A 56,158-nucleotide genomic window follows, 5' to 3' on the forward strand; every position below is an offset into this window, starting at 1 on the left:
TACAATTGATCACACGGTTCAATTGCTTGACCTCTTCACCTCGTCAGGCTCATAACCTGAAGGTCAGAGGTTCAAATCCTACTCCCAAAACCAAATTCCAAACAACCCGTTCAGACTATTTTTGATCACGCGGTTCAGTTGTTTAAAGCACTCCAAGCTATAAGTCTCGTGGGGTTAACGAATAGCTATGCAACTGAGCCGCTGTCTCTGATCTCAACTATTCTGGTAATAGAATGATAGCCTGCGGCTTGAACCGCTTGGTGGGCGAGGAAATGGGGCGGCGCGGATGACTTGATCTCTGGCGGCGCGCTCGATCTCGGGTGAGCCTGAGCTGTCGACGATGTCGACCCAAGCCAGTGATCCATCAGGATTAATTTCGAAGAATACCTGCGCAAATCCTCGGACTGGGACATAGACGACGGGTGTTTGATTTAGATGGACCAGAACCTGTCCGGCATAGTTTGTAGTATCGGAGTTTCCTGCGCCGCGGCCTGAGGATTGATTTCTGCCACTGCTGGTTCGGAACGGGTCAGCCCCTTCTTTTTGATACAGGCTTAAGGGCGACTCTACTGTCTGCGAAGGGTTGCGCAAATTGTCGAAGTTACTGAATCCATCGAGCGATTTTGGAGTATCCGTTGCGGGCCTTCTGTCCGGAAGGCGGGGACGCTTGGAGACAGATACAGCCTGATCGGAAGCCCCGGTTTGTTCTTCCGGCAGCTCTGTTGTTGGCTCATCGACGGAACTTGGGATTTCCGGTTCGACTGCCGCACTCTCCAGTGCAGGGACCGGAGCAGTTGGGGCGTCTGTGGGTGGTAGCGCTGCCAAGCGCTCGGGCGCCGGGGGTGTTGCGGTAGTCACAGCGTCTGCGGCTGGTTCGGCGCTGGACGGGGCGACCGGTTCGGTCGGCACCCCTTCCTGCAATTCTGATTGTGGGGCGACGGGCGCTCCGACATCGGGTGAAGATACCTGCTGAGGATCGGGGGAGGCGACGAGTGTTTCGCTGATCGGGATGTCGGCAGTATCGGGCCTAATAGTGTCTTCAACCGGAGGCTCGGGTGTTTCAGCAGATTCCGGTTGCACCGGGTCCGTTGTGTCTTCGGTGAATTCTTCGAATGTGTTGCCAAGCTCGATCAAGCTGACCGATTCCCCCTTGGATCGCAATTGTGGCAGACTGGGTCCGTAGAAACTGATCCCAAGGATGTGCAGGACAAGCGAAAGCGCACCCGCCAACGCAGCGACGGCTGCTGACTTCCGGATCATTTTAACGCCTGCTGGGTCACGAGGAACACAGACGGCGCGCCATACCGTCGAAGGGCACCGGTTACTTCCATCAACCGTTGGCCTGAAACATTGCGGTCGGGGACTATCCTGACTGGTCCGTCATCATGGCTGGACATGAAAGCCTCAGGGTCGGTTTGCACTCCGCGAAAGCTGAGGATGCCATCAGCGTTCAAGACAAGCGCATCGGGAGGGTCGCGGCCTTCCAGTTCCGATGTGTCGACAAGCTGAAGCTCGGGATCAAGCGGTGGTGCCAGGGTGCCTGCAATCAGAAAGAAGATCAGCATCAGAAAGACGACGTTGATCAGAGGGATGGTCGAGTCTCGTTTTCGGCTTGGGCGACCAAAGCGGATCATCGGTCTACTCCAACACCGTGACGGTCAAGCCATCGCGGCCACGCAAAATAACCAGCAAATCTACAAGTCGTTGGGCGGACGTATCCGCATCAAGGCTTACCAGAGCCTGACCGGCCCCAATCCGCGTAGACAGTTCATCCAGCGTCAGTGTTTCGCCATTCAAAGTCACCCGCTCGGTACCGATCTGGATGAAAATTCGCTCGACGGGCTCAGCCGATTCTGATGCGCCTGAGGTTGCGCTGCTGATTTCGATCTCCGCGAATTTTGAGAAGGTTGAAGACAACATGAAGAACAGCAACAGCAAGAAGATGACATCGATGAGCGGCGTCATCGACATCGGTCGTCTGACAAAGGGTGCCGTGTTACGCATGTTCAGCGTTCAGAATCTCGGTCGCGCCGGTGGCGGGCTGGTTCGAATGGTTTGGGACCAGAACCGTGCGTAGTGCTTTGTCCGCAAATACGCGTTCGCGCGCGGTTCGGCTTTCAAACCAGGACAAGACCATCGAGGTTGGCATCGCCACCGCAAGGCCAACAGCTGTGGTTACCAGGGCAACCCAGATGCCGCCTGCCAGCAATGAAGGATCGACAGAAGACCCGGCCGACTGAAGGCTTTGAAACGCATTGATCATTCCCAAAACTGTCCCGAACAGCCCGAGCAGAGGCGCAAGCTGGGCAACCGTGTCCAAAAGTCGAAACCCCCGTTCCAACCCGGCCAGTGCCAGCCCGGCTTCGGCATCCAACCGGGCGTCCAGATCTGGAGTGTCCGGCGCGTCCATTGCGGCTTCGACAAGCGGTGCAAGATAGCTGCTGCTCTGTGCGAGGCGTGTGCGTGCCTCGGGCCGATCCCCGGCATCCCAGGCTTGCAGCGCTTGTGACAGCACCTTGTGCCGTCCCACGCCACAGGCTGCGAACTGCCACAGCTTGTATATACTGACCGCCACCGTCAGCACCGACATGACAATAAGAATGGCTACTACGGGCCCACCAAGGGCCAGGATTTCCCGAAGAGAAGAGAGAATATTCATCCAAGTAACTCCACTTCAACTCGGCTGCTGAGCGTTAAGGTCGATTGACAGACGTCGCTCTGAGATCCGTTTATCACGCATGAACTCGCGCCATTGATCAATGCTCGCCCAACAGACGCGCAAGACATCCCTGGCAGGTCAAACTGACGGACACGCGGGCGATCCAAGGGTAAGTCTCGAAAATCAAAAAGTGAAAGGGTCACGACACTCCCTTCATTGTCGAATATCACCGTCTCGAATATTGCCTCATCGATGCTGGTTCCGGATTGGTTGGTCACCAGGAAGGTTAATCTACAGGCACCACTAACGTCTCCCAAGGCATTGAGCTCCAGAGAAATCTCAGCGGCAGGTGCCTCAGCGGATTGCGCCAGAGCTCCGCATGAGAGCAGGCATGCGAAACAGGTAAGCAGGACACGGAGAGATCTCATTGAAGGGCACCTATATGCTTGGGCGAACCGCGTTTGTCTGCGTTGTGTAGCCGACAATGGTCCTCTCATACCTGATAGCACTCTCACTTCAAAGGATCGCTGAAACGATTGTGAATTCGACAATATTTGAGGGCGAATTTGAAGATGTAGTCCAGCAAATTGACATAACATATGACGATATGACGGATATCTGCCTCATTTCGTCAAGACATGATCTGCATTCCGAACAATTCGCCCCTCATAATCGAAAGAAATACAGTATGGAGGCGCGTTTTGAGCTGGAATATTTGCGTAGTCGGGGCGGGGAAGATCGGTCAGATGATCGCGACCTTGTTGAAATCCTCGGCGCATTACTCGGTAACTGTTGCCGATCATGATCTCTCGGCATTGTCTATATTCAACAAGCGCGGGATTTCAACGCGGCAGATCGATGCCCGTGACAGTGCAAGCCTCGAACGGGGGCTCAGGGGGTTTGATGCTGTTATTTCGGCAGCTCCATTTTTCCTGACGCCAGCAATTGCCGGTGCAGCAAAAGCAGTCGGAGCCCATTACTTTGATCTGACAGAAGATGTTGAAGCGACCAATGCGGTACGCCAACTTTCGCAGAACAGTGACACAGCATTCATGCCGCAATGCGGATTGGCACCCGGATTTGTCGGTATCGCTGGCGCCGCGCTGGCTTCGGAATTCGATGAGTTGGAAAGCTTACATATGCGGGTTGGGGCACTGCCGCTGTTTCCGACCAATGCATTGAAATATAACCTGACGTGGTCCACTGACGGATTGATAAATGAGTATTGTAACCCTTGCGATGCCATTGTGAACGGCGAGCGGGTTAAGACAGCGCCACTCGAAGATTATGAACTGATCGGCCATGATGGTGTGGAGTATGAATGCTTCAACACGTCCGGTGGGCTGGGCACGCTGCCCGAAACGCTTGAAGGTAAAGCGCGGGCTGTGTCCTATCGGTCGATCCGATATCCGGGACATCGGGATATTCTTCGATTGTTGCTAAGTGATTTGGGATTAGAGCGTCGGCGCGATCTGTTGAAAGAGATCTTTGAAACCGCTCTGCCGCGCACCGATCAGGATGTAGTGCTGGTCTATTGCACTGCCAAGGGAATGATTGATGGTTCCCTGCGCGAGAAGTCCCTGATCAACAAATCCTTTGCCCGCACAATTGATGGGCAAATCTGGAGTGCGATTCAGATCACCACCGCAGCAGGTGTGCTGGGTGTCGTCGATCTGATGCGGACGGGTGCTTTGCCGTCCAAGGGTTTTGTCCGGCAGGAGCAGGTAAAGCTTGCCGATTTCCTGAACACAGAATTTGGTCGGCTCTATCGCGCCGGCGATGTCACCGAACAGAACAAGGCGGCCTGAGATATGAAAGATGTTGTAATGACTGCTGAAGCTACTCTTGCGAAACTGGACCTGACGGCGGCAGAGCTGACTGGTGGATCGCTGCGCGTGACTTCTCCAATTGATGGAAGTGTGCTGGCTGAAGTGCACGAAACGCCTCTGTCCGAGATGAACTGCATATTTGCGCGCTCGAAGGAAGCGTTCAAAGCATGGCGGGTTGTGCCTGCCCCGCGCCGCGGAGAACTGATCCGCCTTCTGGGCGAAGAGTTGCGTGCGGCCAAAGATGATCTGGGCGCGCTGGTCAGTTGGGAAGCTGGCAAGATCACCTCGGAAGGGCTGGGCGAAGTGCAGGAGATGATCGATATCTGCGACTTTGCCGTGGGCCTGTCACGTCAACTATATGGTCTGACCATTGCATCGGAACGACCCGGCCATCGGATGATGGAAACTTGGCATCCTGCAGGACCAGTGGGTGTGATCTCGGCCTTCAACTTCCCGGTTGCGGTCTGGTCATGGAATGCGGCGTTGGCGTTGGTGTGTGGCGATCCCGTGATCTGGAAGCCTTCGGAGAAAACACCTCTGACCGCGATGGCCTGTCAGAAAATCTTCGAGCGCGCATTGGCCCGCTTCGGGGATGCGCCTGACGGCCTGCTGCAGACCCTGATCGGAGGTGCCGCGCTGGGTGAAGCTCTGGTCGCGAGCGAGGATGTGCCGGTAATCTCGGCCACCGGCTCCACCCGGATGGGCCGTGCGGTTGCTCCGATCGTGGCGCAGCGCTTTGGTAAATGCATTCTGGAGCTCGGTGGCAACAATGCGATGATCGTCGGTCCCTCGGCCGATCTGGAAATGGCGGTCCGGGCGATCGTGTTTTCAGCTGTCGGGACGGCGGGTCAACGCTGCACCACGCTACGCCGTCTGATCGTGCACAACTCGATCCGTGAAGAGCTTGTTGCGCGCCTCAAGAAAGCTTACTCGGGCCTTCCAATTGGCGACCCGCTGGCGGAAGGGACATTGATAGGTCCGCTTGTCGATAAAGCCTCCGGCGACGCAATGACCGGAGCGCTTAGGAGGGCGGAAGCCGAGGGTGGAACGGTCTTTGGTGGCAAGCGAGTAACCGAGGGAATGCCTGGTGGCGTCTACATGGAACCCGCCATTGTTGAAATGCCCAGCCAGACAGCAACTGTGAAGACAGAAACCTTTGCTCCAATCCTGTATGTCATCGGTTATGATGATTTCGCCGAGGCGATCGAGATCCAAAACGATGTGCCCCAAGGCCTGTCATCCTGTGTTTTCACGTTGAACATGCGTGAGGCGGAACAGTTCCTGACCGCAGCTGGCTCGGATTGTGGCATTGCAAACGTCAATATCGGCCCGTCCGGTGCCGAGATCGGAGGCGCGTTTGGCGGTGAAAAGGAAACTGGTGGTGGGCGCGAAAGTGGTTCGGACGCCTGGAAAGCCTATATGCGCCGTCAGACCAACACGGTGAACTACTCAGCCGAGTTGCCGTTGGCGCAGGGTGTCAAATTCGACATCTGACTGGCGGGTCTCGATCATTAGCATATCCGGCGGAGTTTATGTACGCCGCCGGATATCAATCCGCGAAAAGGTAATCCAAATGCATAATCGATTTGGCCTGGGCCTCCGTTAGGTTCAGAAACTCGGCTATTGCCTCTTCGTTGACCAAGCGATCAGCAGTTTCGCGCAAATGAAACAAACCATTGTTTTTGGAGTAGCGGATCTGCTCAGATTCATAGGCAAGTGCGTTCCGCAACGTCGGAAGCAATCGCGCCATTGACTCGGCCGAGCTGTTCTGACCAGCCAACCCGACACGCAAGGCGTGACCAGCAAGGTATTCGTCGGAATAATCGCATTCGATTTCCAGAACACGCGTCTGGACTTGATCCCCACCAAAGTCCTGAATGACGTCTAAGTTCGCAGGATCAACGCATAAGATCAGTTTGTCGCCGTCGAAATGTTCGAACAGCAATTTCGCGACTGCGCGACGATGTCGGGAGCGTTTGGTCAATGTCGTCTCGATGCCACCTAGATCGGGAAGCGGAGTGTCTTGCTCATCGTATATGTATTCAATACAGGGAATGCTGGTTTCCGAGGCAATCTGGTCAACCAATCGTTTGGCAACGTGCCATTTTTTGCAGACAATCAAGTATATTTCGCGATCGGGTCCCAGGGTGTTTCCCGCTTCCCAGAACCGTTGTGTGTACCGTCGTCCGACGCGTCCACGGCTGGTCAAGAAATGATACAGTTTGCGCCCTTCCCCAGAAATACCAAACGCGACCCCTTCGCTGGCATATAACTGCCCTAACCGTTCCTTGAGCTCATGGGCTTCGGGGCTGATCTTGCGTGCGAAGAGGTAATCCTGACCCAGCAGCATGTCATAGTGATCGTTGTAGAAACTAACGGGCATGCCGTAATCGGAGAACATCAGAAATGTCAGCGTTCGGTTCTCGATCTCGTGCTTCGGTATCAGATGGCGAACGAGAGTTTGAAAGAATGTCTCATCCGGAATCCACGTTGTCTTGAAGAACCGAAGCACGTCCGGGCGTTGTTGCAGGAATTCGAGAATCATCTCGACAGTACGACGGCGAAGACACCACCATTGGCTGCCAATCATGATCTGAAGGTCTGACGGTATGTCGCGAGTGAGGCCAAACCGTTTTTGCATCTCGTAAGCGGTGTAGAAGAGGCGCGGTTGATTACGTTCGTTAAAGTAATGGCGATAGATCAGCCGGTCTTCTTTCATCCCGGTCTTGATCCAGTTGCTTGCGAAAAAATCGTGGCTCTCGATGAAATCCACATCGCGATCATCAAGGAAACCGTGCACATATTCAGCGGTCTTGATGGCCATGCAATCGCCAGACAGCATGTAGAAATGGGTGGCCCTGGGGAAGTGCTCTACAGCCGACTGAAGCGCATGCAGCGTAGCCTGTACCAGGGACCATTCACCCCATCCGCATTTAATGCGCTTCTTCGAAAAGGTGACATTAGGGTTGTCGCTTAGGGCTTCGCGGATTCGCGCATAATCTGTGTCGCTGGCACGGGCATCAAAATGGATCGCCATGCAATCACCGGCAGCCGTCAGCTGACCGGCCTGCGCGATGATCGCGTCCGGATCTTTGTGACATAACAAGATAAAGGCAATCTTTGCCATTCTATATTCGTATTTCCCCGTTTCTGCCGTTTGCAACCGTGATACTGAGGATGAGCGATTGAATAAACAGAATATTTTTGGTTCTTTGAGCCAATATGCCGGAGTATCAATACGATAACTGGCTAAGGAGGCACAGCAGATGGGTTTTCCCGGTACATGGATGACCGAAAGTCAGAGCATGGTCTATCGTGTCGTGCCAAAATGTGCTTGCTCGACCATTGGGCAGATCATGTATTTCTCTGATCATGGCCGGTTTTTTGATGGCGATATTCACGACGCCAATGATGGGATGCATAAGTGGGCTTTTAATGCCAGTCAGGACCCAATTGCGCGGAATGTTCAGTCACATGGGTCATACACTTTTACCTGTGTGCGCAATCCGTATACGCGCATCCTAAGTTCGTTCTTCGACAAGATTTGCGGTATTCAGCGGAACGGTAAACGCTATCGCGGAAATCTGGTGCCGACGTTGATTTACAACTACGGGATTGAGGTTGGCGGTGAGGATGGCAAAGGTGAGTTTGACCAAATCGCCAGTTTCCGCAGGTTTCTACTGTTTGCGCGCGATACGATCCGCTGGCGACGCCCGATGGATCCAGACATTCATTGGTCCGCCATGTCCGGTCATGTCTCAACGTTGATCGCTAATGGTGGCCGATATGATCGCATTTTCTGGACCGAGAAGTTCAATGATGGAATGCAGGATGTTCTGGATCACCTGGACACAGCGCATAGGGTGACTCTGTCCGAAATTCCACGCTTCAATGAATCTGAAGGCCATGGGCCAAAGCGTGCGCATCCGGTCGAGGACTATTTTGACGATCTGTCCATGCACTTGGTCTATGAAATCTACAAGCAGGATTTCGAGCTGTTCAAATACGATTTCGAGAATCCCGCGAACAAGATGCCAATCGGTGAAATCGATTTGGACGAGATTCACGCAAAACTGGGTGACTGAGCTAAATCAGAAGGCTCCCGCCCGTCGTCAACGTCTCTGACAAGACGTCTCCTCTGGTTGAGCCCGGCGCCGCGCATGGCGCGGTGCCGGGCCCAAGTCCGCAAGCGCTATCGGCGCAGCCGATGTTCCGCTACGGGCGCGGAAGCACTTCCGTTTGAACTAGGTCAAACCTGGCGTACTGCACCTTTTGCGGCACTGGTTGCCAGTTTTGCATAGGCTTTGAGGGCGGTTGATACCTTGCGTTTGCGTGGGTTGGCGGGGTGCCAGCCTTTTTCGTCCTGTTCCTCGCGCCGGGCCGCGAGCTCCTCGTCAGAGACTGCCAAATGAATTGTGCGGTTGGGGATGTCTATTTCGATCTTGTCGCCAGTATGTACCAGACCGATCTCGCCACCTTCAGCGGCTTCTGGTGAGACATGGCCGATCGACAGCCCCGAGGTTCCACCCGAGAAACGCCCATCGGTCAGCAAAGCACAGGCTTTACCCAGACCTTTGGATTTCAGGTACGAAGTCGGATACAGCATTTCTTGCATGCCCGGACCTCCGCGTGGACCTTCGTAACGGATAACCACCACGTCCCCCTCTTTGACCTTACCGGTCAGAATATCGTTCACTGCCTGATCCTGGCTTTCGCAAACATAAGCAGAGCCGGTGAATTTCAGGATATTCTCATCAACACCTGCCGTCTTAACGATGCAGCCGTCGCGCGCGATGTTCCCGAACAACACAGCCAGACCGCCATCCTGACTGAACGCGTGTTCTTTCGAGCGGATAACGCCGCCTTCACGGTCGGTATCAAGCTCTTTGAACCGGTTTGATTGGCTGAAGGCCTGCGTGGTGCGCACGCCTCCGGGCGCGGCCTTGAACAGATCCTGCGCCTTCGGGTTATTGGCGATCTTGATATCCCAGTTGGCAATCGCTTCACCCATCGTACCCGAATGCACCGTATGGCAGTGCTCGTGCAACAGACCCGCGCGGCTGAGTTCGCCGAGGATAGAGAAGATGCCACCGGCGCGGTGGACGTCTTCCAAATGCACATTTTCGATATTTGGCGCGACCTTGCACAGACAGGGCACTTGGCGGCTGAGCCGATCCATGTCGGACATGGTGAAGTGAACTTCACCCTCATGCGCGATGGCCAGCAGGTGCAGCACGGTATTGGTCGAGCCACCCATTGCGATGTCGAGGCTCATGGCATTTTCAAAGGCATCAAACGTCGCAATCTCGCGCGGCAAGAAGCCTTTTTCGTCCAAATCATAGTGTCGTTTGGTGATCTCGACGATCCGGCGACCAGCCTCGAGAAACAGCTCTTTGCGGTCCGCGTGCGTAGCAAGCGTCGAGCCGTTGCCCGGCAGGGCCAGCCCCAGCGCTTCGGCCAGACAGTTCATCGAGTTTGCGGTGAACATGCCCGAGCACGAACCGCAGGTCGGGCAGGCGTTCTCTTCGATATGCTGGACCTGTTCGTCAGTGAACTTGTCGTCAGCAGCAGCGACCATCGCATCCACAAGGTCGATCTTCTTGGCGTCTAGGTCGGCGATGTCGATTTTGCCGGCTTCCATCGGACCACCAGAGACGAAGATTGCCGGGATGTTCAGACGCATGGCAGCCATCAGCATTCCGGGTGTGATCTTGTCGCAGTTCGAGATGCAGACCATCGCATCCGCGCAATGGGCGTTAACCATGTATTCTACCGAATCTGCGATCACCTCGCGCGAGGGCAGGGAATACAGCATCCCGTCATGTCCCATGGCGATCCCGTCATCCACCGCGATGGTGTTGAACTCTTTAGCGACGCCTCCTGCGGCCTCAACCTCGCGCGCGACCATCTGGCCCAAATCTTTCAGGTGCACGTGGCCAGGTACAAATTGAGTGAACGAGTTGACGATCGCTATGATTGGCTTGCCAAAATCGTCGTCGCCCATTCCGGTGGCGCGCCATAGGCCACGGGCGCCGGCCATGTTGCGGCCATGGGTGGAGGTTCTGGATCGGTACATTGGCATGATGCTGTTTCCCTATTGCCCAAGCTGCGATATTGGGTGTGTACGTTATAGCGCACGTATCATATGTACGTTATAACGCACAAGGCAAATCGCAAGGCTTGGATATGGAATCAGACGAGTTAACGCTGAAACTAAGGGATGTTCGCGCTGCATCGGGGTTAAGCCTGTCTAAAGTGGCCGAACTGACCGGGGTTAGTAAAGCCATGTTGGGTCAGATCGAGCGCGGCGAATCAAGCCCGACCATCGCGACCTTGTGGAAGATCGCGAAGGGCTTCCAATTGCCGCTGAGTGCTTTGATCGGCACCGCCGCAATGCGCGACACGGCAGATACCGATGTGTTCAGTACCGTAACATTTCCGGGAAGTATCGAGGTCAAGATTGTCTTTCCCTTTGATCCGGCATTGGGAGCCGAGACATTTCATGTTGAGCTGTCCCCGAACCAAAGCCATGAGTCACCAGCCCACGCGGCGGGGGTGACCGAAGAGGTCTTTGTGCTCAGCGGAGTATTGGAAATTCTGCGCGAGGACACATGGATTCCGCTGCAAGCTGGGCAGGGATTGCGCTTCGCTGCTGATTTGCCGCATGGATACCGCGCTGGTGATCAGGGGGCGGCGTTCCTGAACATGCACCACTACTCCCAATTGGTCGAAAATCTAGAGTAGGATCGAACCACCGTGACTGCATTCTTTGACAGCCTGACATTCGTCGATGCGATCGGCTCCTTCGGGGCATTGATCGTGGTTGTAGCTTATTTTGCCACCCAGATGCGCATGATGAATTCAGACGATCTGGGCTTTCCGGTGGTGAACCTGATCGGTTCGGTTCTGATCGTGTTTTCGCTGATGCAGAACTTCAATCTGGCATCGATGCTGATCGAAGGCTTCTGGATCATCATCAGCGTGATCGGGATCATTCAGCACTTTCGCCTGCGCCGGGCGGGTTAAATCCAATGCTACCGAAGCGCTAGCGCTATCCAGCCTTGAACCCGCATCGCGCCGAGTATAGGGAAAACCCAAGCTCGCTTAGGGGAGGCTTTGATGCAGGACGATCCAAAAACCCTCGTTTCTACCGAGTGGCTTGCCGCTCATATCAAGGATCCGGATCTACGGATACTGGATGGGTCGTGGTACCTGCCGCAGCAAGCCCGCGACGCCAAGGCAGAGTATGACGCGGGCCACATTCCTGGTGCACGTTTTTTCGATATTGATGAGATTTCCGATCATCGTTCGGATCTGCCGCACATGGCACCTCCGGTCGAGAAATTCATGTCGCGCTTGCGGGCGATGGGAGTGGGTGATGGCCATCAGGTAGTGGTTTATGATGGCGCTGGTCTGATGTCGGCAGCACGGGTCTGGTGGATGTTCCGTCTGATGGGGCAGGAAAACATCGCCGTTCTGGATGGTGGGTTGCCCAAATGGCAGGCCGAAGGTCGAGAGATTGAGGACCTACCTCCTGTCATTCGCGACCGTCACATGACTGTGCGGGTGCAGAACCATCTGGTTCGTGATGTTACGCAGGTTTCTGCGGCTGCCAAACTGCATGATCACGAGATCATCGATGCCCGTTCGGCATCGCGTTTCGCTGGTGCCGAGGCTGAGCCACGCGAAGGATTGCGTTCGGGCCATATCCCCGGTTCTCGCAATGTGCCATTTGGAATGTTGCTGAACAAAAACGGCACGATGAAGTCACCCGAAGACTGTCGTGCAATATTCGAAGCTGCAGGTGTGGACCTGTCGAAACCCGCGATCACGTCCTGTGGGTCGGGCGTGACCGCAGCGATCCTCAGCCTTGCGCTCGAGCGCATGGGCAAGAAAGACCACTCGCTTTATGACGGCTCCTGGGCTGAATGGGGTGCCTTCCCGACCCTGCCCGTCGCAACCGGAGAGAACTGATGTTCGAGAACCTCAAACCGCAACCCGCCGACAAGATTCTGGCGCTGATGCAGATGTACCGCGAAGACCCACGTGATCAAAAGATCGATCTGGGTGTCGGTGTGTACAAGAACGCCGAAGGTGTCACACCGGTGATGCGTGCAGTGAAGGCTGCCGAAAAGCGAATTCTCGAAGAGCAAGAAAGCAAGGCCTATACCGGGTTGGCGGGCGATCCGGCTTATGCAGACGCGATGATCGGGCTGATCCTTGGGGACACCGTGCCACGTGGCAATATTGCTGCCGTGGCGACCCCCGGCGGAACCGGGGCTTGTCGTCAGGCGTTTGAACTGATCCGCATGGCTAATCCGTCGGCCCGTGTCTTCCTGTCGAACCCCACATGGCCGAACCATCCGTCGATCCTGCGTTATCTGGGGATTGAAACCGCCGAATACCGCTATTTTGACAGCGAAACCCGTGGTGTTGATTTCGATGGCATGATCGAAGATCTGAAAACGGCAAATGCGGGCGACGTCATTCTGCTACACGGCTGCTGCCACAACCCAACGGGTGCCAACCTGAACATGGTGCAGTGGCAGGAAGTCGTGAACCTGATCAACGAACGCGGTCTCGTGGCGATGATCGACATCGCCTATCAAGGCTTTGGCGATGGTCTTGAGGAAGATGCGCAGGCGACGCGTCTGGTGGCTTCTTCCGTGAAACGCTGCCTCATCGCGGCGTCCTGCTCGAAGAACTTTGGCGTCTATCGCGAACGTACCGGTCTGCTGATGGCTATCAGTGATGATCCGGCTCAGACGGCGTTGAACCAATCCTCGTTGGCGTTTCTGAATCGCCAAAACTACTCTTTCCCACCCGATCATGGCGCGCGCGTTGTAACTACGATCCTGAATGATGAAGCTCTACGTGCCGATTGGGCAGCCGAGCTGGAAGAAGTTCGCTTGTCGATGCTGGGCTTGCGTCAACAACTGGCAGACGAGTTGCAGCGCCTCAGCGGATCGGATCGGTTCGGGTTTATCGCGCAACACCGAGGAATGTTTTCGCGGCTGGGCGCTGCCCCTGAGCTGGTCGAGAAGCTGCGCGCGGATCATGGTATCTATATGGTTGGTGATAGCCGACTGAATATCGCGGGATTGAATGCGACGACCGTGCCGATTCTGGCTCAGGCGATTATTGATGTTGGTGTCTGAACAACATCGCAAAATTGAGAAAACCCGGGCGCGAACGCCCGGGTTTTTTGTTTGTGTGGGGTTGGCTATTAACCTTTGGAGAACTCCGGATAGGCCTCCATACCAAGCTCAGCCATGTCGAGACCGTTGATCTCATCTTCTTCGCTGACGCGGATACCGACAGTGGCTTTCAGTAAGGTCCACAGGATCAGAGCGGCGACAAAGGTGAATACACCGTAGGCGATGATACCAATCAGCTGCGTGATCAGGCTGGCCTCGCCATAGAAGATCACGGCGATCGTGCCCCAGATGCCGGCGAACAGGTGAACCGGGATAGCGCCCACAACATCGTCGATCTTGAACTTGTCTAGCATCGGAACCGCGAAGACCACGATGATGCCACCTACGGCACCGATCCATAGGGCGCCGAACAGGGTTGGGGCCAGGGGTTCAGCGGTGATCGAAACCAGACCGGCCAGCGCGCCGTTTAGCACCATGGTAAGGTCAGGCTTTTTGTACAGCAGCTGCGTCAGGATCAAGGCAGCAACCGCGCCGGATGCAGCAGCCATGTTGGTGTTGGCAAAGATGCGCGATACGTCCGAGACATCTCCTACGGTGCCCATGGCCAGCTGCGAGCCACCGTTGAAGCCGAACCAACCCAGCCACAGGATGAAGGTACCCAAGGTAGCAAGCGCCAGGTTCGAACCGGGCATCGGGTGCACTTTGCCGTCCTTGTACTTGCCAATACGCGGCCCAAGGATGAGGGCACCTGCCAGAGCTGCCCAGCCACCGACCGAGTGCACGATGGTCGAACCCGCGAAGTCCGAGAAACCAGCTTCGGACAACCAGCCACCGCCCCACTGCCACGAGCCCGATATCGGGTACATGATGCCGGTCAGAACAACAACGAAGGCAAGGAAAGGCCAAAGCTTGATCCGTTCAGCGACTGCTCCGGACACGATCGAGGCGGTTGCGGCGACAAAGACCAGTTGGAAGAAGAAATCCGAACCGATTGAGGCGTAGTCAAGTGCTGCTGCATCTGCGCCAACGCCCACTGGATCAAGCACGGTTGTCGAGAAGAACGGACCCAGCCAGCCTGAAATGGTCCAGCCATCACCGGGGTACATCAGGTTGAAACCGATCAGCCAGTACATGATTGCAGCAATGGAAAACAGGGCGATGTTCTTGGTCATCTGCATAGCAACGTTCTTGGACCGCACCAGCCCACCTTCGAGCATGGCAAAGCCTGCGGCCATAAAGAACACCAGAAAGCCGCCCATCAGGAACAGCAGCGTGGTGAAGATGTATTGGGTGTGTTGCGCGGGCTCGCCGGTAGCGGCCTCTTGCGCAAGACCCATCTGCGGCAACGCGACAATCGCGGCGGCAGGGATGAGAGATTTCATCAGGTTCATTGTCAGTCCTCGAATGATTGTGAGTGAGCGCGCTTAAAGCGCCTCTTCGTTGGTTTCCCCGGTCCGCACGCGCAGGGCTTGCTCGACATCGAGGACGAAAATCTTGCCATCGCCGATCTTGCCGGTCTTGGCGGTGGTGGTGATGGTTTCAATGATCTGGTCGGCCATCGTGGCGGGCACCACGATCTCAAGCTTGATCTTGGGTACGAAATTCACGGCGTATTCTGCGCCGCGATAAATCTCGGTGTGACCCGATTGCGAGCCGAACCCTTTGATCTCAGTTACCATCATGCCGCGCACGCCTGCATTGGTCAGCGCCTCGCGCACCTCCTCAAGCTTGAACGGTTTGATTGTCGCAATGATCAGTTTCACGTCTTTCCCCTCTATTACCCCGGGTGGCCGGGTATTTTGCACCTGCAGAAAAATGCGCATTCGAGGCTCTGAAGGAACGCTCTCACAGGGGAAATGAGGGGGAATAATCAGCAAATTTGCACATTTTTTGCACGAATAGCGTTATATGATGAAAAAATGGGCAAACAAGTGAGGGGAAATACCAGAATTTCACACCTCTACATGGCCGCTCCGGCGGGGTATGGTGCCCCAAAAGTATAACCGGGCAGAGTTTGAGCATGACTGAGTCCAACCGCCGAAAACCGCGACTGGTCGCAGATAAAAGGTACCCGTCCAAAGGTCGAAAACCTGCGGCGACCAAGCGGGCTGCAAAACCTGCTGGTAAGAAGTCGGCTGCCCGAAAAACCGCTCCGCGCAAGACAGCGCGGAAGAAAACGCGACGCAGTTCTGGAGGGAAGGGCGGTGGCATTTTCCGCCGCCTGTTCCGTTGGCTCTGGCGTCTGTTCTGGGGCGTCACATGGCGGATTGGTGCGGTGGCTGGCTTGCTGTTGGCGTTGGCCGTCGGTGTCGTTTACACATCGCTACCGGATGTGGATGCCTTGTTAGATGGGCGGGCGAAGGGCTCGGTGACGTTGCTGGATCGTGATGGCAAGGTCTTTGCCTGGCGCGGCGATCAGTTTGGCGGCGTGATTACGGCAGATACAGTTTCGCCGCATCTCAAGAATGCCGTGATCGCGACCGAGGATAAGCGGTTCTACCGCCATTTCGGCGTCAGCCCGCGCGGTGTCGCGAGCGCGGTGCGGATCAACCTGAGCGAAGGGCGCGGGCCGTTGTCGGGCCATGGCGGCTCGACCATTACACAACAGACAGCAAAGCTGCTGTGTCTTGGTGTGCCTTATGATCCCAGCGCGTGGGAATCAGAGGCCGCATACGAAGCCGATTGCCGTCAGGGTTCGCTTTGGCGCAAAGCGAAAGAGGCGGTTTACGCCATTGCGATGGAGGTCAAATACTCCAAGGATGAAATTCTGACGATCTATCTGAACCGCGCCTTCCTTGGTGCAGGTGCACGTGGGTTCGAAGCCGCCAGCCAGCGCTATTTCGGCATTTCGGCAGCCGAAGTATCTCCGGCGGAGGCCGCAATGTTGGCGGGGCTTCTGGTGGCACCTTCTCGCTATGCGCCCACGAATAACCTGCAACGATCGCAGGACCGGGCACGGTTGGTGGTTGGGCTAATGGAGGCTCAAGGCTATCTGAGCAGTGCGCAGGCAAGCGAAGCACGCAGTCGCCCGGCGCAGTTGTCTGAAGCCGCCGCCGCCCGAGCAGGTGGTTATTTTGCGGATTGGGTCATGGCCAGTGGGCCTGAGTTTTTCACACGTAACACAACCGAGGACGTGGTGATCCGGACCACGCTGGATCAGCGCATTCAAACCTCGGCGGAAGAGGCACTGAAGTTCATCTTCCAAGAAAAAGTGCGCGAAGGGTCCAAGGCACAGGCCGCCATAGTAGTGATGTCTGCCGATGGTGCGGTCCGAGGTATGGTCGGTGGACGCAAGACCCGAGTATCGGGCGCGTTCAACCGAGCCACGCAGGCTCTGCGTCAGACGGGGTCGTCTTTCAAACCATTTGTCTATGCGACAGCGTTGGAGCTGGGGTACTCACCGTTGGATACGGTTATGGACGAACCGACCTGCTGGGATATCGCAGGGTCGGGCCAGTGGTGCCCGAAGAACTACACCCACAAGTTCTATGGTCGGGTGACTCTAGCGGATGCGCTGAAGAACTCATTGAACATCCCGGCGGTCAAGGTGGCAGATATTTCTGGGCTTGATAATGTCCGCACCGTTGCCAGCGGTTTCGGGCTTTCAAGTGATCTGGCCGAAGGGCTCGCGCTGGCGCTGGGCGCATCGGAAAGCACGCTGATCGAGATGACAGGCGCTTATGCCGGTATCCTGAACGGCGGCTCAGCGGTCGAACCCTATGGTCTGACCGAGCTGAAGCTGCTGGGTGAGTCCGATCCCGTCATGGTCACGACAACCGGCATCGGTGAACGCGTCATCAACGACAAAGCTGCCAAGCAACTGACTTGGATGATGGAGCGCGTGGTCTCGGAAGGCACTGGTGGGCGCGCAAAACTGCCGGGCTGGCAGGTGGCGGGCAAAACCGGAACGACTCAGGCCGCGCGGGATGCGTGGTTCATCGGGTTCACAGCCGATTACGTGACGGGCGTTTGGATGGGATACGACGACAATACACCGTTGTCGGGCGTGACGGGCGGAGGTCTGCCGGCAGAGATCTGGAAAGAGACGATGCTGCGCGTCACGGAAGGAATGACGCCAACGCCATTGCCGATGCTGGCGCCGGACCCACCAGTCAAGACCGCTCAGCCGCAGCAACAGCGCCGCAAGAAACAGACCGGCTTGGATAAGGCGATCAACAATCTGCTGAACAACATTTTCGGAAACTGACATACAAAAAAGGCGGTGCGCTGGGCACCGCCTTCGATGTCTGAATGATCGTAAGATCAGACGCTTTCGTCGAGTGCCGCCAAAATTGCATCACCCATTTCGCTGGTCGATACCGGCTGAACACCTTCTTCTGCCAGCAGATCTGCCGTGCGAACGCCATCGGCCAGAACCTTTTCAATCGCGGCTTCCAGGCGACCTGCTTCGTCGCCCTGATCGAAGCTGTAGCGCAGCGCCATGGCAAAGCTGAGGATACACGCGATCGGATTGGCTTTGCCCTGACCCGTGATATCTGGGGCGGATCCATGTACCGGTTCGTACATCGCCTTGGGGCGACCATTGGCCATCGGTGCGCCAAGTGAGGCGGACGGCAGCATGCCCAAAGACCCGGTCAGCATCGCGGCGCAATCGGACAGCACATCGCCGAACAGATTGTCGGTGACGATCACGTCAAACTGCTTGGGCGCGCGCACCAGCTGCATCGCACCGTTGTCGGCATACATATGCGACAGCTCGACCTCGGGGTATTCTTGGGCCACGCGGGTTACGACTTCGCGCCAAAGGATGCCCGACTCCATTACATTGGCTTTTTCCATCGAGCACAGTTTCTTGTTCCGGCGCATCGCCAGCTCAAAAGCCGAACGCGCGGCGCGTTCGATCTCGGACTCGGTGTAGCGCTGGGTGTTGATGCCAACGCGTTCATTGCCTTCCTCGAAAATGCCGCGCGGCTCGCCGAAATAGACGCCCGAGGTCAGCTCGCGCACGATCATGATGTCGAGGCCAGCGACCACATCCTTTTTCAGCGACGAGAAATCCGCCAGCGCGTCGAAGCACTGAGCGGGACGCAGGTTGGAGTACAGGTCCATTTCCTTGCGCAAACGCAACAGGCCACGTTCGGGCTTCAGGCTGAAGTCCAGATCGTCATACTTAGGGCCACCAACAGCACCCAGCAGAACGGCATCGACCTCTTGCGCCTTGGCCATGGTCTCATCCGACAGGGGCTTCCCGTGTGCGTCATAGGCAGCGCCGCCAACCAGATCCTCGCTCACGTCAAATTGAAGACCGCGATTGGCGCCGAACCAATCGATGATTTTGCGCACTTCGGCCATAACTTCCGGGCCAATTCCGTCTCCGGGCAGGATGAGGAGCGAGGGGTTGGACATCGACAGTCTCCTTGCGTTTTGTCGCACAGGCCCTAGCGTTTGCGGCGCATCGGGTCAATGAGACGAACCCGTCAAATCACGAGGAAACCACATGCTGACACCCGGAAATCCGGCCCCATCGCTAAAAATCGAAACTGTAGGCCATGGCACCTTTGATCTTGAGCGTGACACGGGCGAAAACGGAACGCTGGTGATTCAGTATCGCGGCCTGCATTGCCCGATCTGCATTCGCCAGATGGGTGAGGTCGAAGCTGCGCTGGGTGATTTCGCCGAACTGGGGGTCGAAGTGATCATGATCACCACGGATTCCGGCGAACGAGCGGCGGAAACGGTGGAGAAAGCCGGGGTCTCGAAGCTGCGTGTTGGGTACGGCCTGTCCATGGCCGATGCGCGGGATGTCTGGGGCCTGAATATCTCCGTGGCTCGTGAAGGTAGTGCCGAGCCAGCGTTATTCGCCGAACCGGGGCATTTCTATATCAAGCCCGATCAGACCCTCTATTACGTTTGGCAACAGACAACGCCTTTTGCGCGGCCGCCAATGTCCGACATCGTCGGTGGTTTGAAATTCACGCTGGCCAATAACTATCCCGCGCGCGGCACCTATACCGGCGCGCTGTAGGCGGCATTACAGCCGGGCTTTCAACCCTTCGGACAGCAAATCCCAGACCCTGCGAATGCGCGGGGTCTGTCGCATCGCCTGAGGGGCGGCCAGCCAGACTGGCAGCACTGGTATCTCTACATCAATGTCCAACACCTCGACCTCTGGATCAGCCTGCACAATGCTGAGCTGGCTGAACCCGATCCCACATCCTGCGCGGATCAGTTCCCAATATGTCGTCTGGTTATCGCAGCGCGTGGCAAAGCTGTCCCGGCTGGCGGGCCAGCCCTTGTTCCGCATGGCGGTGATGATGTCTTCGTTGGTGTCAAACCCCACAAGGTCGTGCTGCATCAACTCTGTCGGTGTTGCTGGCCGTCCTGCGCGGTCCAGATAGGACCGTGAGGCGCAGAAACATAACGGCACCTCGCCGATATGTTTTGCCACGATGTCGACTTGCTCGGGTCGGTACATGCGTACTGCGATGTCGGCCTCGCGGAACAATAGATTTTCGCTGGCATCCGAGGCGACCAGGTCTAGCTGAATAGCCGGTTCAGCCTGACGAATAGCGGCGATTATCGGGGGCAGTAAATGGTGCGAGACAAAGACTGAGGCGGTGATCCTGACCGAGCCCTCCAGCTGCTGTGCCTGCCCGGCTGCCGTCAAACCAAGCGCATTGACCGCGCTGTACATCTGCTGTGCCATCGGCAGCACCTGCTGCCCCACCTCGCTGAGCGTCAACCCACGCGCGTGGCGGTCAAACAGCGACACGCCCAGTTCTTCTTCCAGCGCATGCACCTGACGCCCCAGCGTTGGCTGGCTGCGCCCAAGTTGCTTCGCGGCCGCGGATAATGAGCCCGTTTCCGCAACAGCGAGAAAACTTTGGATCAAGGACCAGTCAGAAAGTTGAAGAGAATTTGCCATTCAAAAACGAATACATAATCTGCGGTTTTTGGCAATTTCCAAATACTGATGAATGAATAGATTGGTGTTGAATGGAGGGACCGATGTCACAAACAGCACTTATTCTCGGGGCCAGTGGCCGCTTTGGTCGCAATGCTGCACAGGCTTTTTCCAACGCGGGTTGGGGCGTGCGCCGGTTTGATCGACGCAGCGACAATCTACACTCGGCGGCACGCGGGGCAGACGTTATCGTGAACGCATGGAACCCGCTGTATCCCGATTGGGTGAAGCAAATCCCTGAATTGCATCGACAGGTCATAGATGTGGCATCTGAACATGATTTGACAGTGATTGTGCCCGGCAACGTTTATGTCTTCGGCGCGGATACGCCTGGACCTTGGTTCAGTGAAACACCCCATCTTGCACGCAATCCGCTGGGGCGCATCCGCATCGAAATGGAAGAGGCATATCGCGCTTCATCCGTACGGACAATTATATTGCGCGCAGGAGATTTCATCGACACCACGGCCTCGGGCAACTGGTTCGATCAGATCATGATCAAACACTTGCAGCGCGGTCGCTTTGTGTACCCGGGCAATCCCGACATCCAGCATTCTTGGGCCTACTTGCCCGATCTGACCCGATCCGCCGTGGCCCTGGCAGACATACGCGGCGAGCTGCCGCGATTCTGCGATGTTCCCTTTGCGGGTTACACTCTGACCGGCAATGAAATGGCACATCTGTTGTCACAGATGACTGGGCAAGACATTGCGCTTAAGCAGATGGCATGGTGGCCGTTGAAGCTGGCCCGCCCCTTCTGGCGTCTAGCCCCACATCTGCTTGAAATGCGCTACCTATGGGATACACCGCATCGTCTGGATGGAAGTTTCTTTAATGAATTGCTGCCGGGATTTTCGCTGACTGAACCGAACGAGGCGATTAGAAATGCGATCCCAAAACCTAAAGTCTTTGATGCGGCGCAACGAACCGGTGCAGCTTTGCGATCATGACCGCAGGCGCCTATTGGTTGATGAGATCGACCCAGACAAGCCGGTGACGGCTTGCTGCTTCAGCCGAAGCTCGGGCTTCGGTCTCAGGCCAGTAAATACCTGCATCGTGCACGTGCCAATCGGATGAGGGCAATACGTAATCCACTCTCATTTCGCCTACCCCTTTCCACTGAACTGTTGCGGCCGATCCGGCAGGGTCCAATGGCACAGGGTCTTGGATCAGAGGGTCGGCAAGAAGATCGTTGATTGCAGCCTTGTGCCCTTCGCCGTTGTGCGGGTCCAGATTGGCATCGCCTGCGATGACGAACCGATCTGAAGGAGTAGGCCCCAATTTACCGTCCAGCAGTAGCGACCAGAATCGAATTTCATCCCGGTTGCGTAACCCGTTGCGATCTTCGGGACCATCAAAGACAGGGGGGCTGGCGTGAAACGTCATCAAATTGATACGACCAACAGGGGTGTCGATCGGGACGACCCAATGTGATGTGGATGACAGCCTCTGAATCGCTTGTGCCTGAGGTGAGGGAAATGGATTTCCGTTTATTTTTGGTAGCCGGGCACTGGGAAGTTCGTTCCATAGCAACTCGGTATAGGACTGGACCTCTCTGGCTGCGATGGGATAGCGGGATAAGACTGCCAGGCCGCTTTGGCCCGTAAAGCGCCCCCATCCCTGTGCGTCGCCCGGACCACCAGTTTCGCCGTCCCCATCTAAATCTTCAACGGTTTCGAGCCCCGAATTGGGTTGCTCGAAATAGCTGTAGGGATAATTCAAGCCATGGCCTTCCAGTGCATCAACCAGAGCGTCGAGCGCAAGCCCGTCCAGATCCCAATCGAGCCCTTGCAGTGCAACGATGTCTGGGCGGGTTGTTACCAACACCTCAATAACCGCCGTAACCTGTGGATCTTCCCGCCGGATGTCGCGCAGTAACAGGCCAGGTCCCTTGCGACTAAGTTCAGTATTGTAACTTGCGATGCGCAACGTCTCTGCATGTGCCGCAAACGGCAGCAGCAACAGAACCAGTAGGCGGATCATGCGATTTGAGTAGACTCGGAAGTTGAGTATGCGCGGCGTTTTTCAACGATCAGGCCGGCAATGCGCAGGGTCGCCATGCCTCGCATGATCATGCTGGCCGGTAGGAAGGCCCATGCGCAAAGGGTCCAGATCAACGTCTGCGGATTGCCGAGCGCTATCGGAGTGATGAATGCAGCCATCAGCTTGATCAGGGCAGGGATCAGGAAGGGCAGCAACGCCCCAATTGCGATGTTCAGCCGCCCATCGCGCTGCAATCGGGCAACAACATCTCCACCCTTGGTCGGGTCAAACAAAGGCAGATTGGTCCAAACGTTGAACGCGCCATTTCCTGTTGGCCATCCTCTGAGTTTTACGGCGTAGGCAAAGCTCGCGATGGTGACCAAAGCCGCGACATAGGCGATGCTGGCTGATATACTGACAAGCTCAATAAGTGGTGCGCTGGCATTTCCGGGAAGCACAAGAACCACGAGCCGAACAGGCGAATAGGGAAAGTCCACCACATTCGCGACCATCAAGCCAATAGAATAGAATACGCCCGTAAGATCCGTGGGGGCATACGCATTCTTACAGATCAGCGTTAAAAAGGTGACCATCGACATCAGGCCAACAAAACGCAACCTGTTTACCGGCGGGGCGTCACGGAATTCGATAAAGCTGGGGAAGGCTGAATTATATTCAGAGAATGTTAGAATAAACGCAAGGATCGCCAGAAAGACGATAATCTCAGTCCCGTTAGACGTCGATGTGGGCAGGTATAACGCGGGGGTTAGCACCATCAGTGCCACCAATAATCCACGTATCGCCGCGCCCGTCGTGCGTGCAATCACAATCCGAACCCTTTCCAAACCGGAGCTGTCGATTCTAAGTCGACTTGTCGTCCAACTTGCGCGCGCCACTCGTTCACTGGCGGCTACCTGTTAGGTGCCACCTTGGCTGATAAGCGGTAATTCGCTCAAGTCAGAGAGCAGAAAACACTGAGTTTCGGGCAAAATGATGGCGCAACTGGTGCGGGATTGCATCAATTTTGACGCAAATCCGACGTGTATCTCAAAATGATACCTAGATGTAGTGGATTGGGGCGATTTAACCCCAAGAATGCGAACGGGGCCGCGCTTGCGACCCCGTTAGGTTGAGTATCAACAGATTCGTCCCCAGAATCATACCCAGGGACGGGCTTGGCTTGCGTGATCCTCGAACTTGTCGATGTGATGGTCTTTTTCCATCGTCAGACCAATATCGTCCAGACCGTTCAGCAGGCAGTGTTTGCGGTGTGGGTCGATGTCGAATTCGATGACCACGCCATCTGATGTGGTGATCTGCTGATCTTCCAGATGCACGGTCATACGAGCATTCTCGCCCTTATGCGCGTCATCCATCAGAATCGCGTGATGTTCCTCTTCCACCACGATGGGCAGGATGCCGTTCTTGAAGCAGTTGTTGAAGAAGATGTCGGCGAAACTGGTCGAGATCACGACCTTGATGCCGAAATCCTTGATCGCCCAAGGGGCGTGTTCACGGGATGAGCCGCAGCCGAAATTGTCGCCCGCCACCAGAATCTCGGTTTGGCGATAGGCGGGTTTGTTCAGCACGAACTCTTCGTTCTCGCCGCCGTGGTCGTGATAACGCATCTCGTCAAACAGCACGACGCCAAGGCCGGACCGCTTGATGGTTTTTAGGTGCACTTTGGGAATGATCATATCGGTGTCGATATTGATCAACGGCATTGGGGCGGCTACCCCGTGGACTTTTTCGAACTTTTCCATTTCTACACTCCTGCGGGAGAGGGCCGCGCCCATGCCCCGCGTTTAAGCTTCTTTCGCTTCCGTTGTTTCGTCCTTGGGTGCGTTCTTGACGAAGAACGCCATGAAGACCAATCCGAACCCGTTGAACAGCATCTCAATGCCCAGGAAGATCCCCAGTATGCTCAGCAATGCCTGCGGTTCCTGCCCCACATAGCTCCAGATGATGCCTGCAAGGATGACCGACAAGATGCCTGAGATCATAGTGGGCCAGAAAAACTGGGTTCCCTTCATTTGGAACGATAGGATGATCCGCGCGATGCCGCCTGCCATGAACAGGATCAGCACCACAGTCGCGAGCGTCAGCGTGCCCTGCAGCGGGTGATCCAGAAAGGACCAGCCCAGGAAAAGCATGACCGCACCCATGATGAGTGACAGGATTTTGTTGCCAGTGCCTTCAACCGTGAAGCCGCCAACGATCTGCAATCCGCCCGCGATCAGCAGCAACACACCGGTTACTACTGTTACGGCAACGGACGCCACGACCGGCGCGCCCAATACGAACACACCGAATGCTATGGACAAAAGTCCCAGCAGTAGCCATTTGACCCAATCACTCATGTTAGTCTCTCCATCAAATATCTAGATATGAGAGAATCTTACATCATTTCACGGACGTCTGTCAGCCGTCCAGTGATTGCCGCTGCGGCAGCCATTGCCGGGCTCAGCAGATGGGTGCGTCCACCACGGCCCTGACGGCCTTCAAAGTTACGGTTCGAGGTCGCTGCACAACGCTCACCCGGCTGCAGCTGGTCGGGATTCATCGCCAGACACATTGAGCATCCCGCCAGACGCCATTCGAACCCGGCATCTTTGAAGATTTCGGCCAAACCTTCTTCTTCGGCCTGTGCACGCACCAAACCCGAGCCTGGTACGACCATGGCGCGCATGCCGTCCTTGATCTTCTTGCCTTTGAGGATCTCCGCCGCAGCACGCAGGTCTTCGATCCGACCGTTGGTGCATGAGCCGATGAAAACAGTGTCGATTTCAACGTCGCTCAGCTTTTGTCCGGCTTCCAGACCCATGTACTCGATCGAACGGCGGGCCGCGTCGACCTTGCCGCCCTCGAAATCTTCGGGATGCGGTACGGATGCGGTGATCGGCAGCACATCCTCGGGGCTGGTGCCCCAAGTGACGACTGGTGCGATATCTTCACCACGCAGCGTGATGACTTTGTCGAAATGCGCGCCCTCGTCGGTATAAAGCGTTTTCCACCAGTCCATCGCGGCTTCCCACTGTGCACCTTTGGGGGCATGCGGGCGGCCTTTGACATATTCAAAGGTGGTTTCATCCGGTGCGATCAGGCCAGCGCGCGCGCCGCCTTCGATCGCCATGTTGCAGACGGTCATGCGCCCTTCCATCGACAGATCGCGGATCGCCTCGCCACAGTATTCGATGACGTAGCCAGTGCCGCCAGCGGTACCAGTCTCACCAATCACGGCCAGGGTGATGTCTTTGGCGGTCACGCCTGGCTGTAGTTTGCCGGTGATTTCCACCTTCATATTCTTGGATTTCTTCTGGATCAGTGTCTGCGTGGCCAGAACGTGTTCAACCTCAGACGTACCGATACCGTGGGCCAGAGCGCCGAATGCGCCATGAGTCGCCGTGTGACTGTCGCCGCAGACAACGGTCATACCGGGTAGGGTCCAACCCTGTTCCGGGCCAACGATGTGCACGATGCCCTGACGAACATCATTCACCGGGTAGTAGTGAATACCAAAATCCTTGGCGTTCTTGTCCAGTGCCTCGACCTGAATGCGTGATTCCGGGTTTTCGATCCCGTTCACGCGGTCCGGAGTGGTCGGAACGTTGTGGTCCGGCACGGCGATGGTTTTTTCCGGGGCGCGCACTTTGCGGCCCGCCATGCGCAGACCTTCGAACGCCTGTGGGCTGGTCACTTCGTGAACCAGATGGCGGTCGATATACAGCAGGCAGGTGCCATCATCGGCTTCATGCGCGACATGGGCATCCCAGATCTTGTCATAGAGTGTTTTGGGGGACATCGGTCCTCTCCCGTATGTAATGAGAAATAGCTGGCGAGGTGGCTTAGGCGACGGGTAGGCGTGCCAGAACCGTGCGGGCGGCACCAAAGAACCGTTCACGCAGGCGCGCGCGGTCTTCCAGATTCTGTTCTTGGGCCACATTGAGTCTCATGCGCTCCAGATATAACGGGGTTTGCCGTCAATCAAGGTTCAATCCGGGTAGGGGCTTGCATCCCCTCAAATGGATGGCCAAGCTGACAGGCATGAACCAGGATCTGTTACCAGAAACGCTGTCCGAGCTTTACGGCAATATGACGGCGGCCTTTTCAGAACAGATTGAAAATTTGATCGAGCTGATGGTCACGCCCGGTTGGCGGCAGTATCAATTGGTTATCATCCTGTTCCTATGGGCGTTGGCGTTTCTTCTGAAACTTCTAACGCAAAAAAGATGGGATATATGGGCGCGCTCGCGTACCGGCTGGCCGAAATGGCGGCTGCGCATTCTGATCCAACTGATGCGGCGTTTGACGCTGGTCTATTTCGTGCTGCTGACTTGGGGGCTCTACTGGGTCATGCAGCAAACAACGTGGCCTTCGCGTAGCTATATCATAGGTGTATTTGCGACCCTGGCAGCGGCTTGGTTGGCCATTGCGTTGGTATCGCGCTTGGTGCGCAACCGGACACTGCGGCAGATATTCAAATGGTCCATGTGGGTCTATGCAACGCTAATTGCGCTGAATCTGACGGATGATGTCGCCGGTTTTCTGGACGGTGTGGCGCTCTCGATAGGTGATCTCCATATCTCGGCGCTGGGGATCATCAAAGCCGTCCTGCTGATCGGCATTCTACTAACGCTCGCAAGGATCGGGACCCGCGCGGCTGAACGTGGGCTTAAGAGTAATGATGACATCACGCCATCGATGCAGGTGTTACTCGCCAAGGGAATTCAGGTGCTGCTCTATGGTGCGGTGTTCATGGCTGCGATCCGCACGCTTGGCTTTGATCTGACCGGGATTGCGCTGTTGTCCGGCGCGATTGGTGTAGGGATCGGGTTCGGGCTGCAAAAAGTGGTCTCGAACCTGATTTCGGGCATCATCATTCTAATGGACCGATCGATCAAGCCGGGCGATGTGATCTCGCTGGGCGATACGTTCGGTTGGATCAATGCGCTGGGCGCGCGTTATGTCTCGGTTGTCACGCGCGATGGGCGGGAATACCTGATCCCAAACGAGGATTTGATCACCAATCAGGTGGTGAATTGGTCGCATTCGGACAAGTTTGTTCGGCTGGATCTGGAATTCGGAACCAGCTATGGCGACGACCCTCACAAAGTGAGGGCAACGGCGATACGAGCCGTCAAATCGGTTGGTCGAGTGCTAAGTGGAGGATCCCATGAACCCGTCTGCCACATCACCGGTTTTGGCGACAGCAGCGTGGATTACGTGCTGCGGTTCTGGATTAGTGATCCGACCAAAGGGCTGACGAACATCCGGGGCAATGTTTATCTGGCGTTGTGGGACGCATTCCAGGCTGAAGGCATCTCGCTACCCTTCCCACAACGTGAAGTTCGTCTGCTGCCGGACGACGCAGAGGCGCAACAACTCGCCAAAGAGTGAGCCGATGTCACTGCGTGAAGCAGCCCGTTCATTGAAATGTTGCAATCCCCTTGTTACCTTATTAGTACCCCAGCGCCGGGGATTTGGCGGCGCGTTGCAAAGGAGGACTATGTCCTGTCTCTACATACACAGGCGGGTTTGCCCGCCGATGATGGGGCCAAAGTAATGGCCCACTCTCAGTCAATCAGCGATAAGCTGCTTGAACGTATCCTTTCCTCACTTTCCGATGACAAGGCCGAAGACGTCGTGCAGATCAACCTGCAAGGTAAGTCTTCTGTCGCGGATCACATGGTGATTGCCTCGGGTCGGTCGACCCGTCAGGTCTCGGCCATGGCGGAAAAGCTGACGGATCGCATCAAGCAGGAATTCGGTTTCACCTCGAAGGTCGAAGGCAAGGATGCCGGCGACTGGGTGCTGATCGATACGGGCGACGTGGTCGTTCATATCTTCCGCCCCGAAGTGCGTGAATTCTATCAGCTGGAAAAGATGTGGCTGCCTCAGGGCGGCAGCGCCTCGGCGAATTGAGGCGCCATCCCGGCCCGCATTGCGGGGCCGGAGGCGAGAGAGACATGCGTATCAGCATCGTTGCGGTCGGGCGAATGCGCGCCGGACCGGAGAAATCCCTGCTTGATGACTACCTGACTCGTTTCGACCGAACTGGCCGTGCGCTGGGCCTTGGGCCCGCGAAGGTGATCGAAGTCGAAGACAAGAAAAACGCGGGCATGGGGGCCGAGGCCGCACTGCTACGGAAAGCTCTGCCCAAGGGCGCGGTGATCTGTACGCTGGATGAGCGCGGACGGGTGATGTCCTCACCCGATTTTGCAAAAAAGCTGGGTGGATGGCGCGATGCGGGCCGACAGGATCTGGCGCTGATCATCGGCGGAGCGGACGGAATAGACCCTAATCTGCGGGCCGAGGCCGATTTTTCCCTGTCCTTTGGGTCAATGGTCTGGCCTCATATGCTGGTCCGTGTGATGTTGGCCGAGCAACTGTACCGGGCCGCTACCATCCTGTCGGGCGGTCCTTATCACCGGGTCTGACATGGCGCAGCTTTTGATCGTCTACCATTCGCGCACCGGCGGTGCCCGGCAGATGGCCGAAGCCGCAGCAGATGCAGCGCGGGACGAGGCGAACACTATCCTGAAAACTGCCGATCAGGCCGGGCCAGACGACCTGCTGGCCTCTGATGGATACATCTTCTGCGCGCCCGAGAACCTGGCTGCGATTTCGGGTCTGATGAAAGAGTTTTTCGATCGCTGTTATTATCCGGTGCTGGGGAGGATCGAAGGTCGACCCTATGCGCAGATGGTCTGCGCCGGATCAGATGGTGAAAATGCCGCGCGACAGATGGCACGGATCGCAACGGGGTGGCGGTTGAAAGAGGTGCAACCGCCCCTGATCATCTGCACTCATGCGCAAACGCCCGAGGCGATCCTGGCCGAAAAGATCATTCCCGAAGGACAATTGGAAACGTGCCGAGAGATCGGAGCGGCCTTGGCGGCAGGTCTCAGCCTCGGGGTGTTCTGAAGGTCAGTTCAGATCGACCACTGTCGTGTCTTCGCTCCAACCACCGACATTGTCGCGCACCTGAATTTGAACCTGCGTGGTCCCGTCCGGGATCATCACCCCACCCAAAGACCGGGTAAAGGGTTGCTCGTCAACATGAGGGTGGTGTAGCACGCGCATCCCCAGTTCGTTTCCCTGCATATCCAGAACTCGCCAGCCGTCGGCATAATCATCCCATCCGGTATCGGGATGACGGATCGTGACATCGAATCGCCAGGTATCACCGTTCGAACGGGCCGAGACCTGTTCGATCGTCGGAGAGTCAGCGAAGGCGGGGCTGGCCAGTAAGGCGCTGAGAATCAGATATCGCATAGGGTCAAACTATGCGCTCGGGCGCGGCATTGCGATCACGACTCTGTGTTTGGTGGCGCTGTCATCATGACAGTTCGCGAATGCGAGGCGAACTCGCGACGATATAGGACTCCAAATGTAACGGCTGAGCTCAGTATTAATGCCATTGGTCCCAAAATCCAGGCAATGGATGCCAAAGCAAAGTAGGTTGCCCGCAACGCGCGATTGAAACTGCGCGCCGCCGTGATGCAGATATCGCCTGCCTGAGCGGCACGGGCATAGGCCTGCGGATGATCGGGGTCGTTTGGAACCGCGGCCATCAGGATGGCGCAATATCCAAACAAACGATGCGACCAGACAAATTTCAGAAATGCGTTCGACAGAAAAAGAAGAATAATCAGTATTTTGACTTCCCACACCATTGCGGGTGCACGGCCAATGGCAAGGTCTTCTGCAACTCCGGCCAAGCGCTCGGTATTGCCAAGCAGCGCCAGGCCACCGCCAATTGCAATCATTATTGTTGACGCAAAGAACGTACTGCCCTGACGCATGGCCGAGATCACCTGTGCATCGAACACACGTGGCTGGCGCGTCACCATCTCTCGCATCCAGACCTTGCGGAAATCATCCATCATCAACGACACCGACGGTTTCTGAGAGGATGGATTCTCGATCCTCCATCCAATTCCCAGCCAAGCTGCAAACAGAAGCAGTACGGCAGCGTAGTCTAGCGGAGAGAACAGCAATGTGCGGTCGATCCAGGTCATGCCGCGACACTATTGCTGGATTCAGAAACTTGCCAGTCGTTAAAATTGGTAATATAATTTTACCAAATGGAGGATGAACGATGGAAATGCCGCAGCCAAATCCGGATGTCATGGCGCGTAAGCAAGCTTTGGTTGCGCGGTTGCAGCAGGTCCTGCCGGGGGATTCCGTCATCCACGATGTGGCCGAAACGCGTGCATATGAATGTGATGCGTTGACCGCTTACAAATGTCCGCCCTTGTTGGCGGTACTGCCGTCGACAACACAGCAGGTTTCCGATGTCTTGCGCATTTGCCACGAACTGAGTGTGCCGGTGGTGCCGCGCGGTGCAGGGACCTCGTTGGCAGGCGGTGCTTTGCCGACAGCGGATTGCGTGATCCTAGGCGTTGCTCGGATGAATGAAGTGTTGGAGGTCGACTACGACAATCGGTTTATCAGGGTGCAGACCGGCCGAACCAATTTGAGTGTGACCGGAGCCGTTGAAGAAGAGGATTTTTTCTACGCCCCTGATCCTTCGTCCCAACTTGCCTGCGCCATCGCCGGGAATATCGCGATGAATTCGGGCGGGGCACATTGCCTGAAATATGGCGTGACGACCAACAACCTAATGGGCGTCACCATGGTGATGATGGATGGCAGTGTGGTCGAAATTGGAGGCGCGTATCTGGATGCTGGTGGGTTGGACCTGCTGGGTGTGATTTGCGGATCCGAAGGGCAGCTGGGCGTGGTGACTGAAGCAACGCTGCGGATCTTGCGCAAACCCGAAGGGGCGCGACCTGTTTTGATGGGGTTCGATGACAACGAAGTTGCGGGCCATTGTGTCTCTGACATTATCAAATCGGGCATTCTACCCGTCGCAATCGAGTTTATGGACCGCCTCTGTATCAGAGCCTGCGAGAATTTCGCCCATGCTGGCTATCCCGATTGTGAGGCGTTGCTGATCGTCGAGGTTGAAGGGTCAGAGGCTGAGATCGACAGCCAGCTTTCGAAGATCATCGAGATTGCCAAACACCACAATCCCGTTGAGCTGCGCGAAAGCCAATCCGCTGATGAAAGCGCGCGTATCTGGCTGGGGCGGAAATCGGCATTTGGTGCGATGGGGCAGATCAACGATTATATGTGTCTTGATGGGACGATCCCGGTCTCATCGCTGCCCTTTGTGCTGCGCCGCATCGGAGAGTTGAGCAAGGACTACGGCCTACCTGTTGGCAACGTGTTTCATGCCGGTGACGGGAACATGCACCCATTGATCCTCTTTGACGCCAACAAACCGGGTGATCTTGAGAAATGCGAGGCGTTCGGGGCGGACATCCTGAAGCTTTGCGTCGATGCCGGCGGCTGCCTGACGGGGGAGCATGGGGTTGGCATCGAAAAGCGCGATCTGATGACCCATCAATATGCGGCTCAGGACCTTGAGGCGCAGATGGCTGTGAAAGATGTATTTGATCCTAACTGGCTGCTGAACCCAGCCAAAGTGTTCCCATTGGCGGCGTCAGCGGAGCGTAGGATGGCGGCGGAATAGGGGCTTTGCCCTCACCCTCAAGAAATTTGTGAAAAGATGAACGCAATGAGACCTGAAACCGAGGCTGAACTTGCAGAAACCGTTGCTGGGCTTAACGGACCCGTATGTATTGCGGGCGGTGGTACACGCGGCGTGGTTGGTGCGGAACCGGAGCTGAGTACCGCTGGACTGAGCGGGATTACTCTCTATGAACCCGGAGCGCTGACTCTGGTCGCGCGTGCGGGAACTCCTGTTGCTGAGATTGAGGCGGCTCTGGATGCCGAGGGTCAGCAATTGGCATTCGAGCCAATGGATCACTGCGGTTTGTTGGGCACGACTGGTGAACCGACGATTGGTGGCGTTGTTGCAGCCAACATCTCGGGGTCTCGCAGAATTCAGGCCGGGGCCTGCCGGGATTTCCTGCTGGGCGTCCGTTATGTCGATGGCCTTGGGCAAGTCATCAAAAATGGTGGACGGGTGATGAAAAATGTCACCGGCTACGATTTGGTGAAACTGATGGCCGGGTCATGGGGCACATTGGGAGTTTTGTCAGAAGTCTCGCTGAAGGTTTTGCCCAAGCCAGAGACTCAGGCCACATTGGCTGTCAGTGCCGATGATGTAGGAACCGCAGTTGATCTTATGTCGACTGCCCTGAAATCCCCATACGAAGTGAGCGGCGCGGCGTATGATCCGAAGGATAGACAGGCGTTTTTGAGGATCGAGGGATTTGCCGACTCGGTCGCTTATCGGGCTAGTCGATTGAGCGAAATCCTAGGCAACGAATGCACCGAGTTGGAGGAGTCGCGCAAGCGGTGGGCTGATCTGCGCGATGTGCGTGCGTTCCATGATCTGGAAGGCGATGTCTGGCGCTTGTCGGTGAAACCCGGTGATGCCCTGGTCATCGCGGATCGGATCGAAGCAGGGAGGACCCTGCTTGATTGGGGTGGTGGTTTGATATGGGCGCTGGTGCCAAAGGGCACGGATTTGCGTGCGCGCTTGGGGGCCTTCGAGGGCCATGCGAGCCTTGTACGTGCAGATGCCCATACGATGGACGAATTTGGTCGGTTTCAACCAGAGAACCATCAGGTTAAGGCTCTAACAAGGGCAATTCGGCTGAAATTCGATCCGCGTAGCGTGTTCAATCCGGGTCTTATGGGGTAGACGATGCAGACGACATTTACCGAAAAGCAGCTGCAGGACCCCGCGATTGAGCGGTCCAATGAAATTCTGCGGAACTGCGTTCATTGTGGTTTCTGTACTGCAACGTGCCCCACTTACCAGGTTCTTGGTGATGAGTTGGACAGTCCTCGCGGACGCATCTATCTGATCAAGGATATGTTGGAGAATGAACGTGTCCCGGACGAAAAGACCGTCAAGCATATCGACCGCTGCTTATCTTGCCTCGCCTGTATGACCACTTGTCCCTCGGGTGTGCACTATATGCATCTGGTCGATCACGCGCGGGAATACATCGAAGATAATTACAAACGCCCATTCTCGGATCAGGCACTGCGTTGGATACTGGCCAAAATCTTACCTTATCCTACGCGCTTTCGATGGGCGCTGATTGGTGCAAAGCTGGGCCGCCCGTTCCGGTTTTTGATGCCGGATGCGCGACTGAAAGCGATGCTGGATATGGCGCCCAAGCATATTCCACCGGTTAGTCGCAATGATGATCCCCAGAGTTTTGCACCAAAAGGTTCAAGAACCATGCGTGTGGCGTTGATGACAGGGTGCGCGCAAAAAGCGCTGAATACAGACATCAACGATGCCACGATTCGTCTGCTGACACGCTTGGGATGTGAGGTAGTGGTTGCTGAAGGGGCAGGGTGTTGTGGAGCGTTAACTCATCATATGGGTAAAACGGGCGAAAGCCACGCTTCTGCCGCCACCAACATCCGGGCCTGGACGCGCGAAATGGATGGCGATGGCTTAGATGCGATTGTCACTAATACATCGGGGTGTGGGACTACGGTGAAGGATTATGGCCACATGTTCCGCAACGACCCACTTGCTGCAGATGCCGCGCGGGTGTCGGCGTTGGCGCTGGATATCAGCGAACTGTTGGTTCAGTTGGATTTGCCATTCAGAGACAAAAAAGAACTGGTCGTTGCCTACCATGCAGCATGCTCTTTGCAGCATGGCCAAAAAGTTACTACCCACCCCAAAAGTCTGTTGAAATCTGCTGGATTCACTGTGTTAGAGCCTACTAATAGTCATTTATGCTGCGGCAGCGCCGGAACCTATAACCTTATGCAGCCTGAAATTTCCAGTCAGCTAAAACAGCGCAAGGTGCGCTCGCTTGAGGCCAGAAATCCCGATGTGATCGCAGCAGGAAACATAGGGTGCATGATGCAGATCGGGTCCGGAACCGACACGCCCGTTATCCATACCGTCGAACTGCTGGATTGGGCCACAGGTGGGCCCAAACCGCGCGCGCTGCACGGTGATACCAGCGGCATACCGCAATTACGTTAGCCAATTGCTGCAAGCGGGCATCAGATCAGAGCGAATCCAGGACGGACCGCATTTGCCCTATTTTCGCCGTACCCACAGCATACGACTGTTGATCGGACCACTTGACCGGAGACCTGTGTGCGCAACTGGATCACGGCTATTACGCTTAGCTTGCTGCCTTTGGCAGGGCAGGCGCAGGATTCAGGGCTTAAAAGCCTTGATACCACTGACGCTGGACGAGAGTGGATGGCGGTTGGCCGGCTGGATATTGATGGAACCGGGTTCTGTACCGGATCGCTCATATCTCCAACGCTGGTTCTGACCGCAGCGCATTGCCTTTTCGACAAAACGACGAAACAGCGGATTGATCCTGCGCGGATCGAGTTTCTGGCGGGTTGGCGTCTTGGGCATGCGTCGGCGTATCGACCGGCACGGCGCACGGTGGTGCATCCGGAATATAAATATGTCGGTGATTTATCGGCGACTCGCGTACGTCACGATATCGCATTGATCGAGCTCTGGCAGCCGATCCGCAACACATCGGTCATACCTTTTGAAACCGGACACCGCCCAACTCGCGGTGAAGAGGTCGGTGTTGTCTCTTACGCCCACGACCGGGCCGAAGCACCGTCTCTGCAAGAGGTCTGTTCAGTCATCGGCCGTCAGGCGGGCATCCTGATCATGTCTTGTGACGTGGATTTCGGAGCGTCCGGTGCGCCGATTTTTTCGTTTGAGGGTGAACGCCCTCGCATCGTTTCAGTCGTAGCCGCCAAAGCTGAAATGCAGGGTCAACGAGTTGCGCTGGGCACCGACTTGAACGAATCTCTGGAATTGTTGCAGGCCGAGCTTTCCCAAGGGCGAGGTATGAACGCGTCTCTGGACAACAACACCAAACATCTTGGAGCAAAATTCGTTAAGCCATGACCCGGTTATTATTCAAAATTATTTTATGTTTTTCAGTTCTTGCAACCACATCTCAGGCCCAGAACGGAAACAAGCGCCGTCTGACGGACCGGGATGATCTGTACGGATGGGAAGCGGTTGGCCGACTAGATTTTGGCGATAAGGGTTTTTGCACGGGTACATTGATTGCTCAGGATATCGTATTGACGGCCGCCCACTGCGCGCTGGACAAGGCGACTGGTAAACCATACGCCCCCGGCGAAGTGACATTTCGCGCCGGGCTAAGCGATGGCGAAGCGCTGGCCGAGCGGAAGGTCATCCAGATCGCCGCGCACCCGGATTTTGTCGCGAACGCCCCTGTCTCGGCCCCTCGGGTTCGGGTTGATGTGGCTCTAATGCGGCTGGAAGAGCCGATTCCCTACTCTATTGCTGATCCGTTTGCCCTGCACAGTGGCCGCGTAACCGACAATGAAATCAGCGTCGCATCTTATGGGCGCGGCAGGGAAGACGCGATCCTGCGGCAGCGATCCTGTCACATTCTTCAGCGTGGACAGGGCCTGATCGTCTTTAACTGCGACGTCACATTTGGATCGTCTGGCTCGGCCATTCTGGCAAAGAAGGGGCCGCGCTGGCAGATATTGTCGGTTGCCTCGGCAATTTCAACGAATGGAGGTCAGAAAGTCGGTTACGGAATGGAGTTGTCGGGAATCGTTTCAGAATTGAAGGCGATCCTGCGCCGTGATGCACCCCGGCCAACAGCCACGATCCGCAGATTGCAGCCCGGATCAGACAAATCCAGCTCGGGTGCCAAATTCATCAGCGCCGGCGGGTCTTGAACCCGAACCAACCGCTTCCCATCTGAATTTTACCGGATCGCCACGATTGGGGTCCGGGAAACTCACCGCCCGTCCATACCGGAGGGCAAATTCGTAAATCGCTCAATGATGAGGATACGACATGCGTACATTTGACTTTGCACCGCTTCACCGCGCCACTATCGGTTTCGATCAGATCGCAGACATGATGGACCGGGTTCTGACCAACGATGTGGCTCAGCCCAGCTATCCCCCTTACAACATTGAAAAGACCGATGCCGACACCTATCGCATCTCGGTCGCTGTTGCCGGGTTCTCTGAGGCTGATCTGTCAGTTGAAGTAAAAGAAAATTCGTTGGTTGTCTCTGGCAAAAAATCCGCCGAAGACAAGGATCGCAGCTACCTGCACCGTGGCATCGCGACCCGCGCATTCGAGCGCCGCTTCGCCCTGGCCGACCACGTTCGCGTCACCGGTGCGAGCCATGAGAACGGCATGCTGAACATCGACCTGAAGCGCGAAGTGCCCGAAGCACTTAAGCCGCGCCGGATCGAGATCTCTTCAGCTAGTGCGATCGAAAAGGATGTGGTTGACGCAAAAGCCGTGAACTGACGCCTTTGATCACGTCGCGATAATCTTCTCCTCTCTGGGTTATCGCAATACACGCCCCGCGTTCCTCCAGACGCGGGGCGTTGTCGTTCTGAGGTACAATTATTGCTTTTGTTCCCGTCTCAACCCTGATGCGTTGCACCAGAAGCGCGCCTTAGGCTTTCCGTTCGTCTTAGGGTTGTCCCGCCTATCTTTTAATGTCCGAGTTTGCGAAACTCTGCGGGATTTTACCGCTTGCGGGGATGTAAATCTGTGTAACATCCCCTATCTTATTGGGTAGATAAGAAAAAAAGGAATAGGACAGATGTCGAACCAGCAGTTTGAAGCGTTGATTCAAGAAACTCAGGCCAAAGTGCGCGAAAGTCAGTCGCAGATCGAAGGGTTAACTTCGCGGATCGAAGCGGCACGGGCCAAGATTGGCACCGCCGAGGCGGATATCGACATCGAAAATGCCACGCTCGAGGATGTGCACGCCCATACCGAGGTGATGAACGCAAACATCGCCGAGCTGATCATGGGTTTGGATGACGTCACCAATGCGTTTTCCAAGGATTTCGATGAGATGCGCTCGAAAACCGGATGGGAGTCGTTTGTTGGCATCTTCGCCAAGGCCAAATCCGAGTCGATGCGCCAGGAGCGGATGCGCACCGCCAACATCGACGACAAGCTACAGGACCTGATCGCCAAATCCGACGTGATCGTGAAGCTGCTGGAAGGGCAGCTGTCGGTGTTGGAAGAACAGCGCGTGAAGGTTGAGGACAACCTGACCGGAACGCTGGACGATCGTGAGGCGACTGTGGCCGAATTGGAGGCCCTGCGGGCTGAGATTCAGGGCATGGACCCGACTATTATTACGCTGGAAAACAAGATCAGCGTCGAACAAGACGCCGCCGCGCGCACCAAGCTGGAAACAGAACTTGCCGAGCTGAACAAGCAATACAATGCCAAGGTTCAGGAAGAGCAAGTCAAGCTGGCCAAGTCGCAGACACTTGAGCGCTATATCGAAAAGGGCAAGACTTGGGTCGATTCACTGCAAAATCAGGCGGCGACGCAGATGGTTCTGATCAACAAGCTACAGACAGACACGCAACAGCGCGTGGTGCTGTATGACGCCCTGACCAAATCGCTGAAAACCGCACAACAGCAGGACGTGGCCCACCGCATCAACGAGATCGGCGTGCAGACCGACCAAGAGGCGCAAACCGCCATGGCCGCCATCGGAACCGCGACCAACCAGAAGATGGCCGACATGCTTGAGGCGCATGAGGACCACATGGTCTTTGCCCGCGATGTGCTGGAGAAAAAGGCCAAGGCGGATGAGCGCTTTGCCCGCCGCTTTGCCTCGATTGTCGAGAAGCATGATAAGAATTTGTATGGTGGCTGAGTGCGTTTTGCTTACCAGCAATTAGTATTGATGGTCTTGAGCCTTGGTCCACTTATGGTTCCAGAGTTTTTAGAAAAGTTGGGTGTAATAGACCATAAGCCGATCTATCCCGAGACTATCCAGATACTGCCTTCGATGGCTTTTGGCGCTTGGCTCATTCGGTTTTTGTGCTGGCTGAGTTGGGGTAGCGAGAGGGGGCTTCGTTTTCAGCGCTTAGTTGGGATTAATCCCGAGGTTGTGCTGCATAGTATTGGCTCGCCGCTATATCGGTGGTGGTTTCACATCGACAAAAACGGGAAGGACTTGGACGCTCCAAGATGACCGATAGAAGCCCCACCCAAGACCATGTCGGCCTGACCGACACTTTCGCCTCGCGCCGCTATTTCCGCAAATTCGAGGTGATCACCGTGCACCTCCTGCGCGTGGCGGCAACGATGGAGGCGGAGGGCGCGATCAGCAAGCAAGAGGTGCGGATCTTGTCGCGCTACCTCTCGGGGCTGCTCTACACGTTCCGAGCGCTCAGTATGAAGTACCTGCTGGTCGGGCGCGATACGGGACGGTTCTTTGGCAGTCTCGCCATGGACAAGCGCGACAGCGGGTTTCCCGTGGCGGCCGAGCTGCTGACCATGGCCAATGACGCGCAACAGGCTCAGGTCCATCTGGCCAATATGCCCTCGGAAGATGATCTGAAAACCGACATGGTGCGAACGATCATCGGGGATCAGGAAATCCCCACCAAGCTACAATTCGCGCTGTCCCAAAGGCTCTATTACGAGGAATTGCTGAAAGGCCAGCTGTTCTGGGCCCGCAACGATCCCGAATGCCACTGGATCGGGAATGAGGGCGAGCGGCGCAAATTCATGATCCACTGGGCGGTCTATGACAGCCAGATCAACCTGCCGGTCATTTACCTGATGCAGTTGGAGGACAGTGGCAAGACGGCCCTGCCCAAAGACCAGCGCCGCTGGCCCGAGGTGCAGGCGCATCTGATGGCTCAGTCCTTGGGCGGTCTGAAACTGGTGACCATCGCCAAGGGCTTCGATCAGGATTTCGACGACCTGCACCCCAAACACATGCGCCGCATCCATGTGGGGCCGATGTATTCCTCGGCCTATACCGAGCAATCCGGCCCGCTGCGGCAGGTGCTGGAGGACGCGCAATCTCCGCAAGGGCAGGATTGGGCGCTGGCCTGGACCACTGAAGAGCTGGAAAGCGAAGAGGTGATCGAGGAACGTGCCGGCTGGTTCTCGACCGTTGAGCGCGAGGTTTTTGCGCTGGACCCGTTTGGCGGTCAGGGGGCCGAGACCGGGGCCACACGCACCCAACGCTCGATCATACTACCCCAGCGCCCCTTTCAGGTGCTGGCCGAACGCAACCCGCCCGGATTCGCCGATGTGCGCAAGTTCGTGGTCAGCAAGGCCGGGCAGGTGTTGAGGTATTGAGACAAGTGGCGGGCTGAAGCCCGCCCTACAGAATTTGAGTAGGCCGGGCTTCAGCCTGGCATTGCGAGGAAGAAGATGAGTTTGACGTCAGATCAGATGGAATTGCGAGAAGACGATATTCGCAAGCATTACGCAGCAGCGACCGCATTGTTGAACGGGTTCGAGCATGCGCCGCGTATCGCCAAACCTGTTGAGGTTGCCGCAGAACGGTCTCCGGGTGTTTCGACGGGGCGTCGGTTCCGGTCTACGACACCGGGGCTGGTGACGCGCCGCGTTGCGCGCGCCGACGGGGTGCATCTGGTCGAACGGATTGAGGCCTCGGATGAGGGCGACACGCTGGTCTCGCCGCCTCAGGCCACAACGCAGCAGGCAATCCGCCGTGCAATAGCCATCGCTTTGGCTGTAGCCGAGGCGTATGCGGAGCAGACTCCGCTGGCCGACCTGAAGCGCGCCAACCTTGCCGGAGATCTGCCTGTCGCCCGCAAAACTGAATTCTCGGAATTACTGACCGCCGAAGCGCTGATCACGTCACATGTTCTGGGCAATGCGCTGGCCTATCTGATGTCCTCGCATCTGGGCGAGACTACCGCTGATATCGGCGAGATTGAAGAGGTTCTGACCGACAACGGCCAACTCGCCTTGCACGGCGCGCTGTGGGAGCTGGACCAGACCCTCGCCAAACACGCGCCCGATGATGCGCATCTGATCGCTGCGACCAGTGCCTATGCCGAACAACTGATGGAGAAAGCCGCCCTGCGCGCGCAATCCGCAGACCATCTGGCCCCGTTCCAGAGTGCCGCCTGGCATATCGAGGCCGACGACCTGACCATCCGGGGCTTCGAACCGGCATCAAAGGCCAAATCTACCACCCTGACCATGACGTTCAAAAAACCGAACGAAGTGGTCGGCAACCATATCGCCAAGTATCAGGCGATGAAGCTGGCCAAGATGGTGATGGCCTATGACTTTGACCGCCGCCTGAACCCGTTCGCGGAACTCGGCGGGTTCATCTTTACCTTCATGGGCGACGGCAAGCCGGGCACCGGAAAGACCACACTGATCCAGATGATGGCGGGACTGATCAACGATTATTGCCAGAACGCAGGCTATCCGTTCCGCTATCAGAACCTGAGCACCGACAATATCGACAGCTATCAGGGCAAATCCGGCCAGAACGCCAAGGCGTTCATCAACACGATCATCGACCCTTCGGTCATCGGCTTCGGCACCATCGACGATATCGACCAACTGGCAGGCAAGCGTGGCGACCGGCAGTCGTCAGCCGGGCAGCTGGAAATCACCGCCGTGCTGATGGAGAGCTTTGCCGGCGCCAACACCGTCGTGCGTGGCAACTGCACCTTTGGTATGTTCTCGAACTACCCTGAGAATGTCGACGACGCCCTGCGCCAGCGGGCCGGCGCGCGGTTCCTCGTGGATGGGCCGCAAACGCGCGAGGATTACATCGACATCCTGCACCTGCTGATGGGCCGCAACCACGACATCCCGCTGGGCGAGCACGACGCCTATGCCGCGCAGGAAATCAAAAAGGCCGTCGCCGCCAGTTTCGAAAGCCACTCTCGCCCGCATGAGGATGCTTTGCTACAGGTCTATGACCGGGTGTCTGGCGAGATCGGCCAGATGGACACGATCGCCAAGCTGGGCACCTACCTCAAGGCGATCCAACAGGCGGATGAGCGCTTTACCGGCCGCGCGATCAAGAACATCACCGACGCGGTCAAGGTCCGTGCGATGGATTTCGAACTTCCTGACGAATGGATGGAGAACCCCGACCTGTTCCTGTTCCGTGACTATGACACCAAGAAGGCAATGATCGAAGACCTGCGCCAGCCGATCACGGTCGAGATGGTGATGCAAGAAATCAACCGCTACGCCGACAGCGAATTCCGCTATGCCGACAAGAGCGACGAGGTCGCCATCGAAAACGCGGTACGAGAGATGGGCCGGATGGAAGAGGCCAAGCGGCGGTATCTGGAGGGGAAGGGGTGATGGAAGCTGCGCAGCTCATCGCTATCCTGTTGATAGGAGTGTCCCTAGCTTGCTGGACGGCGAGCTTCGCCGTTCGCAGAAATTTACCCGTGCCAGAAGGCAAGCTGTTCGCGCTTAGGTTCCTTGTTTGGTTCTCGCTCAGTGTTTGTGTAGGACCATTTGTCGGTCTTATCCCCTTGTTTCTCGGACTCGGATGGTTTTGGAGCTATTTTGTCCCGAAACAAGTTTTGGGCTCTGAAGTTTGGCATTACGCTTTCCTGGTCCTACTCGCATTGCCCTACATGTTTGCACTTGGTCTGGGTATAAGGCTTCAGTTCCGAAACGGTGATCCAGCATGATCCGCCTCATCGAAAAAGGCCTGATGTTCGGCAACCTCGTCCACATCTCCAGCCCGGCTCTGGTCGAGCGGTATAATCGCGCGCTGCAGCATCTGGCGGGCAAGACCACGGCGTTGACGGATTTCCATGTCGATATCTCGGGCCATTCGCCGGAGGTGGGGATTGAGCTGGAGGATGAGCTTTACCTCAATCCCAACGGGGTCAACCGGCAGTTCATCCTGCTGACGACCGAGCAGAAACGCGCACCTCTGTTGAACGTCAAATTCTCGACCTCGCGCGATATTCTGCGCGACTTCATCGAGATGAACGAGGCGCAGTTGTTTGCCCTGACTGCCACCGATGCGGTGGCCGGAGAGTTGGTGAATTCGGTCATCAAACTCACTACCCCGCGCGACCTGTTGAATTTAAGCAAGATCGAGATTGAGGCTGATACCGCAGGCGGCACCCTGCGCAAGGCCCAGCAGCTAGCGGGCATGGTCGAACGCTTTAAAACCGAAGAGGACGCCTGGTTCGACGACGTGCTGATCGCCAAGATGATCGAAACGGCCAAAGAAACCGGCGACGTCACCCGTAACCCCGTTCACCTGCGCCACACCGAATTCGAGCAGCGTAATTTCTGGACGGCACATTTCGGCGGGCTCTACCTGTTCCCGGATATGGACCACCCGGCGGCGATTTGCATGGGCGAAAAGCCTGACGATATGCCGATCAAATACGTCTTTGGCAAATCGCAGCGAAACCAGATTGCAAAGTTTCTGGACTACAACGATCTGGTTGAACCGATTGTCAAAGCGCGCGGCGTGGATGCTGCTGCGATACTGCAGCAGAAAATGGATTTCTTGACCATTGCTGCGGCGGCTGACGCTGATGTCGATCTGACCGGACTGGACCGCAGAGACATGCGCCGCCTCGCCCGGAACCACGCGGATCGCCTGCCCGAGGCCTATCATGGGCTGGCGCAACTGCTACGCTGGGCGACGGATGGCGGGCGTTGGCCGCGCATCACTTCGGACCATCCGGCCTATTTCTATACCTTGCGCGCAGCCGATACGCCGAACCGCGATCTGGTGAACATGCTGCTGGCAGAGCTTGCACCGCTGGACCCGCGCCAGCTGTTCATCTGCCACAAGGAGCTGTTCTATAAGACCTACTCCAACTGGCCAGAGGCCAAGAAAGCCTATGTTGCCGATTTCCTTGCGCGCGAGTATCAGGTGGACAAGGCTGGTGCCCGTGCGGCCTTGTTTGGCCATGAGCCGGACATGAGCGGTAACGACCGGGTCAGCGAAACGGTGATCGCACGGGTTGGCCCCTGGGGCGCAGTCGGGAGGGATTGAGATGTTCGGAGCAATGCGCCTGTTCTTGATCCTGCTGGTTGTCCAGACGATCGCCTATTTCGCGCTTTCCTTTTATTCGCGCAGCGTCAGGCGGCAGAAGCTGGAAACCTGGTGGGACGCGAAAGGCAAAACCGGCAACAAAGAAGCATTTGTCGCGCGTGGTTTGCACGTCTACGACAATTCGTTCCGGCGCAAATTGATTTTGGGTGTCTATATTGTGCCTTGGGTGGCGATTGGCGCGCTGATCTACATCGTGAATTACATATGAGGGTTAAGGCATGGCCTATGTAAAATGGGCGTTCATTATCATCTTCTGGGGCACGATTGCCGTGATCCTGCAGTATTCCCTGCCGCAGCACGACGTTGTGCGGATCGTCAACACCTATGAGGAACGTCAGGACCTGACGGATTGGACCCGGATTTTCTGGTCTGAACCCGAGGATCAATCCACCAGCCTGTCAAACCGCGATGTGCAGTTCATTCAGGCGGTGCGCGCCAACGGAAAGCCCATTGTCTATCGCAACGAAGACACCGGCTGGGGCTGGCCGCCCTATTTCAAGTTCGACACGGCGAACCTCTATACCGAGGCCAACGACGCGAAATCGACCAAGGAAAACCCCGATTGGGTGGTCGTAACGCATTACGGCTGGCGCAATGAGTTCATGTCGATCTTTCCTAACGCGATCTTCATTCGCCATGTCGATGGACCTGATGTGCGCATCATACCCTGGTTCAATATCATCTTCCTGACGATATTCGCGGCATTGGTATGGGCTATCTGGGTCCGGTGGCGCCGTTTTCGGCAAAAGAAGATCGATCCGGTTTTGGAAAACATGGAAGATGGTCTTTACGCCGCCGGTGATGCGATTGATGAAAAACGCAAAGGTTTACGCCGCTGGCTGGATAGTTGGAAATCCAAGTAAGTCGAAATCAGAGAGGTTCTTTGTTGATAGCATTTGCGATACTACTCATCTGACGATGAACTCGGCATGAAGCGCACCGGCAGCTTTGATGGTTTTCAAAATATCGATCATGTCGCGCGGCGATACGCCCAAGGCATTCAACCCGGCAACCACTTCGGAAAGAGTGGTTGCTTCGGGAATTTCCGCCAGTCCTGTTCCTTCTTCTTCCTCGATCCCGGCAAAAGTACGCGGAACGACGACTGTTTCTCCACGCGCAAAAGGATTGGGTTGAACGGCAATAGGGGCTTCCTCGACGGTGAGGGTCAAGTTGCCCTGCGACACCGCTACGCGCGAAATCCTGACATCTCGACCCAATACGATTGTACCCGATCTCTGATCGACGACAACACGGGTCTTGCTTTCGGGTTGGACTAAAATGTTCTCGATCCGACCGATTGCGTGGGCGGTAGAAACTGCGCGCGTTGCATCGATGCTTAGCTCCACAGCGCCGGAGTCGCGCATGAGTGCAACAGACCGGTTAAATTCGGTGTTTATCGCGGCTTCGATACGGCTGGCGGTCGTGAAATCCGGCTCCCTCAAAGCCAGCCTGAGTTGCGTTAGGTCGGAAAGGGTAAAGTCGATCTCGCGCTCAACACGCGCTCCGGAGGGTATGACTCCCGATGTCGGTACGCCGCTTACGACCGAAGCCGCGTCACCCTCAACCGCAGCACCACCAGCCAATACTGTTCCCTGGGCCACGGCATAGATCTGACCGTCTGCCGCATTCAGTGGTGTCGTGATCAGCGTACCTCCAAGAAGTCCTTTGGAATCTCCAATCGCAGAGACGGTTACATCGATCTGACCACCGACACGCGCGAAGGGCGGAAGTGTCGCTGTAACCAATACGGCGGCGACGTTCTTCGGGCGAAAATCCTCGCCATTCACGTTCACACCCAACCGTTCGAGAATGTTGGACATGATTTCTTCGGTAAACGGAGAATTACGCAAGCCATCTCCGGTACCGTTCAGACCGACAACAAGGCCATAGCCCACCAGGTCGTTGCCGCGCACGCCGTCGAAATCGACCAGATCTTTCAGACGGATAGCACCGGCGTTTGCGATACAAGGCAAGACTATCAACAGGAATGTGAGAATTTTCATCTGAGGAAGTTTACCAGCGAAAGGTTGGCGTTGCGGACGGTCACGGAATAAAGACTTTCCAGCTGGAACTGCACAGTTTGCAGCCGTGCCGCGGTTTCGCAAATCCCTGCGGGCTGAGTTGTGGTCAGGCGCGCTTCGGCTACGCTTTCAAGAATCAGTGCCATGTTGCGGATCGAGACCCGCTCATCAAGCAACAGCCGCAGGACTGCATGCAGCGTGTCGATCGGTACTTTGTCGGGGATCAATTCGTCCAGCAGCTTGCAGTTGGCCTCTGCCCGAGTCGGATCGCTGAGCCGCGTCATCTCGGACAACAGGCAGCGTAGGGATTTCAGAGTCAGCAAGCGTGAGAAATTCTGTTTGATGATCTCAAGCAGATGGGTCGCAAGGATTTCCGGGGGGGGGTGACGATTGTAGCCCCATTGAGTGCTGCGGCCTCCTGATCTTTGGGTAATATCCAGCGTGCAGGAGCGCCATAAACGGGTTCAGTCACGTCCGTGCCGTCGGGTGGAAAATCGTGCCCTTCTTGCACCAGAGCAAGCACAAGTTCAGAGTTTAGAACACCACGTGCCTGTTCAACCCCCTGCACTTTGATCACGTAGGTGCCCGTCGGCAGGTCCGCACGGTCGGTCAGACGTATCTCGGGCAGGATCAGGCCAAAGCTTTAAGCGACATAGGTCCGCATATTGGCGATCCGTGCATCTAGGCCGGTACCAGGATTCAATACCATGCTGACCAGGTCAGGTGCGAATTCAAGATGTACATCATCAAGGTCCAGGATGTCTCCGATGGCTTGCGAGACCGGAGTTTCAGCATCGACCACTTGCGGTTCGGTCTTGGCTTCTTCGCTTCGTTTCCGGATACCGGAGTATGCGGTATAGCCCAGAACCCCGGCCCCCAGAATAAAGGGCAGAAACGGCAAGCCGAGAACCAACGCAAACAGAGCCATCAGAACTGCAACAGTCCCCAACGCTGCCGGGTGGCGTCCAAGCTGCGAAAATATCGCGCTGTCAGTTGCGCCTTGCGTACCGCCGCGCGCCAGCAACAAAGCGGAGGCGATCGATATGATCACCGCTGGGATCTGCGAGACCAAACCATCGCCGACAGTCAGGATGGCATAGGTTTCAAAGGCCGATGTGACTGGCATCCCATGCACGATAACGCCCATGACCAGCCCCATCACAAGGTTGAGCAGCGTAATCAGCAGCCCGGCGATGGCGTCACCTTTGACGAATTTTGACGCCCCGTCGAGCGAGCCAAAAAAGGTGGTTTCCTGTTGTTCGCGTTCACGCCGTTCTTTGGCTTGCTGGTGGTCGATGGCTCCGGCAGACATGTCGCTGTCGATGGCAAGCTGTTTGCCGGGCATTCCGTCCAGTGCGAACCGAGCGCCGACTTCGGCCATGCGCGCCGCTCCTTTGGTAATGACCATGAAGTTCACGATCAGAAGCACGCCAAACACCACCAGCCCCAAAAATATGCTACCGCTCATGACGAACTGGGCAAAGCCCTCGATCACGTCGCCAGCCGCATTGGTGCCAGTATGCCCCTGCCCGATGATCAGCTTGGTCGAGGACACATTCAGCGACAAACGCAGCATCAGTGAGGCCAGCAGGATCGTCGGGAAGGATGAAAAATCCAAAGGCCGCTCAATGAACAGTGTCAGGGTGAAGATCAGGATCGCCAGTGCAAATGAGGCGGCCAAACCCACATCCAGCACCCAGGCGGGCATTGGCAGGATCATCATGACGATGACCGCCATCAACGCTAATGCCAGCAGAATGGTCGGAGAGAACAAGGTGCGGGGATCGATACGGGGCACGGCCTGCTCCTAGTTAAACGTAATGAAGGCGGTGCCAGTGGTGGTATCGGGCACCAGAGACCCCAGCGCTTTCTGTTCGGCCGGATGTGCGCTCAAGGGTATGAGCGGAGCTGCCGCAGCTGTGAATGGATCGCGTCGACTGACTAGGGGCGATCCGTTCAATTGCGTCAATACAGTCTGAAAGCGGTCTGAATACGCCGCTGCGTGCTGGTGGGTCCGCGAATGGTAGGCCCCGGCAGCGGCAGGCCATGATCCAAGCTCCGCATAGAGCTGGGACAGAAATCGAGCTGCGTAAGCGGCGTTTTCGTCCGGATCGAACATTGCATCGATCGAGCGAAAGGCCTTGCCGTGCCAGCGGTAATTAATCTGGAAGCATCCCACATCAAAATTGCGAGTGCCGGATTTGAAGATGTCGAACACGTAAGATTTTGCTTCGACCTCAGAGGCGAACCAATAGCCTTGCCCCTCGCGATTGACGGTCCAGGGCCAAGGTTCCAATCTACCGTCCAGCGTACGGCCTGTTTCGACCCGAGCAATTGCCCTGAGGACGTCAAGAGGAACGCCCTCGGCCTGAGCTGCGCGGCGCGCGGCGTGATCGCACAGCGCGGCTGTCGATGTTGCATGTCCGGTGTGGGCTAGAAAGACATGCGCCAAAAGCGCAGCAATGAGAAGTTTATGAATTGGCATTCTGCCGGTCCGGGATTCTGGTCAGTCCCTCTCAAGCTAGCCAATTATCTGTTTACAGAGGGTTAGCGCATCTCAGTTTCGATCAATCTTGCGGCCGAAAACAACGCTGGTGTTAGTGCGCAAAACACCGGGGATGCGCGCGAGCTCGTCAACCAGAATATCAAGGTCCTCGATTCGTGGGGCTTCGGCTGACAGCAACAGGTCAAACTCACCATTGATCGACAAGCACAGCTTCACCTCGGGATAGGCTTCAAGCCGTTTGATGATGCGCGTGGTTTCCTTTTGCTGCACTTCTAGCAGCACAACGATCTGTACCTTCGGAGTGTCTTCGTTTTCTCGCAGTACGACGGAGTAACCAGCAATAACACCCCGCTCTTCCATGCGATTAATGCGTTCATGCACAGTTGTCCGGGCAACACCCAGCATTGCCGCGATGCGCGTAGTCGAGTCGCGCGCGTTGTGTTGGAGAGCGGCGATGATGCGTCGGTCAAGCTGGTCCATGCGGTCTCCGGGATGAGGCAGGTGTGTCCGGGTTTAAGGTAGATGCCGGGCAAAGCTCAAGGTTCATGAGGAATGCGAGGGTGCAACTCGTCAATGATGATCGGATGGGCATGCGGTTTGGGTCCAGCGAGATGCGGGTGATCCGGCGGCAGTTCCGGATGGTTGTGGACCACAGATTTTGCGTCGGTGCGAGGCCAAACCCTTATCACGAAGATAAGGCCCAAAACGGCAGCGGTGGCCATCCCGGCCATGGCGACCGTCGAACCAAACCAGGTCATCAGCGACCCGGCTAACGGATACAGCACCAACCAGCAGGCATGAGACAGTGTGAATTGAGCGGCGAAGACTGCCGGGCGATCTTCGGGATGTGCAGATCGGGTCAGCAGGCGGCCCGATGGTGTCAGTGTGCTGGAATATCCAAAGCCAACCAGTATCCAGATCGCAGTCAGCACGCTTAGCGTCATCGGTATGGTTGCGGCCAGAATAGCGGCCACCGCCATTGTTCCGGTTGCCATTGTGGCAGCACTCAGCATGACACGACGATCAGGAATCCGATCCAGCAGGCGTGGCAGCGCGAACGCAGCCAACATCGAACCACCACCAAAACCGGCCAGTGCAATGGCAACAGCGCTTTCAGACAGGTCGAGATCACCACGCACGATCACGACGGTATTAACGATCACCATCGAACTAAGGGCCGCTGCGCTCCAGCTCAGAGCCAACAGGCCACGTAGGCGTGGGGTCTTGAGGTATATTCTGATGCCACGGGTGGTCCGGTCATAGATGCCGCGTGGTACTTTCGGTTTAGGGGAAGGCAGTGTTGCAGATACCACAAGCAGGGCGGAAGCGAGAAAGCCTATGCTGGTGCCCAGGAACAGACTGTCGAAACTGACGATCAATAAGAGTGCGGCGGCCAGTATCGGGCTTAGAAGACTCTCCAGATCGTACGCCAGACGCGACAGAGACAGGGCTTTGGTATAGTCCTGTTCGTCTGTCAGAACGTCGGGAATCGTCGCCTGAAAGGCCGGAGTGAACCCGGCAGAAGCCGATTGCAGGACAAAGATCAGCACATAGACCTGCCAAATTTCAGTGACGAATGGCAAACACAGAGCGACGATTGCACGCACAATGTCCAATGCCACAAGCATTCTACGCCGGTCCAAACGTTCGGCAAAGGCTGCGGCAAGAGGAGCCACAGTGACATAGGCTACCATCTTTATGGTTAGCGCGGTGCCTAGAACCAACCCTGCTGAATCTCCGGCCAGATCAAATGCTAAAAGCCCCAGCGCCACTGTCGCCAGACCGGTGCCTGTCAGGGCCACAATCTGGGCAGCCAGCAGATGCCGATAGGTGCGATTTGTCAGGACGCTGAGCATTGGTCAGAGGTACTTGGTTATTGTTTTGAAGTCTTTGATGGCAGTCTGATCCGCTTCACCAGACAGGCAGTGATCAACATGATCATGGATCAGCACGCGCTTGGCGTTGGTGATAGCTTTCTCCACCGCAAAAAGCTGCTGAGCGATGTCAGCGCAGGGGGCTTCATCTTCGAGCATGGTGATCACCTTGGCCAAATGCCCGTGCGCGCGTTTCAGGCGCGCGGTGATCTGCGGGTGAGAATTATGGGTATGGGATGTCATGATGTATCCTTATCCCCCCCATGGGGTTATTGTCAAGTTAGTCGCGATGCTATAACTACGCGCGCACCGAGGACGTTGAGTTTGGCTGCGAAACCTCCTATCTCGGGGTCGAGACCGCACAAAGGAAGTCGGCGTGGCGAATTACCTCTATAAAAACGATCTGCCCGAAGGGTTGGATATGGGCCCGGTCGTGGCCATCGATTGCGAAACCATGGGGCTGAACCCGCACCGGGACCGGCTGTGTGTCATCCAGATGTCGGGTGGGGATGGAAATTGTCACATCGTTCAGGTCGAAAAGGGTCAATCATCAGCCCCGAACCTCTGTGCGACGCTTGAAGACCCCAATGTGTTGAAGCTGTTCCATTTTGGCCGCTTCGATATTGCAGCCATGTATCACGCGTTCGGTGCGCTTGCAGCGCCGGTCTATTGCACCAAGATCGCCAGCCGGTTGGTGCGTACGTACACCGACCGCCATGGCCTGAAGAACCTGTGTCAGGAATTGCTGGGTGTCGACATCTCGAAACAGCAGCAAATGAGCGATTGGGGTGCGGAAACCCTGACGGATGCTCAGTTGGACTATGCTGCATCGGATGTATTGTATCTGCACCGTCTGCGCGACGCGCTGGACGGTCGGCTTGCCCGTGAAGACCGCACCGAGGTGGCACAGGCCTGTTTTGATTTCCTCCCGACGCGTGCGAAGCTTGACCTCGCAGGCTGGCCCGAAACCGATATTTTTGCGCACTCATGACCGATACTGAGTCCCTTTTGAAAACTGCACGCCAGGTCATCACCGATGAGGCCCGTGCCTTAGACATCCTTGCCGAAGGTTTGGACGAGCATTTCGCCGAGGCAGTGCAGCTGATCCTGCAGGCGACAGGCCGCATTATCATCAGCGGTATCGGCAAATCCGGGCATATCGGCCACAAGATCGCGGCGACCTTGGCTAGTACCGGTACGCCAGCCTATTTCGTCCACCCGGCCGAGGCTAGCCATGGTGATTTGGGCATGGTCTCGAAAGGGGATGTGGTTCTGGCTATCTCGAACTCAGGTGAAGCGCCGGAACTTGTAAATCTGCTGGCCTTTACGCGGCGCTTTGGAATTCCGCTGATTGGTCTGTCCAGCAAGCCCGAAAGCACGCTGATGAAGCAGGCTGACGTGCACCTGCTTATTCCATCGATGGGAGAGGCCTGCGGCTTTGGTATGGTTCCCTCGATCTCGACCACTCTGACGTTGGCGATGGGTGACGCTTTGGCGATCGCGTTGATGAAATACCGAGATTTCAGGCCCGAGGATTTTCGTGCCTACCACCCAGGAGGCAAACTGGGGGCGCAATTATCCACCGTGCGTGATTTGATGCACAAAGATATGCCTCTGGTAACTGCCGGTACTCCGATGAGCGAGGCCCTGCTGGTTATGAGCCAGAAGAGCTTTGGGGTCGTTGGCGTTACTGATGAGGCCGGCTGTCTGCTGGGCATTATCACGGATGGTGACCTGCGTCGGAACATGGACGGGCTACTGAACAAAAACACCACAGAGGTAATGACCGAAAATCCTCTGACTATCGCGCCAAACGCAATGGCAGAAGAGGCGGTTTCGATCATGAATGATCGCAAGATCACTTCTCTTTTTGTGGTGGATCCCGAGACCAATGGTCCGACATCGGGGCTGTTGCATATCCACGACTGTCTGCGTGTAGGGCTGGGTTAAGGAAGTGGCCGAGGTGGATCGCCATTCCCGTTGGGTGCAGTTTCTGAAAGTTCTGCTACCACTGGCGGCGATTCTTATATTGTCCTCTGTGTTTTTGCTGTCCCGCAGCATCGAAACCAATGTGTCGGCGCCCTTCAGTGATCAGGATATTGGAGAGCGACTGACAGATCAGGTCGTTACCCGCCCCGACTACAAAGGCGTAACCCGCAAGGGCGAAGGGATTCGGGTCGAAGCTCGTCGTGCCAGCCAAAGTGGTGAACTAGAAACCCCAACGGCTTCTGAGGTTCAGGGGCGATTTGAGTTGAGCAGCGGTGGCGTGATTACACTTGAATCGAATACGGGCATGATCCGGCCAGATAAGGGCACCGCGACATTTGTGGGCGATGTAGTCATCACGACGGCGGATGGTATTCAGGTAACGACTGACCTTTTGAATACATCTTTGGATGAAATCCGCGGCGACAGCCCAGGTCAGATTGACGGAACGGGTCCGATTGGCGACTTTACTGCAGGACGAATGATTTTTGGGACTGTAAAAAAGGACGGTCCGGTCCATATTCTTTTTACAGGCGGCGTGAAGCTGATATACGAGCCGCAAAAAGCAGAAAGATAACTTGTGTTCGATTTACGTGTCGCCGTTTTGTGTTGTGCCATCGCAGTTGGGGCCACGCCTGCATTTGCGCAGGAGGCTCAGGTGGCATTTGGATCGGTCAACGCTGACCCGACCCTGCCGGTTGAAGTCACGTCCGAGACTCTGAACGTAAATCAGGAAGACGGCTCTGCCGAGTTTATCGGCAACGTGATCGTCATACAGGGTGAAATGCGCCTGACCGCAGATCGCGTTCTTGTCATCTATAACGAAGAACGTTCGGCCATTGATCGGATGGAAGCGACCGAAAATGTCGTTCTGGTCAGTCCACCTGACGCTGCCGAAGGTGATTGGGCGGAATACACCATCGATTCCGGTGTGATCGAAATGAAGGGCAATGTGCTGCTGACTCAGGGGCCCAGCATTATCAGCGGTGATCAGATGATCGCAAATCTGACGTCCGGAACCGCAACGATGTCGGGGCGCGTCAAGACGATCCTGCAGCAAGGTGGCAACTGATGAACCGTCCCGAATTGTCCATCGCTGAAGGCTCTTCCGGTCTGAAAATCGAGAAGCTGCGGAAGTCTTATCGCAAGAAGACCGTCATCCGTGACGTGTCTATGGAGCTGAACCGATCTGAGGTCGTGGCGCTGCTGGGGCCGAATGGATCGGGCAAGACCACCACGTTCTATTCCGTCGCAGGTCTGGTTTTTCCCGAGGCAGGTACTGTGACCATTGACGGGCAGAATGTCACGACTCTGCCAATGTATCGCCGTGCGCGGTTGGGTATCGGTTATCTGCCACAGGAAATGTCAATTTTCCGCGGTATGAGTGTCGAGGACAACATCGCCTCGGTTCTGGATATCACGGTCAAACACGCTCATCGCCGGAAAGAGCGGCTTGAAGAGCTGCTATCGGATTTCTCGATCGAACACCTGCGCCGCGCGCCAGCGCTTGCTCTCTCGGGTGGAGAGCGGCGCCGGGTTGAGATCGCGCGCTGTTTGGCTGCCGATCCGAATTATTTGCTGTTGGACGAGCCCTTTGCAGGGGTCGATCCGATCAGTGTCGGTGATATACGGCATTTGGTGGCTGATCTGAAGAAACGGGGTATCGGGGTTTTGATCACGGATCACAACGTCCGGGAAACGCTGGAAATTGTGGATCGCGCCTACATTCTGCATGACGGTCAAGTTCTGATGTCCGGCACCCCAGACGAGGTGGTGGAGAACGAAAATGTGCGTCGGGTCTATCTGGGCGAAAACTTCCGTATTTCATAAGATTACGCGGAAATGCGCCGGGCGCATGGCGGAAATCTCGCATAAACACATCTGTTTTGATTGACTCTCCCGTCGTCCCTTGCATCAATTGGGACATGGCATTGCTTCGGTTCCAGTCAGGATCTCGATGTCCCTTCTTGGAAGGGCAGGATCAGCGGCAACCGCAGAAAATGCCGATACCCCCCACCCGATAAAAACAAGTCAGTCGCGTTACGCGGCGTCAGAATGGGTGTGAATTGTGAAGGAGATCACATGCGTTACCAAATCAGCGGAAAACAGATCGACATCGGTGCGGCGCTGCAGACCCACGTGCAGACCGAACTGGGCGAGGTCGTGGGCAAGTACGCCCAGCGACCGACTGACGCCAACGTCGTCTTTTCCCGTTCGGCGCATGAATATGTATGCGAAACCACTGTGCATCTGTCGACTGGCCTGACCGCTCAGGCCAAGGCTCATGCGACCGAGATTTATGCGGCGTTTGAAGGCTGCTGTGACAAGATGGAGACACAACTACGGCGTTACAAACGGCGCCTCAAAGACCACCATAAGGATCGATCCGAGCCGGTTGAACTCTTTGGCGCGTCCGCTTATATCCTCGCCTCTGACGAATCGAACACGGCGGATGAACCCGAATCGCTGCAGCCAATGATTGTGGCTGAGATGGAGACCAAGATCCCATCGCTCAGTGTTGGGGAAGCTGTTATGCAAATGGAACTTGCCGGTGCCCCGGTGCTGGTGTTCCGGAATGAGAACAAGGACGGATTGAATGTCGTATATCGTCGTGAGGACGGCAATATTGGCTGGATTGATCCGTAACAGGCAAGAATAGTCGGAACGCCCCCTCGCAGAGGGGGCACGGCTTAGGAGCAGATTGATGGAGCTTTCGAGTATTCTAAAGCCCGAAGCGGTGCGTGTATTGTCCGCTGCGTCCAGTAAGAAGCGATTGTTTCAGGAAATTGGCGACGTAGGCGCTGCGACGCTTGGGCTGGATGCGCAGGCCATCGTTGAAAGCTTGCTTGAGCGGGAGAGCCTTGGCCCGACTGGCGTTGGCCATGGTGTTGCGCTTCCACACGCTCGGTTGTCGGAACTGGAATCGGTCTCGGGTGTGTTTGTCATGCTCGAGAAACCCATCGACTTTGGCTCGGTCGACCGTCAGCCCGTTGATCTGGCGTTTTCGCTGTTTGCCCCCGAAGAAGCCGGGGTTGAGCATCTGAAGGCGCTGGCGCTGGTCTCGCGCACATTGCGTGAGCAATCAGTCTGCGCGAAGTTGCGGGCAAATCCTGATCCGGTAAAGCTGTATGCTATTCTGACCGAAGCTCAGTCGATGCAAGCGGCGTAAGGTGCTAAGAAACGAAGAATCCGTTGAACGACGGCAAGGTAATCATCTTTGGCGCCGCCTTTTGCGGGCAATACACGGCTGATCAGTCCAACTAAAGATGATCCCAAAGAAAACTGAATATGGCGGCTAGGTAGAGGCCGGCGATCACATAGATTTTGTGTCCTTCATCCACCCATTCCTGCATTGTTAATGTAAAGCACTTTAGGCGACATGCGTCGTGCGAACCTGTAAACTCGCCGCCGAGCATCAGGAATGTCGCGATTCCGCCGAACAAAATCAGCGATATCCATTTTCTGTTTTGTCTGGGTATCTTAATTCGCATTGGGATTGCTTAGAGGAACACGATGGATATCACCGTGAACAATGTCACGCTTTAGCAGATGCCGCGTAAGCAGCGTTAAAACCCAATGCAAGTTGCTATCCAACGCCACCACACATTTTAGTTCGCTGCAGTAGGCCGTTTGAGCTCACTTTTTACCAAATTGGCCTCTCTGAAATGACAGCACCCTCGCAAGTGTCTGCGAGGGTGCTCGTTTCGCATGGGTGATAGACAGTCAAAGGTTCGTTCGATCCTGTGACCGGATTACTCAGCCGCCGGTGCCCATCTCCAATGTCCACCAGATTTTACCGCCTTTTTCCTGGTGCCAGGCAAAGCCCATCTGTGTGGCTTTGGGGTCCATTATTACCGCACGCGGTCCGGGTTCCTGCATCCAAGCAGCCAGCGTTTCCGTCTCGGTCTCATAGGTCTCCGAGATCGCTTCGCCCAGGAAGGTGCCATAATATCCGACCCGCGAAGCCCGATCCAGGGGGGAAGACCCATCCGAACCAAAATGCCAGGGCCGATTTTGGCGGGCCATGTCCTTAGAGTGAGTCTCTGCGGCAGCGTTCAGCTGTGCGTTCAACTGAACTTGCTGCAGACCTGAGGCTTGCCGTAGTGCGTTTACTGAATCCAGCATCCGGAACTGCAACTTTTCTGGGTTGCCGCGGATTTTATAGACGCTCGGCAATGGCCTGCCATCAGCACCAAGAGTTGTCGTACCCGAATCGGTACATGCGGCAAGTGCGACTAAACAAATCGCTAGAAGAGAAAGAATACGTGTCATGATCGGCCTGAATTTAGTGTCAACCACGGAAATAGCCTGCCTGAGCGCCCAGAGCAAACGCACAAAGGCCCAACCTTG

Annotated in this window: 57 protein-coding genes and 1 pseudogene; 33 read left to right on the top strand and 25 right to left on the bottom strand. The window is 56.1% G+C overall.

The window, feature by feature from the left end:
- Positions 1 to 213: 213 nt before the first annotated feature.
- The 4 genes from ACR0MQ_RS17625 to ACR0MQ_RS17640 are packed head-to-tail and all read right to left on the bottom strand — an operon-like array spanning position 214 to position 2,659.
- Positions 214 to 1,260 carry an energy transducer TonB family protein gene (locus tag ACR0MQ_RS17625; RefSeq protein WP_480609846.1) on the bottom strand — a complete coding sequence of 349 codons (1,047 nt, stop codon included), beginning with the start codon at positions 1,258 to 1,260 and terminating at the stop codon, positions 214 to 216.
- Positions 1,257 to 1,634, bottom strand: coding sequence for an ExbD/TolR family protein (locus ACR0MQ_RS17630; RefSeq protein ID WP_170408723.1), 378 nt, complete (start codon positions 1,632 to 1,634; stop codon positions 1,257 to 1,259). The genes ACR0MQ_RS17625 and ACR0MQ_RS17630 overlap by 4 nt, the downstream gene beginning before the upstream one ends.
- Positions 1,635 to 1,638: 4 nt before the next feature.
- Positions 1,639 to 1,965, bottom strand: a complete 327-nt coding sequence (locus tag ACR0MQ_RS17635) for a biopolymer transporter ExbD (RefSeq protein ID WP_170775911.1) — start codon at positions 1,963 to 1,965, stop codon at positions 1,639 to 1,641.
- 31 nt (positions 1,966 to 1,996) lie between these two features.
- On the bottom strand, positions 1,997 to 2,659 hold the full coding sequence (locus tag ACR0MQ_RS17640; RefSeq protein ID WP_170775795.1) for a MotA/TolQ/ExbB proton channel family protein: 663 nt from the start codon (positions 2,657 to 2,659) through the stop codon (positions 1,997 to 1,999).
- 701 nt (positions 2,660 to 3,360) lie between these two features.
- On the opposite strand from ACR0MQ_RS17640, the gene ACR0MQ_RS17645 reads away from it, so the two are divergent.
- On the top strand, positions 3,361 to 4,467 hold the full coding sequence (locus ACR0MQ_RS17645; RefSeq protein WP_170775797.1) for a saccharopine dehydrogenase NADP-binding domain-containing protein: 1,107 nt from the start codon (positions 3,361 to 3,363) through the stop codon (positions 4,465 to 4,467).
- An 18-nt stretch (positions 4,468 to 4,485) separates the two neighbouring features.
- The gene (amaB, locus tag ACR0MQ_RS17650) at positions 4,486 to 5,982 is read left to right on the top strand and encodes an L-piperidine-6-carboxylate dehydrogenase (RefSeq protein ID WP_170775912.1); all 1,497 of its coding nucleotides are present in this window, start codon (positions 4,486 to 4,488) and stop codon (positions 5,980 to 5,982) included.
- 55 nt (positions 5,983 to 6,037) lie between these two features.
- Here the strand turns inward: amaB and ACR0MQ_RS17655 are convergent, their stop codons facing one another.
- Positions 6,038 to 7,615 (bottom strand): DUF5928 domain-containing protein, encoded by a 1,578-nt coding sequence (locus ACR0MQ_RS17655; protein WP_480609850.1) that lies wholly within the window; start codon positions 7,613 to 7,615, stop codon positions 6,038 to 6,040.
- Positions 7,616 to 7,754: 139 nt separating this feature from the next.
- On the opposite strand from ACR0MQ_RS17655, the gene ACR0MQ_RS17660 reads away from it, so the two are divergent.
- Complete coding sequence (locus ACR0MQ_RS17660) at positions 7,755 to 8,573, top strand: sulfotransferase family protein (protein WP_010438722.1); 819 nt, start codon at positions 7,755 to 7,757, stop codon at positions 8,571 to 8,573.
- A 164-nt stretch (positions 8,574 to 8,737) separates the two neighbouring features.
- On the opposite strand, the gene ilvD is transcribed toward ACR0MQ_RS17660, so the two are convergent.
- Complete coding sequence (gene ilvD, locus ACR0MQ_RS17665) at positions 8,738 to 10,570, bottom strand: dihydroxy-acid dehydratase (RefSeq protein ID WP_480609855.1); 1,833 nt, start codon at positions 10,568 to 10,570, stop codon at positions 8,738 to 8,740.
- A 104-nt stretch (positions 10,571 to 10,674) separates the two neighbouring features.
- Between ilvD and ACR0MQ_RS17670 the strand changes: the two genes are divergently transcribed.
- The 4 genes from ACR0MQ_RS17670 to ACR0MQ_RS17685 all read left to right on the top strand — a co-directional run bounded on the left by ACR0MQ_RS17670 (position 10,675) and on the right by ACR0MQ_RS17685 (position 13,646).
- Entirely contained in the window at positions 10,675 to 11,232 is a 558-nt protein-coding gene (locus ACR0MQ_RS17670; protein ID WP_170775913.1) for an XRE family transcriptional regulator, read from the top strand.
- 12 nt (positions 11,233 to 11,244) lie between these two features.
- Positions 11,245 to 11,514, top strand: a complete 270-nt coding sequence (locus tag ACR0MQ_RS17675) for a CBU_0592 family membrane protein (RefSeq protein ID WP_170473430.1) — start codon at positions 11,245 to 11,247, stop codon at positions 11,512 to 11,514.
- A gap of 93 nt (positions 11,515 to 11,607) precedes the next feature.
- On the top strand, positions 11,608 to 12,462 hold the full coding sequence (sseA, locus tag ACR0MQ_RS17680; RefSeq protein WP_170775803.1) for a 3-mercaptopyruvate sulfurtransferase: 855 nt from the start codon (positions 11,608 to 11,610) through the stop codon (positions 12,460 to 12,462).
- Entirely contained in the window at positions 12,462 to 13,646 is a 1,185-nt protein-coding gene (locus tag ACR0MQ_RS17685) for an amino acid aminotransferase (protein WP_170775805.1), read from the top strand. The genes sseA and ACR0MQ_RS17685 overlap by 1 nt, the downstream gene beginning before the upstream one ends.
- A gap of 68 nt (positions 13,647 to 13,714) precedes the next feature.
- Here ACR0MQ_RS17685 and ACR0MQ_RS17690 read toward each other — a convergent pair whose 3' ends face one another.
- Both ACR0MQ_RS17690 and ACR0MQ_RS17695 read right to left on the bottom strand, forming a co-directional pair.
- Entirely contained in the window at positions 13,715 to 15,037 is a 1,323-nt protein-coding gene (locus ACR0MQ_RS17690) for an ammonium transporter (protein ID WP_170546835.1), read from the bottom strand.
- A gap of 33 nt (positions 15,038 to 15,070) precedes the next feature.
- A complete protein-coding gene (locus ACR0MQ_RS17695) occupies positions 15,071 to 15,409 on the bottom strand; it encodes a P-II family nitrogen regulator (protein WP_010438740.1) in 339 nt (112 codons plus the stop codon).
- A gap of 257 nt (positions 15,410 to 15,666) precedes the next feature.
- Between ACR0MQ_RS17695 and ACR0MQ_RS17700 the strand changes: the two genes are divergently transcribed.
- Positions 15,667 to 17,853 carry a PBP1A family penicillin-binding protein gene (locus tag ACR0MQ_RS17700; protein WP_170473442.1) on the top strand — a complete coding sequence of 729 codons (2,187 nt, stop codon included), beginning with the start codon at positions 15,667 to 15,669 and terminating at the stop codon, positions 17,851 to 17,853.
- A 56-nt stretch (positions 17,854 to 17,909) separates the two neighbouring features.
- Here ACR0MQ_RS17700 and leuB read toward each other — a convergent pair whose 3' ends face one another.
- Positions 17,910 to 19,013 carry a 3-isopropylmalate dehydrogenase gene (gene leuB, locus ACR0MQ_RS17705; RefSeq protein WP_480609862.1) on the bottom strand — a complete coding sequence of 368 codons (1,104 nt, stop codon included), beginning with the start codon at positions 19,011 to 19,013 and terminating at the stop codon, positions 17,910 to 17,912.
- A 91-nt stretch (positions 19,014 to 19,104) separates the two neighbouring features.
- Here leuB and ACR0MQ_RS17710 point away from each other — a divergent pair, with 91 nt between their 5' ends.
- On the top strand, positions 19,105 to 19,632 hold the full coding sequence (locus tag ACR0MQ_RS17710) for a redoxin domain-containing protein (RefSeq protein WP_480609865.1): 528 nt from the start codon (positions 19,105 to 19,107) through the stop codon (positions 19,630 to 19,632).
- 6 nt (positions 19,633 to 19,638) lie between these two features.
- Here ACR0MQ_RS17710 and ACR0MQ_RS17715 read toward each other — a convergent pair whose 3' ends face one another.
- Positions 19,639 to 20,532, bottom strand: a complete 894-nt coding sequence (locus ACR0MQ_RS17715; protein ID WP_480609869.1) for a LysR family transcriptional regulator — start codon at positions 20,530 to 20,532, stop codon at positions 19,639 to 19,641.
- 83 nt (positions 20,533 to 20,615) lie between these two features.
- Here ACR0MQ_RS17715 and ACR0MQ_RS17720 point away from each other — a divergent pair, with 83 nt between their 5' ends.
- A complete protein-coding gene (locus tag ACR0MQ_RS17720; RefSeq protein WP_480609873.1) occupies positions 20,616 to 21,521 on the top strand; it encodes a Rossmann-fold NAD(P)-binding domain-containing protein in 906 nt (301 codons plus the stop codon).
- Between the two features lie 10 nt (positions 21,522 to 21,531).
- On the opposite strand, the gene ACR0MQ_RS17725 is transcribed toward ACR0MQ_RS17720, so the two are convergent.
- From ACR0MQ_RS17725 to ACR0MQ_RS17750, 6 genes are all read right to left on the bottom strand, one after another.
- A complete protein-coding gene (locus ACR0MQ_RS17725) occupies positions 21,532 to 22,554 on the bottom strand; it encodes an endonuclease/exonuclease/phosphatase family protein (protein ID WP_480609875.1) in 1,023 nt (340 codons plus the stop codon).
- Complete coding sequence (locus ACR0MQ_RS17730; RefSeq protein ID WP_170546816.1) at positions 22,551 to 23,381, bottom strand: hypothetical protein; 831 nt, start codon at positions 23,379 to 23,381, stop codon at positions 22,551 to 22,553. The genes ACR0MQ_RS17725 and ACR0MQ_RS17730 overlap by 4 nt, the downstream gene beginning before the upstream one ends.
- Before the next feature lie 330 nt (positions 23,382 to 23,711).
- Positions 23,712 to 24,317 carry a 3-isopropylmalate dehydratase small subunit gene (gene leuD / locus ACR0MQ_RS17735; RefSeq protein ID WP_010438759.1) on the bottom strand — a complete coding sequence of 202 codons (606 nt, stop codon included), beginning with the start codon at positions 24,315 to 24,317 and terminating at the stop codon, positions 23,712 to 23,714.
- Positions 24,318 to 24,359: 42 nt separating this feature from the next.
- The gene (locus ACR0MQ_RS17740; RefSeq protein WP_480609880.1) at positions 24,360 to 24,914 is read right to left on the bottom strand and encodes an HdeD family acid-resistance protein; all 555 of its coding nucleotides are present in this window, start codon (positions 24,912 to 24,914) and stop codon (positions 24,360 to 24,362) included.
- A gap of 38 nt (positions 24,915 to 24,952) precedes the next feature.
- Positions 24,953 to 26,356 carry a 3-isopropylmalate dehydratase large subunit gene (gene leuC, locus ACR0MQ_RS17745; RefSeq protein ID WP_170775821.1) on the bottom strand — a complete coding sequence of 468 codons (1,404 nt, stop codon included), beginning with the start codon at positions 26,354 to 26,356 and terminating at the stop codon, positions 24,953 to 24,955.
- 43 nt (positions 26,357 to 26,399) lie between these two features.
- A complete protein-coding gene (locus tag ACR0MQ_RS17750) occupies positions 26,400 to 26,495 on the bottom strand; it encodes an isopropylmalate isomerase (RefSeq protein ID WP_224857982.1) in 96 nt (31 codons plus the stop codon).
- A gap of 103 nt (positions 26,496 to 26,598) precedes the next feature.
- Between ACR0MQ_RS17750 and ACR0MQ_RS17755 the strand changes: the two genes are divergently transcribed.
- From ACR0MQ_RS17755 to ACR0MQ_RS17770, 4 genes are all read left to right on the top strand, one after another.
- Positions 26,599 to 27,951, top strand: a complete 1,353-nt coding sequence (locus ACR0MQ_RS17755; RefSeq protein WP_480609883.1) for a mechanosensitive ion channel family protein — start codon at positions 26,599 to 26,601, stop codon at positions 27,949 to 27,951.
- A gap of 165 nt (positions 27,952 to 28,116) precedes the next feature.
- Entirely contained in the window at positions 28,117 to 28,476 is a 360-nt protein-coding gene (gene rsfS / locus ACR0MQ_RS17760; protein WP_039541351.1) for a ribosome silencing factor, read from the top strand.
- Between the two features lie 44 nt (positions 28,477 to 28,520).
- A complete protein-coding gene (gene rlmH / locus ACR0MQ_RS17765) occupies positions 28,521 to 28,991 on the top strand; it encodes a 23S rRNA (pseudouridine(1915)-N(3))-methyltransferase RlmH (protein WP_170775825.1) in 471 nt (156 codons plus the stop codon).
- Between the two features lies 1 nt (position 28,992).
- The gene (locus ACR0MQ_RS17770) at positions 28,993 to 29,478 is read left to right on the top strand and encodes an NAD(P)H-dependent oxidoreductase (RefSeq protein ID WP_170775828.1); all 486 of its coding nucleotides are present in this window, start codon (positions 28,993 to 28,995) and stop codon (positions 29,476 to 29,478) included.
- 3 nt (positions 29,479 to 29,481) lie between these two features.
- Here the strand turns inward: ACR0MQ_RS17770 and ACR0MQ_RS17775 are convergent, their stop codons facing one another.
- Both ACR0MQ_RS17775 and ACR0MQ_RS17780 read right to left on the bottom strand, forming a co-directional pair.
- Positions 29,482 to 29,829: a hypothetical protein gene (locus ACR0MQ_RS17775; protein WP_170775829.1), complete on the bottom strand. Its 348-nt coding sequence runs from the start codon at positions 29,827 to 29,829 to the stop codon at positions 29,482 to 29,484.
- 35 nt (positions 29,830 to 29,864) lie between these two features.
- A complete protein-coding gene (locus ACR0MQ_RS17780) occupies positions 29,865 to 30,575 on the bottom strand; it encodes a DUF599 domain-containing protein (RefSeq protein ID WP_170775831.1) in 711 nt (236 codons plus the stop codon).
- A gap of 80 nt (positions 30,576 to 30,655) precedes the next feature.
- Between ACR0MQ_RS17780 and ACR0MQ_RS17785 the strand changes: the two genes are divergently transcribed.
- The 12 genes from ACR0MQ_RS17785 to ACR0MQ_RS17840 all read left to right on the top strand — a co-directional run bounded on the left by ACR0MQ_RS17785 (position 30,656) and on the right by ACR0MQ_RS17840 (position 44,284).
- A complete protein-coding gene (locus ACR0MQ_RS17785) occupies positions 30,656 to 32,095 on the top strand; it encodes an FAD-linked oxidase C-terminal domain-containing protein (RefSeq protein WP_480609887.1) in 1,440 nt (479 codons plus the stop codon).
- A gap of 45 nt (positions 32,096 to 32,140) precedes the next feature.
- Positions 32,141 to 33,235, top strand: coding sequence for an FAD-binding protein (locus tag ACR0MQ_RS17790; RefSeq protein WP_480609889.1), 1,095 nt, complete (start codon positions 32,141 to 32,143; stop codon positions 33,233 to 33,235).
- Between the two features lie 3 nt (positions 33,236 to 33,238).
- Positions 33,239 to 34,552, top strand: a complete 1,314-nt coding sequence (gene glcF / locus ACR0MQ_RS17795) for a glycolate oxidase subunit GlcF (RefSeq protein WP_480609892.1) — start codon at positions 33,239 to 33,241, stop codon at positions 34,550 to 34,552.
- Positions 34,553 to 34,669: 117 nt separating this feature from the next.
- On the top strand, positions 34,670 to 35,455 hold the full coding sequence (locus ACR0MQ_RS17800) for a trypsin-like serine peptidase (protein ID WP_480609894.1): 786 nt from the start codon (positions 34,670 to 34,672) through the stop codon (positions 35,453 to 35,455).
- The gene (locus ACR0MQ_RS17805) at positions 35,452 to 36,270 is read left to right on the top strand and encodes a trypsin-like serine peptidase (protein WP_480609896.1); all 819 of its coding nucleotides are present in this window, start codon (positions 35,452 to 35,454) and stop codon (positions 36,268 to 36,270) included. The genes ACR0MQ_RS17800 and ACR0MQ_RS17805 overlap by 4 nt, the downstream gene beginning before the upstream one ends.
- A gap of 121 nt (positions 36,271 to 36,391) precedes the next feature.
- Positions 36,392 to 36,859, top strand: coding sequence for an Hsp20 family protein (locus tag ACR0MQ_RS17810; protein WP_170775845.1), 468 nt, complete (start codon positions 36,392 to 36,394; stop codon positions 36,857 to 36,859).
- 301 nt (positions 36,860 to 37,160) lie between these two features.
- Positions 37,161 to 38,240, top strand: coding sequence for a hypothetical protein (locus tag ACR0MQ_RS17815; protein WP_480609898.1), 1,080 nt, complete (start codon positions 37,161 to 37,163; stop codon positions 38,238 to 38,240).
- Between the two features lie 317 nt (positions 38,241 to 38,557).
- A complete protein-coding gene (locus tag ACR0MQ_RS17820) occupies positions 38,558 to 39,682 on the top strand; it encodes a hypothetical protein (RefSeq protein ID WP_170473513.1) in 1,125 nt (374 codons plus the stop codon).
- Positions 39,683 to 39,757: 75 nt separating this feature from the next.
- Complete coding sequence (locus tag ACR0MQ_RS17825) at positions 39,758 to 41,689, top strand: AAA family ATPase (RefSeq protein WP_480609900.1); 1,932 nt, start codon at positions 39,758 to 39,760, stop codon at positions 41,687 to 41,689.
- Between the two features lie 334 nt (positions 41,690 to 42,023).
- Complete coding sequence (locus ACR0MQ_RS17830; RefSeq protein ID WP_170775854.1) at positions 42,024 to 43,361, top strand: DUF6638 family protein; 1,338 nt, start codon at positions 42,024 to 42,026, stop codon at positions 43,359 to 43,361.
- 1 nt (position 43,362) lies between these two features.
- Positions 43,363 to 43,629, top strand: a complete 267-nt coding sequence (locus ACR0MQ_RS17835; protein WP_170775856.1) for a hypothetical protein — start codon at positions 43,363 to 43,365, stop codon at positions 43,627 to 43,629.
- Between the two features lie 10 nt (positions 43,630 to 43,639).
- On the top strand, positions 43,640 to 44,284 hold the full coding sequence (locus ACR0MQ_RS17840; RefSeq protein ID WP_170775858.1) for a DUF1523 family protein: 645 nt from the start codon (positions 43,640 to 43,642) through the stop codon (positions 44,282 to 44,284).
- 45 nt (positions 44,285 to 44,329) lie between these two features.
- Here the strand turns inward: ACR0MQ_RS17840 and ACR0MQ_RS17845 are convergent, their stop codons facing one another.
- The 6 genes and pseudogenes from ACR0MQ_RS17845 to ACR0MQ_RS17870 all read right to left on the bottom strand — a co-directional run bounded on the left by ACR0MQ_RS17845 (position 44,330) and on the right by ACR0MQ_RS17870 (position 50,065).
- Entirely contained in the window at positions 44,330 to 45,424 is a 1,095-nt protein-coding gene (locus tag ACR0MQ_RS17845; protein WP_480609903.1) for a flagellar basal body P-ring protein FlgI, read from the bottom strand.
- A gap of 59 nt (positions 45,425 to 45,483) precedes the next feature.
- Positions 45,484 to 47,180: pseudogene (locus tag ACR0MQ_RS17850) on the bottom strand (flagellar biosynthesis protein FlhA); the annotation flags it as partial.
- A gap of 69 nt (positions 47,181 to 47,249) precedes the next feature.
- Positions 47,250 to 47,927 carry a lytic transglycosylase domain-containing protein gene (locus ACR0MQ_RS17855; protein ID WP_480609905.1) on the bottom strand — a complete coding sequence of 226 codons (678 nt, stop codon included), beginning with the start codon at positions 47,925 to 47,927 and terminating at the stop codon, positions 47,250 to 47,252.
- A 72-nt stretch (positions 47,928 to 47,999) separates the two neighbouring features.
- Positions 48,000 to 48,428 (bottom strand): Lrp/AsnC family transcriptional regulator, encoded by a 429-nt coding sequence (locus tag ACR0MQ_RS17860; RefSeq protein WP_170473559.1) that lies wholly within the window; start codon positions 48,426 to 48,428, stop codon positions 48,000 to 48,002.
- 56 nt (positions 48,429 to 48,484) lie between these two features.
- Positions 48,485 to 49,804 (bottom strand): MFS transporter, encoded by a 1,320-nt coding sequence (locus ACR0MQ_RS17865; RefSeq protein WP_480609908.1) that lies wholly within the window; start codon positions 49,802 to 49,804, stop codon positions 48,485 to 48,487.
- A gap of 3 nt (positions 49,805 to 49,807) precedes the next feature.
- Positions 49,808 to 50,065, bottom strand: coding sequence for a metal-sensing transcriptional repressor (locus ACR0MQ_RS17870; RefSeq protein WP_170775866.1), 258 nt, complete (start codon positions 50,063 to 50,065; stop codon positions 49,808 to 49,810).
- 133 nt (positions 50,066 to 50,198) lie between these two features.
- On the opposite strand from ACR0MQ_RS17870, the gene ACR0MQ_RS17875 reads away from it, so the two are divergent.
- The 7 genes from ACR0MQ_RS17875 (at position 50,199) to ACR0MQ_RS17905 (ending at position 54,977) form a co-directional block, all read left to right on the top strand.
- A complete protein-coding gene (locus ACR0MQ_RS17875) occupies positions 50,199 to 50,813 on the top strand; it encodes a ribonuclease D (RefSeq protein WP_480609910.1) in 615 nt (204 codons plus the stop codon).
- Positions 50,810 to 51,772 (top strand): KpsF/GutQ family sugar-phosphate isomerase, encoded by a 963-nt coding sequence (locus ACR0MQ_RS17880; protein ID WP_480609912.1) that lies wholly within the window; start codon positions 50,810 to 50,812, stop codon positions 51,770 to 51,772. The genes ACR0MQ_RS17875 and ACR0MQ_RS17880 overlap by 4 nt, the downstream gene beginning before the upstream one ends.
- Positions 51,773 to 51,785: 13 nt before the next feature.
- Positions 51,786 to 52,385: an LPS export ABC transporter periplasmic protein LptC gene (locus ACR0MQ_RS17885; RefSeq protein ID WP_480609914.1), complete on the top strand. Its 600-nt coding sequence runs from the start codon at positions 51,786 to 51,788 to the stop codon at positions 52,383 to 52,385.
- Between the two features lie 3 nt (positions 52,386 to 52,388).
- Positions 52,389 to 52,880: an LptA/OstA family protein gene (locus ACR0MQ_RS17890; protein ID WP_010442513.1), complete on the top strand. Its 492-nt coding sequence runs from the start codon at positions 52,389 to 52,391 to the stop codon at positions 52,878 to 52,880.
- Positions 52,880 to 53,638 (top strand): LPS export ABC transporter ATP-binding protein, encoded by a 759-nt coding sequence (gene lptB / locus ACR0MQ_RS17895; protein WP_170473598.1) that lies wholly within the window; start codon positions 52,880 to 52,882, stop codon positions 53,636 to 53,638. Before ACR0MQ_RS17890 ends, lptB begins: the two co-directional genes overlap by 1 nt.
- A 252-nt stretch (positions 53,639 to 53,890) precedes the next feature.
- Positions 53,891 to 54,454, top strand: a complete 564-nt coding sequence (hpf, locus tag ACR0MQ_RS17900) for a ribosome hibernation-promoting factor, HPF/YfiA family (protein WP_480609916.1) — start codon at positions 53,891 to 53,893, stop codon at positions 54,452 to 54,454.
- 58 nt (positions 54,455 to 54,512) lie between these two features.
- Positions 54,513 to 54,977 (top strand): PTS sugar transporter subunit IIA, encoded by a 465-nt coding sequence (locus tag ACR0MQ_RS17905; protein WP_170473601.1) that lies wholly within the window; start codon positions 54,513 to 54,515, stop codon positions 54,975 to 54,977.
- Positions 54,978 to 55,564: 587 nt separating this feature from the next.
- On the opposite strand, the gene dalA is transcribed toward ACR0MQ_RS17905, so the two are convergent.
- A complete protein-coding gene (gene dalA, locus ACR0MQ_RS17910) occupies positions 55,565 to 56,080 on the bottom strand; it encodes a divisome-associated lipoprotein DalA (RefSeq protein ID WP_170473605.1) in 516 nt (171 codons plus the stop codon).
- Positions 56,081 to 56,158: the final 78 nt, after the last annotated feature.

This window comes from Ruegeria sp. AN6 (assembly GCF_056540425.1).

Excerpts from the sequence above, each read along its gene's own strand:
- ACR0MQ_RS17625 (WP_480609846.1), bottom strand. The coding sequence starts at position 1,260 with ATGATCCGGAAGTCAGCAGCCGTCGCTGCGTTGGCGGGTGCGCTTTCG.
- ACR0MQ_RS17630 (WP_170408723.1), bottom strand. The coding sequence starts at position 1,634 with ATGATCCGCTTTGGTCGCCCAAGCCGAAAACGAGACTCGACCATCCCT.
- ACR0MQ_RS17635 (WP_170775911.1), bottom strand. The coding sequence starts at position 1,965 with ATGACGCCGCTCATCGATGTCATCTTCTTGCTGTTGCTGTTCTTCATG.
- ACR0MQ_RS17640 (WP_170775795.1), bottom strand. The coding sequence starts at position 2,659 with ATGAATATTCTCTCTTCTCTTCGGGAAATCCTGGCCCTTGGTGGGCCC.
- amaB (WP_170775912.1), top strand. The coding sequence starts at position 4,486 with ATGACTGCTGAAGCTACTCTTGCGAAACTGGACCTGACGGCGGCAGAG.
- ACR0MQ_RS17655 (WP_480609850.1), bottom strand. The coding sequence starts at position 7,615 with ATGGCAAAGATTGCCTTTATCTTGTTATGTCACAAAGATCCGGACGCG.
- ACR0MQ_RS17660 (WP_010438722.1), top strand. The coding sequence starts at position 7,755 with ATGGGTTTTCCCGGTACATGGATGACCGAAAGTCAGAGCATGGTCTAT.
- ilvD (WP_480609855.1), bottom strand. The coding sequence starts at position 10,570 with ATGCCAATGTACCGATCCAGAACCTCCACCCATGGCCGCAACATGGCC.
- ACR0MQ_RS17670 (WP_170775913.1), top strand. The coding sequence starts at position 10,675 with ATGGAATCAGACGAGTTAACGCTGAAACTAAGGGATGTTCGCGCTGCA.
- sseA (WP_170775803.1), top strand. The coding sequence starts at position 11,608 with ATGCAGGACGATCCAAAAACCCTCGTTTCTACCGAGTGGCTTGCCGCT.
- ACR0MQ_RS17685 (WP_170775805.1), top strand. The coding sequence starts at position 12,462 with ATGTTCGAGAACCTCAAACCGCAACCCGCCGACAAGATTCTGGCGCTG.
- ACR0MQ_RS17690 (WP_170546835.1), bottom strand. The coding sequence starts at position 15,037 with ATGAACCTGATGAAATCTCTCATCCCTGCCGCCGCGATTGTCGCGTTG.
- ACR0MQ_RS17700 (WP_170473442.1), top strand. The coding sequence starts at position 15,667 with ATGACTGAGTCCAACCGCCGAAAACCGCGACTGGTCGCAGATAAAAGG.
- leuB (WP_480609862.1), bottom strand. The coding sequence starts at position 19,013 with ATGTCCAACCCCTCGCTCCTCATCCTGCCCGGAGACGGAATTGGCCCG.
- ACR0MQ_RS17710 (WP_480609865.1), top strand. The coding sequence starts at position 19,105 with ATGCTGACACCCGGAAATCCGGCCCCATCGCTAAAAATCGAAACTGTA.
- ACR0MQ_RS17715 (WP_480609869.1), bottom strand. The coding sequence starts at position 20,532 with ATGGCAAATTCTCTTCAACTTTCTGACTGGTCCTTGATCCAAAGTTTT.
- ACR0MQ_RS17720 (WP_480609873.1), top strand. The coding sequence starts at position 20,616 with ATGTCACAAACAGCACTTATTCTCGGGGCCAGTGGCCGCTTTGGTCGC.
- ACR0MQ_RS17725 (WP_480609875.1), bottom strand. The coding sequence starts at position 22,554 with ATGATCCGCCTACTGGTTCTGTTGCTGCTGCCGTTTGCGGCACATGCA.
- leuD (WP_010438759.1), bottom strand. The coding sequence starts at position 24,317 with ATGGAAAAGTTCGAAAAAGTCCACGGGGTAGCCGCCCCAATGCCGTTG.
- ACR0MQ_RS17740 (WP_480609880.1), bottom strand. The coding sequence starts at position 24,914 with ATGAGTGATTGGGTCAAATGGCTACTGCTGGGACTTTTGTCCATAGCA.
- leuC (WP_170775821.1), bottom strand. The coding sequence starts at position 26,356 with ATGTCCCCCAAAACACTCTATGACAAGATCTGGGATGCCCATGTCGCG.
- ACR0MQ_RS17755 (WP_480609883.1), top strand. The coding sequence starts at position 26,599 with ATGAACCAGGATCTGTTACCAGAAACGCTGTCCGAGCTTTACGGCAAT.
- rsfS (WP_039541351.1), top strand. The coding sequence starts at position 28,117 with ATGGCCCACTCTCAGTCAATCAGCGATAAGCTGCTTGAACGTATCCTT.
- rlmH (WP_170775825.1), top strand. The coding sequence starts at position 28,521 with ATGCGTATCAGCATCGTTGCGGTCGGGCGAATGCGCGCCGGACCGGAG.
- ACR0MQ_RS17770 (WP_170775828.1), top strand. The coding sequence starts at position 28,993 with ATGGCGCAGCTTTTGATCGTCTACCATTCGCGCACCGGCGGTGCCCGG.
- ACR0MQ_RS17775 (WP_170775829.1), bottom strand. The coding sequence starts at position 29,829 with ATGCGATATCTGATTCTCAGCGCCTTACTGGCCAGCCCCGCCTTCGCT.
- ACR0MQ_RS17780 (WP_170775831.1), bottom strand. The coding sequence starts at position 30,575 with ATGACCTGGATCGACCGCACATTGCTGTTCTCTCCGCTAGACTACGCT.
- ACR0MQ_RS17785 (WP_480609887.1), top strand. The coding sequence starts at position 30,656 with ATGGAAATGCCGCAGCCAAATCCGGATGTCATGGCGCGTAAGCAAGCT.
- ACR0MQ_RS17790 (WP_480609889.1), top strand. The coding sequence starts at position 32,141 with ATGAGACCTGAAACCGAGGCTGAACTTGCAGAAACCGTTGCTGGGCTT.
- glcF (WP_480609892.1), top strand. The coding sequence starts at position 33,239 with ATGCAGACGACATTTACCGAAAAGCAGCTGCAGGACCCCGCGATTGAG.
- ACR0MQ_RS17805 (WP_480609896.1), top strand. The coding sequence starts at position 35,452 with ATGACCCGGTTATTATTCAAAATTATTTTATGTTTTTCAGTTCTTGCA.
- ACR0MQ_RS17810 (WP_170775845.1), top strand. The coding sequence starts at position 36,392 with ATGCGTACATTTGACTTTGCACCGCTTCACCGCGCCACTATCGGTTTC.
- ACR0MQ_RS17815 (WP_480609898.1), top strand. The coding sequence starts at position 37,161 with ATGTCGAACCAGCAGTTTGAAGCGTTGATTCAAGAAACTCAGGCCAAA.
- ACR0MQ_RS17820 (WP_170473513.1), top strand. The coding sequence starts at position 38,558 with ATGACCGATAGAAGCCCCACCCAAGACCATGTCGGCCTGACCGACACT.
- ACR0MQ_RS17825 (WP_480609900.1), top strand. The coding sequence starts at position 39,758 with ATGAGTTTGACGTCAGATCAGATGGAATTGCGAGAAGACGATATTCGC.
- ACR0MQ_RS17830 (WP_170775854.1), top strand. The coding sequence starts at position 42,024 with ATGATCCGCCTCATCGAAAAAGGCCTGATGTTCGGCAACCTCGTCCAC.
- ACR0MQ_RS17835 (WP_170775856.1), top strand. The coding sequence starts at position 43,363 with ATGTTCGGAGCAATGCGCCTGTTCTTGATCCTGCTGGTTGTCCAGACG.
- ACR0MQ_RS17840 (WP_170775858.1), top strand. The coding sequence starts at position 43,640 with ATGGCCTATGTAAAATGGGCGTTCATTATCATCTTCTGGGGCACGATT.
- ACR0MQ_RS17845 (WP_480609903.1), bottom strand. The coding sequence starts at position 45,424 with ATGAAAATTCTCACATTCCTGTTGATAGTCTTGCCTTGTATCGCAAAC.
- ACR0MQ_RS17855 (WP_480609905.1), bottom strand. The coding sequence starts at position 47,927 with ATGCCAATTCATAAACTTCTCATTGCTGCGCTTTTGGCGCATGTCTTT.
- ACR0MQ_RS17860 (WP_170473559.1), bottom strand. The coding sequence starts at position 48,428 with ATGGACCAGCTTGACCGACGCATCATCGCCGCTCTCCAACACAACGCG.
- ACR0MQ_RS17865 (WP_480609908.1), bottom strand. The coding sequence starts at position 49,804 with ATGCTCAGCGTCCTGACAAATCGCACCTATCGGCATCTGCTGGCTGCC.
- ACR0MQ_RS17870 (WP_170775866.1), bottom strand. The coding sequence starts at position 50,065 with ATGACATCCCATACCCATAATTCTCACCCGCAGATCACCGCGCGCCTG.
- ACR0MQ_RS17880 (WP_480609912.1), top strand. The coding sequence starts at position 50,810 with ATGACCGATACTGAGTCCCTTTTGAAAACTGCACGCCAGGTCATCACC.
- lptB (WP_170473598.1), top strand. The coding sequence starts at position 52,880 with ATGAACCGTCCCGAATTGTCCATCGCTGAAGGCTCTTCCGGTCTGAAA.
- hpf (WP_480609916.1), top strand. The coding sequence starts at position 53,891 with ATGCGTTACCAAATCAGCGGAAAACAGATCGACATCGGTGCGGCGCTG.
- ACR0MQ_RS17905 (WP_170473601.1), top strand. The coding sequence starts at position 54,513 with ATGGAGCTTTCGAGTATTCTAAAGCCCGAAGCGGTGCGTGTATTGTCC.
- dalA (WP_170473605.1), bottom strand. The coding sequence starts at position 56,080 with ATGACACGTATTCTTTCTCTTCTAGCGATTTGTTTAGTCGCACTTGCC.